Raw genomic sequence first — 57671 nt, 5'->3', positions numbered from 1 at the left:
AGGCGACGTTGGCGAGTTGGATCGGCGATAACATGAGTTGATGCAGTGTTTAGCGGCTGAATGGTTGCATTGATTAAAAATGCTTCGCCATTTTTAAGGTGAATGTAGCAGTCAGATATATTCACTTTACCGTCGCGAATACTTTTGACCTCCCAACCTTGTAACTCAAGACCAGCTTCAAATTTATCTTCGAGAAAAAACTCGTGTCGAGCCTTTTTGTTTTGCGCTATGGTGTTTGACGGAGCGCCTTTTTTCTTACCTTTTGCCATAAATCCTAACTTGCCTATGTCATGAGAACGCCAAATTGACATGCCATTATACTCAAGCACATTTAAAATGCGAGACTCACGCTATTTTTGTTGTTTTAACAGTGATGTTCAACTCAAATTGCATTGAGTAAAATGGTCAATTTTGTGGTAGCATGCGCGCTCAAATTTTATAGGGGAGTGAGGATGCCGAAAATTCACCGACATGCTTTGGTTATGCATAGTGCCGAGCAGATGTACAACTTGGTTAATGATGTAAATGCATACCCGCAATTTGTGCCAGATTGTTTAGGCGCAAAAATCATCGAGCAGTCGGAAAATGAATTGAAAGCGTCGTTGCAGATTGGTAAAGCTGGTATCGGCAAGTGGTTTACCACTCATAATACTATGGTGAAAAATCATTCGGTTAAGATTGAACTAATCGATGGTCCATTTAAAAAACTGACCGGTTTGTGGCAATTCCAAAGTTTAGATGAAGATGCATGTAAAGTGATTTTAGACTTAGAATTTGAATTTTCGACCAAACTGATTGAAGCGGCTTTTGGGAGTATTTTTAACCACATGGCCAATCAAATGGTTAAAGCTTTTACTTCTCGGGCTTCGAAGGTTTATGCCTAATGAAAGAAGAATTGTTAAAAATTGAGATTGCATATGCTTTACCTAAAGTGCAAAGCTTGTTAACTGTGCATGTTGCCGAAGGTGCGACGATTGAAGATTGCATTGAACAATCAGGTATTTTAGCTAAACATCCTGAAATCGATCTTAAATCAAATAAGGTTGGTATTTGGAGCCGTACTCGCAAGCTCACTGAACAAGTTGAGGATGGTGACAGAATTGAAATTTACCGTCCTTTAATTGCAGATCCTAAAGATGTTCGTCGTCGCCGTGCTGAGAAAGCCAAAGAGGAAGGGCGAGCAAATAAAATTACGGGCGGACGCCCTCGTCAGTAAATCAAATCAATTTCGTTATTTAAATTTAATTATTAATTACAGAGATACTCATGTTTAATTTAATCAATTCAAACCAGAGTAATGTAAAAAATGATGTGTTATCAGGTGTGACTGTTGCGTTGGCATTGGTACCTGAAGCTGTTGCTTTTGCATTCGTTGCTGGTGTTGAACCTATGGTGGGTTTATACGCTGCATTTATGATGGGCTTGTTAACTTCAATTTTTGGTGGCCGCCCTGGTATGATTTCCGGTGCAACTGGCGCTACTGCTGTTGTTATGGTGGGGTTAGTAGCTGTTTATGGTGTGCAATATTTATTTGCTGCTGTGCTGTTGGCGGGTCTTTTACAAATTTTGGCTGGTGTTTTTAAGCTCGGTAAATTTATCCGTATTGTACCTCATCCTGTGATGTTAGGTTTCGTTAATGGTCTAGCCATTGTTATTTTCTTAGCACAATTGAGCCAATTTAAATCGCCAGATGAGCTGGGGCATTGGCAGTGGATCCAAGGTGAAAACTTAACTTTAATGCTTGGATTAGTTGCGCTAACTATGGCGATTGTCCACTTTTTGCCTAAGTTAACGACCGCGGTACCATCAGGTTTAGTCGCGATTGTTGTGGTCTCTGGTATTGTGATAGGTATGGATTTAGACACGCGCAATGTTATCGACTTTGTACGTGAAATGTTGCCTGCTGATCAAGCTGCTGACGCATCATTAAAAGGTGAGTTGCCGACATTTGCGATTCCAATGGTGCCGTTTACTTGGGAAACTTTAGTGATTATTTTCCCGACTGCATTGGTGATTGCAGCCATTGGTTTGATTGAGTCTTTACTAACCTTAACCTTGATTGATGAAATTACCAATACGCGTGGTCAGGGTAACCGTGAATGTATTGGCCAAGGTATTGCGAATACCACCAATGGTTTCTTTGGTGGTATGGGTGGTTGTGCCATGATTGGCCAGAGTATGATTAATATCAATTCAGGTGGTCGTGGGCGTTTATCTGGTATTACCGCAGCGCTTGTATTGTTAGGCTTCATTCTCTTTGCTGCTGAGTTAATTGAGATGATTCCGCTAGCTGCACTTGTGGGCATTATGTTTATGGTGGTGTTGGGTACATTTGAATGGTCGTCATTTAGAATTATTCGTAAAGTACCAGCATCAGATGCATTTATTATCGTATTAGTTTCTGGGGTAACCGTTGCATACGATTTAGCAATTGCTGTTGTGGTTGGGGTTATTGTTTCTGCGTTAGTATTTGCCTGGAAACATGCCAAACATATTCAAGCAAATACCTATATCGATGACAAAGGCCATAAAGTTTATGAGTTACGTGGGCCAATTTTCTTTGCTTCAGTGACTAGCTTTAAAGAGTTGTTTACCCCGGAAGATGACCCTGAGCATGTGGTTATCGAATTCCAGCGTTCACGTGTGAGTGATCACTCTGGTATCGAAGCGCTAGATGGCTTGGCGGATAAATATGAAGCTTTAGGTAAGAAATTACACTTACGTCATTTAAGTCCAGAATGTCGTAAATTACTTAAACGTGCTGATGATTTATGCGAAGTGAATATTATGGAAGATCCAGATTATCACGTTGCAAGTGATAAGTTGGGCTAATAATTATAAACCATTGAGGCCGATTAAGCTGGCCTCAATGGTGTTGGCAAAACTAGTTTTGCGGTTTTTCAACAGTTTTGTTGGTTAACGCTATCACTTCAATCGACAAATCTTGTGGATTCATTTTCATCATGGCTAAGGCCATCGGCTGATTAAAATTGGCTGCATCTTGCTCAATCATTGCAATTTCTTGTTTCAACTGAACATTATTGCTTATAGTATTAGCAATACATTCAGCATTTTGCTGCAAAGTGGTTTTATCTACACAGTTATAGATATTTACCTTTTGCTCAGCTTGAGTTGAAAATGATGCGGCAAAAGCGATCGCTACAGTTAACGCAAATTGTTTTTTATACATACGAACCATCCAGCTTATAAAGGTTATTGCATGTATATAGCATGCGACAAATTTGCGAAATTTACTAATTTTTAACAACTGTTTTTAAACTAGAAATTTGATGACCGTAAACATATGTTTACAAAAAATCTAACTAGAGCGTCTTTACTTGGTTTTTTGAAACTATATTGTAATATTTGCGGCACTAATTGGAGCCAAACTGCACGGATATAAACAAAGCTATGATTTTTAATAGACTCATTTCGATTATTAGGCGGCATGTTCATCATTTTTCTTGGCCGTTTTTACTATTTTTATTGCTTGGCCACTTTGTTGGAACCTGGCTAGGTTTGCGTTTGACGGATGAGGTAGATTTAGCCAATTGGCTGGTTTATCCCTATTATTATGTGGTGACTACATCTACAGTGGGTTACGGTGACTACAGCCCAGTAACAGATGCTGGCAGAATTTGGGTATGGTTTTTTCAAATTCCGATTGGTTTGGCTTTGTTTGGTGCGTTTTTAGGTAAAGCCGGGCAAACAATTGCAGTTTTTATGAGGCGAAAAGTAATGGGTACAGGTAAGTTTGAACATTTAGACAATCATATTATTTTAATTGGCTATCATCAGTTAGTGACTCCTAAAGTGGTTGAGCAAATACTCGCGGATAAATATAGAGAAGGGCGCAAAATTTTGCTGTGCGATACGCACCAGCCTGAGCACCCTTTACAAGAATATATGGAATGGCTCGATTATGCCCGAGTAACTAGTTTTACTTTAGACAGTGAATTGCAGCGAATTGGCTTGAGCAAGGCAGATAAAGTGATTATTTATGCCAATGGCGATGATCAAACTTTAACCACGGCTTTAAAGCTGAGCAAATATGTTAAAGCAGATTGCCACATTACCGCATGGTTTAATGATGAGTCTAAAGTCGAGTTGTTGCGAGCGCATTGCCCTAACATTGAATGTTTTAGTTCAAAGGTGGCTGAATCTTTGGTGCGTTCAATGCAAGATCCAGGTGCCAGCCGAGTGCAAGAGCAACTTTTGTCGGGCTTGTTTGGTGATACGCAATATGCTTTACAGGTGCCGGCTGACTTACCTAAGGCTTTTACTTATGGGCAGCTGTTTAATGCGTTTAAGTTGAAACATGATGCGACCTTGTTAGCTATTGCTAAAGAACGCAATGGTAATCAGCTTGAAGTGAATCCAGAATTAACCACCTGCATTAATCCTGGTGATTTCCTTCACTATATTGGTAATCATAGGATTAATGCGGCAGATATTGACTGGTCTCAATTTTATCAATCTTGATTATTATTCATCTCTAGCTGCTTAGCTTTGACCAGTTCTCCAAACATATATAGCAATGCGGCTAACACTCCAGCTAAATGTGCTTCTACCGCAACATCTGCTTGGATCATCGATGCGGTTGCGGCACTGGCGCCATATAACATTTCGTAAATCACTTTAGCAAATACGCCCAATAGCAATAAATAACCTGTTTTGTCTTTGTGTTGGATATCTTGAATTGCCCCCCAAACTATCAAACCGTGCAAAATGCCTGAAAAGCCAGAATAAACGCCAATGTCGGTAAAAAAGTAAATATAAGCTGTGATTAAACAGGCGTTCATAATGATAAAGCTAAATAGTTTTCTGCCTTGATAAAACTTGCCGTGTAGCGCCCACAATGCGATAAAAGCACCTGTATTGAGTACGTAGTGATACCAGTTAGTATGAATAAAATGCCCGGTAATAATGCGCCAACTTTGTTGGTTTTGTAACTCGGTGTAGTTGTATCTTAGCCAACTTTGACCTTCTGCTGGGATTAACATAAAAAAGGTAAAAAGGCTGATATAAAACGCCAGTATAGGCCACTTTTGCCATGGAAGATTTTGAATAATGTGCCGCATAATATACAGATAGCTAATTTACATGCGGCTCATTATAAAGGAAAAAATGACAATGTAGGAAGGTTGAGCATTTACCTTGCTGAATAACTTGTATACTTAGTGGTAAGCTTATTAAATTTTAGGGATTAAACAATGAATGTTTGCAAACTGTTATCTGTCTGTTTTTCCAGTATGTTGATTATTGCATGTACGCACAGTTCAACTGTTGAGATTAGTCAAGTTGAAGCGCGAGATCCCGAGGCCGCAACAGGCATTAAACATAAGAAATTGGTCACGGCTGAGCATGCTATGGTTGTTGCAGCTAACCCATATGCGGTGGAAGCTGGGCTAAAAGTACTAAAGTTAGGTGGCAGTGCGTTTGATGCGGCAATTGCGGTACAAATGGTTTTAACGCTAGTTGAGCCACAATCATCAGGTATTGGTGGTGGTGCTTTTATTTTACATTGGGATGAAAAACACAAAAAGCTAACCGGCATAGATGGCAGAGAAACCGCACCTGCAACCGCAACGAGTGAGTTATTTTTTGAAAATGGTTCGCCAGTATCATGGCATCAGGCTGTGGTTGGTGGGCGCAGTGTTGGTGTCCCAGGCTTGATTGCTGCTTTAGAGTTGGGGCATAAAAAATATGGCCGCTTGCCATGGAAATCTTTATTCAAATCAGCGATTGATTTATCTATTCAGGGGTTTGTTGTTTCTCCGAGACTTGCGAGTTTACTTGAAAAAAAACTCAACCCTGGAGTTGAAACGTTAGCAGCGAGCCAAGCGTATTTTTATCCGAACGGCCGTGCATTAACGGCAGGTCAAGTTAAAACCAATCTAGCATTGGCCGCTAGTTTGCGTTTAATTGCCGAGCAGGGCAGTGAGGGTTTTTATCAGGGTCAGTTGGCCGCTCAAATTGTTGATGCTGTGCAAAATAGCCTTGTTGCTCCTGGGCTACTGTCGATGAATGATTTAACCAGTTACCAAGCCAAATGGCGCGAGCCTATTTGCCAAACATATCATAGCTATAACGTGTGTGGTTTTGCTCCGCCTACCTCCGGTGGGACAACAGTTTTATCTACCTTGAAGTTACTTGAACCCTTTAATTTAGCGGACTTTTCAGCTAATTCGCCTGCAGCTTTGCATCTACTATCTCAAGCTTGGCGTTTGTCTTTTGCAGACCGAAACCATTATTTGGCTGATCCTGATTTCGTTGACGTACCTGTTGAGCAGTTATTGTCGGATGAATATTTGCACGCGCGTCGACAGTTAATTAACCAAGATTCTGATATGGGCTTGGCGCAAGCTGGTTTGTTTGACGCCTCTGCTGGTTTATCTCATCAGCAACCGAGCACCACACATATTAGTATTGTTGATCAATGGGGCAATGCCGTTTCTATGACCAGTAGTATTGAAATGGCTTTTGGCTCTGCGGTTATGGTTGGAGGTTTCTTGTTAAATAATCAATTAACCGATTTTTCGTTCGCAGCGGAAAAGTCAGGTGAATTAGTTGCGAATCGAGTGGAGGCGAACAAACGTCCACGAAGTTCGATGGCGCCTACTCTTGTATTTGATCAGCACAATAACTTCAAAGGGGCGATTGGTTCACCAGGTGGTGCACGCATTATTAATTATGTCAGTCAAACTTTAGTGGGGTTGATTGATTGGCGATTGGATATTCAATCGGCAATTGATTTAGCGAAAATTACTAACTTAAATGGCTCGACAGCGATTGAAAAGGGTACTGATTTGGCAGCGCAAGCGGATTATTTTTCAGATTTGGGTCATAAGGTGGTTGTGCGTGACTTAAATAGTGGCTTGCATGGTATTTGGCTTGAAGGTAGTAAATTAACTGGTGGTGCTGATCCGCGGCGCGAAGGTGTCGCTATGGGCTATTAGGATGTGCAAGGATGGTCAAGTTTGTTTTTAGCTATAACTCAATTGGTTGGAAAATGCTGGGGCAATAACTTAGAGCAAAATTTCTTTTTCATGGATGAAAAAGCGAAGCGTACATGGATTGTATTCACAGCGGTTTTGCGAAAGTTATGCGCCAGCAGTTTCCGAGCATAGCACTTAATTTGAAGCTATCAGTGGAATGTCACTAGCACCAAAGTCCAAAGAACTTGCTATCTATAAACATCCGCTTTAAGTTTATCCACTAGCCACTTGCCTTGTTGTTTAACCATTACAACATATTTAATGTCGCGGTAGCGGTTACCGTCGTAAGTGCCATCTAACATCAATGATACTGTGGCTTTTTTCGCGCTGGCTGGAATTAACGACCGACCCATTTGGGCTTTGTCTTCTTCGATTTTGACTGTATCGTAGCGGCGATTAAATAATACGCTTTGTACTCGTTTGGCACTGTGATAAGACTCTAAAATGCGGCCATATTGTGGGGTCGCTAATTCAACCGCTGTGGTCAGATCTTGCTGGTTATAGATAGCTTCAAAAAAAGCGATTGCTGCAGGTCCCGGTTGTTCATTTTCTGGTGCTTTGTCACCACAAGCAACTAACAATAAAGATAGGCCAATAACCGTGGCAGTTAAAAGTCGTTTAAGCATAGCTTCCAAAGCTTTATATATGTTCACCTTGTTTTTTATTGTCGTTGTAACACTATCAATTGTAAAGGTTAGATCATAAAAAAAGCGACTCAAATGAGTCGCTTTTTAACCGAATGTTTTATTCGCAAGTGGGTGATTACTGCACTAATTCAGCGTCAGTGAATACTTCAGCAAATAAAGGGCTGCTTAAGTAACGCTCTGCAGAGCTTGGTAAAATAACTACAATGTTTTTGTCTTTATTTTCAGGCTTTTCTGCTAAACGCGCTGCTGCAACAACAGCTGCACCAGAAGAAATACCTGCTAAGATACCTTCTTCTTTCATTAATCTGTGTGCCATTGCCATAGATTCTTCATTCGAAACTTGTTCAACTGCGTCAACTAAATCTAGGTCTAAGTTACCAGGGATGAAGCCTGCGCCGATACCTTGGATTTTGTGTGGACCAGGTGTTAAGTCTTGGCCAGCTTTCGCTTGAGCGATAACTGGTGAATCAGTTGGTTCTACCGCAACTGATTGAATGGCTTTACCTTTGGTATTTTTGATGTAACGGCTAACACCAGTAATTGTACCACCAGTACCAACACCCGCTACAAAGATATCAATTTCACCGTCAGTTGCTTCCCAAATTTCAGGACCTGTTGTTTTTTCATGAATTTCAGGGTTAGCTGGGTTTTCAAATTGTTGCAATAAAACGTATTTGTTTGGATCTGAATCACGAATTTCTTCAGCTTTAGCGACCGCGCCTTTCATGCCTTTAGGACCTTCGGTTAAAACAATGTTTGCACCTAAAGCTTTTAATAATTTACGGCGTTCTAAGCTCATTGTCGCTGGCATAGTTAAAGTTAATTTGTAACCACGTGATGCAGCAACAAACGCTAATGCGATACCAGTATTACCAGAAGTTGGCTCAACAATTTCTTTACCAGGGCCCAATAAACCTTTTTTCTCAGCATCCCAAATCATATTCGCGCCAATACGACACTTAACACTAAAACTTGGATTGCGAGCTTCTACTTTTGCGTAAACATTGCCTGAAGTTACGCGGTTTAATTTAACTAGCGGGGTGTTACCAATAGATAGTGAGTTATCTTCGAAAAATTTCATTTGAATATATCCTTCGTTGTCGTTATTGGAAGATTTATTGGTATCTAAGCTTATACCTAAAGTTCAGAAAAAGAAGTGCTTTTTTGTTATAACAAATAGCTATTTGCTTGAAACGAATTGGTATGGAGGCTTTTACACAAAAGAAGATTGGTTCAGGGGGGAATAGGGCCTGTTTATAAGCAAAGATAAACAGGCTCTAGCTTAATTTTTTTGAGTTTGGGCTAACTAATTATGCGTTGCAGTTAACAACTGAGTTGTCAGTGCCACCTACAGGTGAAGGTGCATAATTATCTGCATCCCAATCATTTTCCCAAACATCGCCGTTTAATAGGTATTTGAACTGATATTCTTTACCTGATTCTAAGTCGATGTTTAAGCTGAAATCACCGTTTTTAAGGCGCTTCATTGGAGTCGAAGCTTCATCCCACTCATTGAAGTCACCAACGAGATATACTTTGTCAGCTTGCTGTGCTTGTTCAGCAGTTAAGCGAAAAGTTACTTTACATACAGGTTTTGTTTTTAGAAATTGTTTCTTCAGGCTCATACTCGATCCCTTTAGTTAATTAATGGAAGACATTGATACATTTAGCGTGCAATTAAATTGATACAATTACTATACCAGCTCGTATATATTGCATCGGCTCAGTAATTATTGGCCCTCTTTATTATGAGCAAGGTCTAGCTGATGAATTATCACGCGAAACCGATGTTAGTATAGCAATAATTTTAATATGCACACTAGACTGATTTTTATTCAAAATCTGATTTTTCGCGATTATTTCAGCTGTGTGTTACTTATAGATGAAAATAACGTTATAAATAGCAATAGAGCTAAATCAATATAAATAGCGATAATCAGCAGGAGATAAAAGCCATTTAGGCAAGGCAAGTTGGCACAGGCATAGTGGTTCTATATCAAGCCAACTTAACGCAGTATAAATGGCTTTTAGCCCTGCCTTTCAGGAGCCTCACAGACAGCCCACTTCTGTGTTGTATCATTTTGAAAGGTGCCTACATTCCTGCAATGATACGCCTTGAATTGAACTGTCTGTGATGGCTCTGATACTCGCAATTTATATTGATTTAGCTCTATGTGGCTTTAAACAAAAAGGAATCCGTATCGTGAACACTCGCAAGCTACCTTGGCGATTGATATTGCCAATAGTTATTTTGTTCGTCGCAGTTATCGTTTTTTATATATTAAAAATGCAAGCGCAACCTGTTCCGCAAAATCCGATAGAGCATTCTCCGCCTTTGGTGGCCGCGCAGGCGCTGAGCAAACAGCGTTGGCCTTTTATAATTGAAAGCCAAGCTGTTGTGAGTGCGAAACAGCAAACTCAGCTAAGTAGTGAGGTTACTGGTAAGGTCGAGCTTTTGTCTAGCCAGTTTGAAACTGGCCGTTTTGTTGATTCGGCAAGTGTTTTGTTGCAGGTGTCGGATGCCAATTATATTGCAGATTATAAATCGGCGCAGGCGACTTTAAGTGTTGAACAAGCCAATTTGCAGCAAGAGCTTGCGCTTGGTGAAGTGGCCGAAGCCGAATGGCAATCTTATGGCGAACAAGCCAATGCGCTTGCATTGCGTAAGCCACAAATTGCGGCGCAACAAGCTAAAGTTGCGTTTGCTCAAGCGCAGTTAGATAGAGCGAAACGAGAGTTACAAAGGACCAAAATTAAAATGCCCTACGATGGGGTAATTGTTGAGCGTTTAGTGAGTATTGGTGATTTACTGACCCCAGGAACTCGGGTCGCGAAGGTTATTGCTACCGCACAAGCAGAAGTTCGTCTTCCTTTGACTTTAGCTCAGTATCAAAAATTACAAGCGAGCTTTGCAGCGACAAAAAAGGTGCAATTTGCACCAATTGCAGTCGAATTATTCAACAACTTGGCGCAGCCCATGCGCTGGCAGGCTCGTTTAGATCGCATTGAGCAGTTGGTTGAAAGTGATACTCAAATTTTTTATGCGATAGCGGTAATCGATGACCCGTACAACCTAAATCAAACTCATGCATCACCACTTGCGGTGGGTCAGTTTGTAAAAGCTGAGATTAGCCTGAACACTGAAAAAGAAAGTTACAAAATATCTCGTAGTTTATTGACGCCTAGAATGAAGCTCTTGGTTGCAAACGATGGCAAGTTAAGAATCCGTACACCGAATATATTGCACCAAGACCAAGATTTTATTTATGTTGATAATGGACTCAAACCTGAAGATTTATTAATTGTATCGGCTTTGAGTAAACCTGTTGATGGTATGTCTGTTCGGGTTAAACAAGGAGAGCAATAAATGACAACTCAAGCATATAAACGAGGGATCATAGCTTGGTTTGTAAATAACCCTGTTGCCGCCAATTTGTTAATGGTCGCCATTGTCTTGGCTGGGATTTACTCGGTATTTACCATTCGAAAACAATCTTTTCCGACCATTCAACTGGATGAAATCCATGTGCAAATCCCTTATTTAGGTGCGGCGCCTCAAGAAGTTGAAGAGGGCGTTATTCTTAAAGTTGAAGAGTCGGTTAAGCGCATTGAAGGGATAAAAAAGATTGAATCAATTGCTCAAGAGGGCTTAGCAAGAGTCATTATTGATGTGGCCGACGGTTATGATGTAATCGAAATTTTAAATGAAGTTAAGGTTCAAGTTGACGCCATTGCGAGTTTGCCAGACAACACTGAAAAGCCGGTTATTTATCGAGTAAAGCCTGAGCAAGCAGTATTGTGGCTACAGGTGTATGGACAAATTTCAGAGCAAATGATGAAGGAGTATGCTAATCAACTGCGTGATGAAATTGTCCAACTGCCAGGTATCTCTTCGGCCAACGTTGTTGGCGCAAGAGAATACGAAATTGGCATTGAAATTAGCTCAGAAAGGCTAAGTGCTTATGGTTTGACGCTTAATCAAGTTGTGCAAAAAGTCCGGGCTTCGTCGGTAAAGATGCCAGGTGGTACCATTAAAAGTGACAATGGTGACATTTTAATTCGCACTGACAGTCAAGCTTACACTGCAGCTGATTTTGCGCAAATTGTGGTATTGCAACGGCCGGATGGCACATTTGTATCGTTGGCAGATGTGGCGGACATTAAAGATGGTTTTGTTGAACGCGCAGCTTTTTCTAACTTTGATGGACAACCAAGCATTGGTATACAAGTGAATTCGGTTGGCAACCAAAATGATTTACAGATTTCGAAAACGGTTAAAGATTATATTGCCGACATTGAGCCTAGTTTACCCAGTGAAGTTAAACTCGCGGTGTGGGGAGACAGTTCTTATTACTTGAATGGCCGCTTAGAGTTGATGCTGAACAATATGCTGATGGGCGCATTGCTGGTATTTGTTATTTTATCCGTTTTTTTGCAGTTAAAGCTGGCGGTTTGGGTCATTGTTGGTTTGTTTGTATGTTTTCTCGGTGCTTTGGCTATGATGCCGCACGTTGGTGTTAGCATAAATATGATTAGCCTTTTCGCCTTTATATTGGTTTTGGGCATAGTGGTAGATGACGCGATTATTATTGGTGAGAGTGTGCATGATACCGTACAGGCCCATGGCAATAGCGTGCAAAACGTCGTGCGTGGCGCGCACCAAGTTGCTGTGCCAGCCACTTTTGGTGTGTTAACCACCATAGTGGCTTTTATTCCAATGTTAATGGTTCCAGGCGCTTCTTCGCCCATTTGGGGCTCTATCGGTATGGTTGTCGTGCTGTGTTTGATTTTTTCATTGATTGAATCAAAGTGGATATTGCCATCGCATTTGGTTTCGCATCACCACCAATCTCGCTCTGCAAGCCAATTAAACCTGTTAACTAGGCTTAGAAACTGGGTTAATCAGCAATTGAATCATTTTGTCCAGCATAGATACGCACCATTTTTAGCCAAATGTGTCGATTATAGATACACAGTATTGGCGGTGTTTTTAAGTTTGCTTATTGTCACTGCTGGGTTAGTGGCTTCGGGGGCGGTTCGTTTTGTGTTCTTCCCAAATTTACCTAGTGATTATGTGCAAGCAAGCATCACCATGGAAGATGGTACGCCGGATGTGACAACCAATAAAGCGTTAGCTCGATTGGAATCTGCGTTATATCAGGTACATCAACAACATTATCCTGAGCTAGAGCAGCAAATTATTGCGCATAGTTCAGCGTTTAATACCGGTCAAACCACAGGACTTATTTGGGCTGAATTAAATCGTGATTACGCGGGGAAAATTGATGGGGTGGAAGTGGCCAACAAATGGCGAGAGGCTTTTGGTGAAATGCCGGGCGTCCGCTCTGTTAGTTTTAATGGTTCAATTCAAGGTGGGGCGGGTTCAGATTTAGAATTTTTATTTAGAAGTGACAATAGCGAGCAAATTGCTGCGGCGGCTCAATCCTTAAAAACTAAGTTGCAGGCTTATCAAGGTGTTTACGACATTGATGATTCTTATAGTGGCGGTAAAGACGAGTTGCAGCTATTTGTTAAACCTGCTGGCACTGCACTGGGTTTAGATTTGGCCAATTTATCTAGTCAGGTAAGAGCGGCATTTTATGGCGCTGAAGTTCAGCGAATACAGCGTGATGATGAAGAAATTAAAGTGATGGTGCGCTACCCAAAAGCGCATCGTCAGTCTGTGCAAAGTTTAGAGCAAATGTGGTTGGAATTACCCAGTGGTAAACGCGTGATATTTTCCACCGTTGCTGAATACAAAATGGCAAGTGGTTATTCGTCGATTCAGCGAATTGATTACCAAAGGTCGGTAAGCGTAACAGCAAAAGTGGATAAAAGTTTTGCTGAACCAGGCAAAATTGCAGCAGACGTAACTGACAATATTATTCCTGATATTTTGCAGCAATATCCGGATGTGCAGTTTGAATTATTTGGTGCTTCTAAAGAAGAGCAGGAAGCCATGGTGAGTTTGGGTATTGGTTTTATTTGTGCCCTAGTGGCAATTTATGCTTTGATGGCGATCCCACTTAAGTCTTATATGCAGCCATTTATCATTATGTCGGTTATACCATTTGGCATACTTGGTGCTGTTATTGGTCATATCCTACTTGGGTTGTCGATTAGTATATTGTCGTTTTTTGGGGTGATTGCTCTGGCGGGTGTTGTGGTGAATGATTCGCTGATTTTGGTTGATTTTATTAATCGAGCTCGCCGGCAAGGAGAAAGTGTACTGAACTCAATTCAACAAGCGGGGGCTAAACGTTTTAGAGCAATATTATTGACATCTTTGACGACCTTTTTTGGTTTGATTCCTATTGTCTCTGAAACAAGTTTACAAGCACAAATTGTGATCCCCATGGCAGTGTCGTTAGCTTTTGGTATTCTATTTTCGACCGTCATTACACTTTTGTTATTGCCTGTTTTATATGCGATCTTAAGTGATCTGCGTGGTGTATTTAAGTTGACCAAGGGTTAATGTTTTGTTGGTTTTTTGCGCATTTTAAGTGCAGAGGTACGATTAGCCTATTCATTTTAAAGATAGGTATTCCATTTTTGACTGACTTTCATTATCATAGCTGCGACTTAAACGATTAATTCTATTTAGTTGTTTAAGTCTGTTGTGTGTAAGTGTGAGGGCGATTTTTGTGTGAGTCGTTCTCGGGCAAACCAGTTTGTGTGCTGGTTTGCCGTTTACTTCTACTTGTTATTCATCTATCGGTTGGTCGAACTCTTCAGGCTTGTCGACAGTTCCAGTCATATCAACTAATTTGCCATCTTCAAAGTTTAAGATTAAGTCCATACGTTTGGTATCTCTACCATCACCATAGTCGACCTGGTAAACGTAATACCATTTATTTTTACTAAAAGAGTCTTTTAAAACGGGTTTGCCCAATACAAAGATAACTTGTTCTTTGTTCATATTTTTACGTAATTTAGCAACATCTCTTTTTTCAATATAGTTGCCTTGACGAATATCAATTTTATACGCGCAAGCTGATAACAAGCAGATAGCGCCAATACATATGAGTTTTTTCAGCATAACCTTATTCAAAATCTTTTTAGTTCCAAGCTATTGGGTGTTTGGTGAGTGAGTATAGCGACTATAGACAGTGCTATAAAGCAATAGTTTCTTATTTCATTTGACCAATATTTTTAATTGCGCCTCGAGGGATAATACGTTTAATGCCATTTTCATCAAATGCAAAGTCAAGCTGAATGGTATTAGTGTCAAATAAAGAGATTTTTCCATCGATAATCAGTTCGTATTTGCCTTTGATATTGCGATTTGGTGCTTTGCGTAATTCAATGACGTGATCGCCAATTTTATAAACAAAGGTTGAGAAATATCCTTTGGAAAATTCAGAAACCCAAATGTATTGATCTTGATGTAAATAGAGCGCCAGTGTGTATTGCTCCGGTACTTGGCTTACTGCGACGCTTGAGTTTCCAGCACTAAAGCGAGTCCCTTCATCAGTCATTTTGTAGCTAAAACCAAAGTCGACTGGTTTTTTTAGCCCTGATGGATAAACAATAATTGCTTGCCCTGGGAGGTCGAATTCTGCACTGGCTTTGGTACTTACAAACAGGGCCAGCAAACATAAATACATGATGGATCTAGAGAAAAACATATACACTCCTTTGGGCAATAATCTGAGCTTAGTAAAAATTACGTTTTTGTTCAAATCGACTGATTTGACTTTCTAACTTTTCGATAGCGTCTAAACAGCGTTGACGACGAACTCTGAGCTGGTGGTTGTCGGGTAAGTTAGGGTTTAAGCGAATTTGATCATCAAACCTGGTTAGGTATTGGCGATATTCAGCTAATTTTTTATGCATTCTTCCTAAGCGGCTGGTGTAGTTACTTTCATTGGAGATGTCTTCAATTTTTTGATTCACTGCACATTTGGTCAACAGCTCTAGTTGGTCATTGAGGCGGTCGAACAGCCTTTCATTATTGTGTGCGAAACACTGGTCAATCAGCTGTTGAGTTTCGCTTGCGTAGTCTTGTAGCAGTTCTGACTGACATGCATAGCTAGAATGGAACTGTAGTAGACTGATAATTTTTTCTTGATATGGCAGTTGACTAATTTTGCTGATCAGCTGATTTAACGTTTGTTCTGTTTTTGTTTTTAGAGGCTCAGCCATGTTGGACAGTTGCAAATAGCGAATTTCAAATCGATAGGCTAAGCTTAAACTAATTTTGATTAATTAGCATTAGTTGAGTCTTGTATGCGGCTTGAAATTCGATGTGAAAATAGATTAGGTATTACCCAGGACGTGTTGGAAATTTTAGTGCGTCATCAAATCGATTTGCAGGGCATCGAAGTACACCCACAGAAAATATTTGTCCACTTTCCCAATATTGAATTTGCGGAGTTTCAACACTTAATGCCAGAAATTCGCCGTGTTGATGGGGTGTTTGACGTGGTAAAAGTTGACTATATGCCACTTGAAATTCAGTCGGCGGAATACGACAGGCAGCTAGATACTAGTTGTGAGAAATGGCTGAGTGTTGATACCAACGGTGCGCTTATTCGGATGAGTGTTTCAGCCAAGGGGTATTTTACGCGCATTGTTAAACAAGAGCTTGCTGATGTGTCAACTTGGATTAAAGGGTTTAATTTAAACCGTTGGTTAGATAAACAACCAAGCGAAGGTTTATTGGCCGTTGCCGAGGTGGCCGAGCAAACTTTTCAACTTGAATTGCAGCCTTTGTGGTTGAACAATTATAAAGGCAGTCGTGAATTTTCTGGCGCAGTTGTACGTTTTATTGAAAGCCATTCACAGTATCCGAATGAACATAAAGCGCACGCAATTAACAACTCAATTGTGCAAAATTCGGCTGTTATGCGCAAAGTGGTTCGTGAGTGTAAAAAATTGGCGGTAACCACTCAGTCTGTTTTACTGATTGGTGAGATGGGCACAGGCAAACAATTGATTGTAGAGCTTATGCATGCACTTGGCCCATTTAACACTCGGCCTTTGACTGTTATCGATTTAAATAACTCTAATGTTTTTCAACAATTGGATAAGGTGAATTTGCAGCTCTGTGGTGGTTTGTACCTGAAACATTTAGATTCGTTACAGCCAGATAAACAAGCAGAGTTGCTGCAATGGCTGACTGATCATCTGGACGATTTACCCCAAGTGAAGTTATATGCATCGACAAAATATAGTTTAAATTCAGCGGTGCAGCTTGGAACCTTTAGTGAACCCCTGTTGTATCGGTTAGCTGGTTGTAAGCTGATGGTACCGAGTTTGCGCCAACGACCAGAAGATATTGCCGAACTCACGCAATTGTTTGTGCAAAATATCTGTGCTGAATTAGGGACAGCGCCGATTGATATTTCACAAGATGCCATCAAGTTTTTGCAGGCCTATAGTTGGCCGGCCAATGCAAATCAGCTATATAATGCATTGTATCAAGCTGTTGTGCTTTCTGGCCGTCAGCCTTTGTTAGTTAGTCATATTCGTGTTGATGATGATAAACAACAAGATGATGATTTGCTGTCTGTGCAAGATTATTTAGATAATGGTTTAGATGAAGCCGTTAAGCAGTTTGAAAGTACTTTACTGCGTAAACTTTATCCTTATTATCCAAGTACGCGGCAATTGGCTAACAAGTTGGGTTTAAGCCATACTGCAATTGCAAATAAACTGCGTGAGTACGGTATTAATAAAACCACGGTTAAAGTGGCGCGACGTTCGTGATTACTGAGCGTCGTAGCACACTTGGTTTCGGCCGTTTTGTTTCGCTTGGTACAAATACTTGTCCGCTTTGGCGACTGCGTTAGTCACTGTAGTTAACGGATGTAGTTCTGCAACCCCAATACTGACGGTCACTTGTTTTCTAAAGTGTTTAATTTCAAAGTGATGTGTTGCCACTTTATTTAACAGCTTTTCGGCTACTTCTATTGCCTGCTGGGTGTTGGTATCTGGCAGCATAATTAAAAACTCTTCACCACCCCAGCGGGCGACAATGTCATGTACACGAATGTTTTGGGTAAAAATATTCGCGAGCTCTTGCAGTACGATATCACCAACGTCATGACCAAAGCCGTCGTTAATGGTTTTGAATCTATCCACATCTAATAATAGTAAGCTCAGGGTTGAGTTATTTCGACTTAGTCGAGCATATTCTTTGTTAATTTGTTCCATCATTTCACGGCGATTGGCTAAGCCAGTTAACGGGTCTGTTTTAGCCAGTTGTTCAAACTTATCGCTTAGACTTTGAATGTGCTCGTAGGAAGCTTTTCTAGAGTATTCGTAGCAGCAAGATAAGAAGGTGACAGTAAAAAAGGACAATATAAACCTCAGTTTATAACTGTCGGTGTAATCGGCCAAAATAAAATGTCCACCGTTAAAGTAGAGCAGAAATAAGCATAACACACTAAACAATACAATATTGAACAACCCTAAAGATAAACCGCCCAAAAACAACGCCACTGGTGGCAGTATGTAAGTCCACAGCGGCCCTGTGTTGTCTACTCCGCCAGAATAAATGAGGTAGAGCATCAGTAGGGACAAGCTATACAAAACCAGCCGAGAGGGCAGGTGGTAGCTTGAAGAAAAGCGAATAGCTAAATGGGCGGCAAAGAAAATGAGTGCGGCAGACGTTAATACCATGGCCAACACAAAATTACTTTCTAGCAATGCGCGAAAACCCATTGCTAAAGTTAAGCAGGTGCCAACCAATGCGAATAAGTTAATTATCATAAAGCGCCGTCGCGCTTCGGTATCCGCGTGCCGAGGTATGCCGCTTCGACAATAATTGAGAAACTGTTGTTTTATAATGCTTAACACGCCTACTCGATTATAGTTTTATCCGTTTAATTTAATATTAGCGGTTATTTTATAACTATCTAGAGAATATCCAAAATTTCCAATAAAAAAGCGCCTACTCTGCAGTGGCGCTTTTTGAAGTTAGCTTCCTTGCTAGGGGGATGTCCAAATTTTTGTGAGTTAGTACTTAGTACTCGTACTCAGCTAAATTGATTATTTGTAACGTAGCAGCGTTTGTACTGTCGTCTGTTACATGCATTATCATGCGCAGGTCGGTATCGCCAACTAGGTTTAAACCAATGTTGCCAGCGTTATTGACCAAACTTTCTGTTTTACCAAAAGTGCCTATGTTCCAGCTTGCATCTGCACCAAAGTTGATAGCGCCCCAATTAGCATCAGCCACTTTAAAGTCAGTGCTAGAACTTGCACTAAGGTCTAGGCCGTAATACCCAGCACCATAGTAGGTAAAGGTGTATGGTGTATTCCAATTGCCATTAAAGCCGCGCAGATGTACCGCTGTGCCTGAGTATGGGATGGTTTCTTTCGAAACCGTTAATACTGGCGCTGTAGGGTCAGATGCATCTACTTCAAATACATAATCGCCTGACTCTGTTATTGGTAGCGTAATATTGCCATTGTCTGCGCTGCTCAAGGTTAATGCTTGACCTAAGGTGACGCTCGAGTCGCTGGCACCAAAATTAGCTAAGTCCCAATTCTCCGCAGCAAATTTAAACTGTGGATTACCGCCATCTAGCGCTGAATCAATATAGATTGAAGTGACATATTTGCCATTGCCAACATATAACATTGGGTCTTCAGTGTTCCAGCCGCCATTTGCATTCAAACTGCCGCGAATATACATAGTTGGTGCAAATGCTGGTTTATCAGCTGCAGGTTTTACCATAATGCTAGGCGCATTACGGTCAGAGCCGTTTAAGATAAAGCTATATGTTCCTGCTTCGCTAATGGTTATAGCAATGTTGTCACCATTGGTTCTTAAAGTGTGCGATTGACCTATTACTGCGTCAACTTGACCTACATCACCACCATCACCAATATTAGGATAACCCCAACCTTTTGGTGCGACTTTAAACTCATAGTTGCCAGCTTCAAGTGTTACATTAACTGCGTAGCTTGAACTACCTACAAATGGCATGAGCGGAGCAACATTCGTTTCGTCAGGGGCACCTGTTGGATGATCCCAGCTCGTAACGCTGCCTAGTAAGTACAGCTCTGTTGCACCATATGGCGGCACATCAGGGCGACCAACTGTAGCCAGCGCACTTAAACCAGCGCCTTGTGCGCCACTTTGATTTTTCACAAAAACAGCTGTTGTTAAAGCTGGTACGGTAAACAAACCGTTGTCGTTATCCGCACTAAAGCTTGAAGTTGCAACGGTATTGTCAGCCGAGTTCTGTTGAACTGAGTGCAATTCAAAATGACTCGCTGTAGGTATGGTCATGGTTTGTTCACTTTGTGTGCCATTAAATACCACGACAATTGCATCGTAATTAGGGTCTAAATCTGCACGTAAGTTATCTGTATTGGTTTGGTCACAGTTGCCTTCAAAGTCTTGTGCTGCTAATAAACAACCTGCACCATCGTCAATACTCATTACAACTACACCATGCGTTTGATTAGCGCCTACATTGTGGAAGCCTACGCGGTCTTTAATTTGCTCGGCAGTTGTTAAGCGGAATAGTTTACTGCTCGAACGAATTTTTAATAGATCTTGATATTGGTTTGCTGCAAGTTCAATGTCAGCCGAGCTTGGTTTGATATATTGATTTGCCAAAAGTTCTGCTGATTTTTGATAACACACTTTCCAAGATTCATTTTCTGTTTCAATTGGTAGTGATGCTAACCAGTTATTGTCTTGCTTAGTAAAGTCAACTTTGTTCAACCAATCACTGCTGTTATAGGTGTTTCTGTCCATTGACTTAGAGCGCAATAAATCAGAGCCCATTTGAATAAATGGAATACCTTGGCTCAGTAATGGGAAAGAGCCAGCTACAGCATGAATTCTTGCACGTTCGCTAGCAACTAAATTGCTATCTAAAGTACATTGTAAAACGTCCCAAAGAGTTTCGTTATCGTGCTTATCTACATAGTTGATTGTATCTGCCGGATCTAGCGAGCGGCCAGGTTTGTTAAAGCTGTTGGCTTCTGCAAATACACCGTTTGACGCTTTAAACGTAAAGTCAGAGATATTACCGGCTAAACCAATGCGGATGTTGTCAACATCGTTGCCGTTACCAGCTGATTGGAATAGTGCACCATTACGTACGCCGTCACGTTGCACATCCGAAAACATACCGACAGATGTCCCAGGCATAGTGGTTTGTGTACCGCCTTGGGTTTGCACAGGCCCAACAGCCCAGCCTTCACCGTAGAAATACGTATCTGTGTCAACAGCCTCTACTGCATCGCGTGCTTCGAGTACTGCATCTTTCATCACTAAGTTCATTAAGTCGAAGCGGAATGCATCGAACTTAAAGTTGGCAGACCAAGAAACCAATGTATCTTTCATTAGTTTGGCCATCATAGCGTTTTCAGTTGCTGTATCTTCGCAGCAAGAGTCGGCAAATACTTCACCTGTTTGAATATTTAATCTGTGATAATACCCAGGGACAATTTTATCTAACACTGAGTTGTCCCATAAACCAGAAGAGCTGGTGTGGTTATATACAACGTCAAGAGATGCACGCAAACCCATTTCATGTAACGATTGAATCATTGCACGCATTTCAATAATTCGTGAAGTATCTTCAGGGTTAGTTGCATAGCTGCCTTCAGGTGCATTAAATGCATATGGGTCGTAACCCCAATTAAATCCATCTAAATCTCTAATGGCATTTAAAATATTACGGCCACGTTCACTGAGTGGGTCGTAAGTTTCTAATAAATCTTTTAATACCACATTGTCTTGAGCAAACTTACAAACGTCAGCTTCGCTGTTTACTGCGCATAACTCTCCAACTGTACTGTCTAACTCGATACGGTTGGCGATATTTTCATCAACTGATGCAATATCATTTGCAGGTAATACTTGGAAGTGTGTTAATCCAGCGTCTGCTAATGCTTTTAGGTGTTGAACTGGCGCTGTGTCATTGTGGGTAAATGCAAGGTATTTACCTCTGTGCTCTGCAGGGGTTGATTCATCCATAATTGAAAAGTCTCGGATATGGCCTTCGTATATGACGATATCTTCTGGATTTTCAACGGTTGGAATTGTGTGATTGTCCCAGTTTTCTGGTTTTAAATCATCATCGTTTAAGTCAACAAAACGTGCATAACGTCCATTTGTCGTTAAGCTAACAGCATATGGATCGATTACTTCGTAGTTTTCGAAGTTATCGTTTAATGGGTGGTAAACGCTGATGTTGTAACGGAATAATTTTCGGTCTAAATCAGCACGAGTACCTGTGTAGGACCAAATACCAGTTGTATCGTCAAAGGTCATTTCCATTTCGCCAGCAGCGCTATAATTTCCGCTGCTATCCATGTCGTTGTACAGCTTTAATTTTACCTCAGAAGCAGTAGGTGCCCAGACTGAAGCTGTTACATTGTCACCATCATATACAATGCCCAATGCTGCTTCATCAGCATCGTTGTCGCCCATAGTGTAAAGCGCGTCTAACACACCTGCTGTTTGCACTAGGGTGCCAGTGTATGGGTTGTCGGCAGAGTCAAGTGCAACCGCCACAATTCGAGACTGCAACATTTGTTTGGCAATCTCTTCATCCACAGCTTCGCCATCTTTAGCTTTAAATACAGTCATGCCATCGCGATACATCGCCCTTGCTTCCTGTGCGTCGGTTAAACCATCTTTATCATCGCGCACAAACTCGATATAAGGTACACCACGATACCCTACGCCAGGGAATAATTTTGGCATGGTTTGTGAGTAATATAAGCGGATGGTTTTTGCACTTGCATCGCCGAACAATACAGTGTCTTTGTCAAACCAGTGCGTTGCTTGTTCGGTGTTTAACTCGCGGATGCCATCTACAGGGTCTGTAGGTAAGCTAAAATACGGATCTACAGCTGCGCCGGTTTCTAAAGTGGTTTTACCAATTGAGATATACGAAAGGTTGTTTGGATTTGCTTCACCCAAAAAGGCCTTCATATCGCCGTCAGGGTATTTACTTGAACCTTCGTGAATAATAAAGTTTGCGCAATCGGTATGATCGTCGATTAGTTTGAATTTCCAGTAAAGGCCATAAGTTTCGTCATACCCTGATGGTAAGATACCCGTTGCCCAGTCGGTTGACCAGTAAGTGTCTTGGGTATAATCGTTGCTGTCGCCTTGAATAATACTATTTGGGTCAAATGCGTTACAAGTAGCATTGTTCCATGCATGAATTATAATTTGTTCGTCTGGGTTGCTATTTAGAACATCTGCTTCTGTGACGTCGTCCATTTTAAAGAATATGACTGCATGACCATCTTCTGCCAGCGCTAAGTCGGTTTCAGGGGCTTGTTCGTGACGCCCTTTACCTTGGCAGGCATTTAATATTGGGTTAAACACACTACCTGTACATGCTTTTTCTACTATTTCACAGGTTTTTGCGCCATTTTCATCCAATATAGGTGTGCCGAAACTATCTACTTTTATTGTGGATGGTGCTTGGCAAATTAACCCGCTATCTACTTGGTTAATGCTGTCAAACTCATCCAGCCCTTTTTCGTTTGACACGTTACACCCTGCTAATGCAGCGCTAACCGTGGCTGCAACAAGAGAGATGTGTATCTTTCTTTCTATCATGTGTTGTACTCCAGTGCTGAAACTCAGTTCGGAAAATTGCGCCCAATTTGGACATTGTGCTTAGCTTACAAAACCTCTGGTTAAGAAATGGTTAAGGAAAAAATGTTTTTTCTTAACCATTTCTTAACCGTGACTTAGTTAGTATGCAATTAATCAAGAATCCACTTGGTTGGAGTTTGTTGAAGATTTCGCCAACTGGAGCACACATTTTTAATTCGACAATATAAAAAGAGTTTGAGGATAGATGCATATGAGCCAATTCAAACCCAGCTTGTTAACTGCTGCCTTGTTAACCAGTGGTATGACCATGACTTCTTTACATGCACAGGAAGCGCAAGATGTAGAAGCAAACCAAGAGCAGGCGCAAGAAGAAGATGTAGAGGTTATTCAAATAACCGGTATGCGCCGCAGTTTAATTGAGTCAGTCAATATAAAACGATTCTCTGATACTATGGTTGATGCAGTAACCGCGGATGACTTAGGCTCATTACCTGACTTATCTATTTCTGATGCTTTGTCTCGCTTAGCTGGTGTGACAGCAATTCGTAACGGCGGCCAAGCGAGTGAGTTGAACATTCGTGGCTTATCTGGCCAATATGTGTTTGCGACTCTAAATGGCCGCGAGCAGGTGTCGACCGCGGGTGGACGTTCTGTAGAGTTCTCGCAGTTTCCATCTGAATTAATAACCACGGCCAAAGTGCATAAGTCACAAAAAGCTTCCTTAATTGAAGGCGGTGTTGCCGGTACGGTTGATTTGGAAACGGCTAACCCACTTTCATTAACTGATGACAGTAAAATGAACTTTAATGCGCAGCTTACAGGAAACTCGCGGGCGGGCGATCACCCAGACGCAGCTTCTGTAGGCCACAGGTTGAGTCTGTCTTATCAAGCCAAGTTTTTAGATGATACTTTAGGTTTAGCATTTGGGATGGCCCGTTTGTTCCAACCGCGTGTGTCAACTCAATTTGTTGGTTATGGTTTTGCTTACGACCAAGTGCGCTATGATGGTATTCAAGGGTTAAGTGATTGTGGTAACCCTGAGTCAGACCAGCACTGGCAAGAAAATGGTTGTTTGGCATATTCAAGTGGCTTTGAAATGATGTCGCGCGGTGGTGAAGATGAACGAAATGGTTTTATGACCGCGCTCGTTTGGCAACCGACTGATGATTTCTCAATTAAGGCTGATGGTTTCTATTCTACTTTTGACTCAAAGGCTTGGGATAGAGGGCTACAAGTCCAAGGCTTAGGTAGCATTAATTCGACCAACCATTTACGAAGCATTGAGATGCAGGATCCAACAATTGTCGGCAATGATGATATCGGCTACTCAATTATTGGTGCCACTTATTACTCGTCACTCAATACGCCATTTTCGAGCTACGATGACCCAGCTAACCCATGTAAAGCAACATCGGATGGTAAAATACAAGCTCCTTGTATCGATAGTCTATCTAACTCTGGGGTTAATCCTCTGCACATTAGTAATATGGCAGATGACGCAACCACTAGAAGTGATACCTTGACTTTGGGTTTAAATGCAACTTGGATACTTGACGATTTAACTATTTCGGCAGATTGGTCACATTCGAAAGCTTCAGAAGACTCGTTTGACCGCACAATGAGTATGTTGATGTTTGAAGATTCATCGGCGCAAACGCCAAAAGTTGAAACTGACCTTGTGCTTCAATACCAAATGGATGGTTTAAAAGTTCCTACAGTTAACATCTCTGACAAAGATGGTAATAAGGTTGATTTTACAGATCACACCAAAATGATGGTGACCAGTTATTCTCAGTTCCCACGTTATGAGGAAAACCAAGCGGATGCGCTACGCTTAGATTTAACCTATGAATTAGACAACGACTATATTCGCTCTGTTGAGGCAGGTGTGCGTGTTTCTGAGCGCAAACATTTGTTAGAGCGTAGCGTATGGTCTTATGGTGGACCAGGCCATTTTGAAAACGGTGAGCACTTAAACAAACGCTCTTGGGATGATATGCGCCAAGGTAACTATATTGTTTACGAAGGCGGCCAAGAGGTGCTACGTTTTGCGCCTTACCAGTTAAGTGCAGACGAAATTAAAACGGTTAACTTGGGCGGTGAATTTTCATCACTGCCTGCATTTATCGCAATTGACAATGAAGCTGTGGCTGACAAGTGGTTGGTTGATAGTCAAGGTAACCCATTAGACCGAGGTGCGGTTGATGTGTGGGCTGCAGATTGGACCATTACTAATGACCGTGAAATCAAAGAAGAAGTTAAATCTGCTTATATTATGGCAAATATTGACACTACAGTATTTGATTTACCATTAAGCGGTAATATTGGTGTACGTTATGTTGACACAGCACAAACGGCTATTGGTGTCGCGTCAGCTCCAACATCTCGTGAAATTAGACGTGATGAAAACGGTGATCCTGTTGTTGCCAATGACGGTCAAGTTGTTATGGATAATGTCCAAACAGGTGATGAAATTACCGATGATGTCGGTCGAACTGAAGCATCACATTTACACCGCGAAATTACTCACGAATTTGATAATTGGTTGCCATCGTTAAACTTAAACTTGTCTTTGACGGATAATGATAATCTTAAATTTGCTTATGCGAAAGTTATCGCGCGTCCTGATATGGCACAAATGGCGGTAAGTGGTAACTTTAACTACGAATATAATCGTGGTCGTGATGGTAAAGATGTTGTGCACTTGGATATGAGCACCAGTCCATATTTAGAACCATTCCAAGCGACTCAGTGGGATGTATCTTACGAGCACTACTTTACCGAAACGGATGGCACTTTCTTTGTTGCGTACTTTAATAAAGACATTCAGTCGTTTACAGATACTGTGACTATTTTCGATTTTCCATTTGCCGATGAGGGAATCGAAATGCCTCGTTTCTCTGATAGTGGTCGTCCAGTTGAGCCAGGTGATTTAACTGTGACGGTTAATAACGATACGGGTGGTTATATCCGCGGTTATGAAGTGGGTTATACTCAGACGTTTGACTTTTTACCAGCTCCATTTGACGGTTTGGGCTTCTCTGGTAGTTACTCACATACAGAAAGTGAAATTACTACTGTGGTGAATATTGGTAACGGTCAAGGTGATTTAGAAACACCTATTGAAGGTTTATCACCTAGTATCTATAGCTTTACTTTGTTTTACAATTACGACAATAAGTTTGAAACACATTTAAATGCTAAATATCGTGATTCTTATTTAGGTCGCCAAATTGCAACAGGGCAAGATCAATCGGCGTTTTTTGCTGAGGAGATGATTGTTGATTACCAAGCTAAATTTAACATTGGTGACAATATGAGTTTAATATTCTCGGTAAATAACTTAACTGATGAAGCCAACCGCTCTTATTTTGGTGACGAAAGTAAAACGGGTACGATTCAGTATTTTGGTCGTAACTACTTTGTTGGTTTCAACTATAGCCTGTAATTATTCATTCTTTGTCATCCTTGGTTAAGGATGTTTGACGCCAAGCCCATATACTTGTAGCCATGTATATGGGCTTTTTTGTTGTTTATTTATTCACCGAGTTGATCTATATTCTAATAAGCACTTCGCGCAGTTAAGGTAAGTAGTATGGCGATTAATTCAATTCAATCTGGTTTAAATCAATCTATTTTGCAGCAAACTTTTGCACAAAAGAAACCATCTTTAACCGCCAATTCACTAAACTTGGCGCAACAAAACCAAAGCCAAACAAAAGAACAACTGCTTGCGAGTGTCGCCACTCAACAAATTGGTGTTACAGGCAATTTACTGTCGGGAATAGGTAGAGGCGATCCGCTGACTGATAAGCTGGTATCTTTTTCTGTGCAGGCAAATACAGCATTAGCCAACAGCCAATTACCAACCGATGTAGGCAATGTTGTCGGACGTATTATCAACGAAACTGTTTAAAGCAACCGCAATTGAGGTTACTGGTTTCTATCGGTGCTTTGGAAAATTTTATCAGCAGAGCTTGGCACGAACCCATCAAATTGTTCACCATCTTCATTTGCAAAGCGCTGAGCAAATTCGTAGTAACAGGTCGGAATACTGTACATTCCATCGTTAAATGGCATTTTTTTCTGGTATGCCAATGTGGCAGATTGCAGCAGCAAATCTTGTTTTGAGCCTTTTATTTCGCCTCCATAGTTATTCAACTGATAGCCGACCAATTTTAATGATTGATTCACTTGTTCAATATTAATTTCGTCACCTTCTTTGGTTTTAAGGCTATTAACTAAAACAGTAAAGTGATTGGCATGAAAACCTAGCGCAGCCCACCACGCCGCATATTCTGATACATTTGCTAGGGCTAAATATTCATCATAGCTGCATGACCATAATCGACCCGCGTACAGCAATCGTTCGGTTTTGAGTTTGTTGGCTGGAATCTGTGTCACTTTATCGGTTAATAATGTTTGCAGCGCTTTTGGCAGCTGGTCTAGGATTAACTGCGAAATAAATATTTTTGGCCAGCTGGGTTCAGTTGGATGTTGGTAATATTTGGCTTTTAATTTTTTTTCCGGAAAGGTGTAAGTGTCTTGCTCAACAAAACCATACTTTTCAAAAAAGCTTGCTAATACGTATATATTTATTTTGGGGTGATCTAGGGTGCGCAGTGCGATGTGATCATTTTCGACTTGCGCATTTGGCGATAACAGGGCATGAATTTTATCCGCATCTGGGTTGAGTGCGACATAGTCAACCCAGAGTTTGTGCATTAAATGTGGAAAGCTTGCGCGCGCCATAACACCACCCATTGAGCATTATTTAATCTACTCAGTATAGTCGCGGATTTGTAACTGCGCTATGTTGGGCATGTTAGAGCAATTTTTTATTCCTACTTATTGATTTGCGAGTGGCAGTGCCGAGTCTGTTTGTCTGAGTAAATTTAAACTCTCTTTCGCAAAACCAGTACCAATTTCTTTATGGTAATTGAAGACAGTATGTGCGCCTATTTTCAATAACATTTCACCTTCATCTGCATATTGTGCGATGGCAGCAATTTGCCCTTGGTATTTACACAATTTAAGCTGCATTATTACATTTTTCATGTCGGCCATTGAAGGCAGCGCAAGCATTATAAGCTTAACTTGTTCTAGGTTAATTTGCTCCCAAAACTCAATATCTTCAGCATCTGCTAGTGCTACCTGTCTGTTGGCTGTTTGATGTTTGCCAATTCGGTCTGAGTCGGCGTCGATACCCCATACTTTATCGCCGATTAATTCAGACAATGAGTCGTAACTACCACTGCCAACTCGACCCATACCTACAATTAATATCTCTGCATTTGTCGGCAAGTTTGGACAAGTATTGTTCACTGTGGTTTCCGCTTCAAACTGCAGTATTTTTTGTTTATAACGACTGAAATATAAGTGGGCATTTTTAAACACTAAGCTGCTGACGATAAAGGATAGCGTCACTGCAATCGCGATTGCTACTAACCAATCAGCAGCTAACCAATTTTTATCAACGCAGATTTTGGCAACTATCAAACCAAATTCACTGAAGTTCATAAGTGCCATTGCGGTCAAAAAGCTGGTGCGGGCACGCAGCTTTAATTTGGCTAAAATATAGAAGAAGATCGCAAATTTAATCGGGATTAACGCCACCAGCGTTACAGCTAAAGTGAATGTTTCCCATGTTGGTAACGCGGTAAAACCGATAGAGATAAAAAAGCCGATTAAGAATAAATCTTTAAAGTTCATCAGCGATTTATATAACTCGTTTGATTTAACGTGCGAGCTGAGCAGCATGCCTGCGATCAGTGCACCTAAGTCGCCTTTGAGGTCAACGGCGTAAAATAATTCATAACCACCAAAAGCAAAGCAGAATCCAATTAAAGGTAACAATTCACCATGGCCAGCTTGGTCGAGCAATTTATTAAATAGTTTTCGTGCAGGGATCAGCAAGACCAGTAGTAAAGCCCAAATGCTTGGAAGGGCTCCTAATGCCGCAACTAAGAAGATTACCGCTGCAAAATCTTGAATAACTAATATACCGATAGATACTTTGCCGTGGCGGGTTTTTAATTCACCGGTTTCTTCTAATATTTTCGCAACGCATACAGTGCTAGAAAAACTCAGGGCAAAGCCTATTAGCGCAGCTGATTGCCAAGAAATATCGAACAGTGAAGTTGTGGTGATAATGCCAAAAAGTAAGCTGCCAAGGGTGACGATGCAGGTAGTTATTACCATGGGGGCAACCGCACCGCCTAGTACCACCTTGTCGGTTAATTCTTTAACTTTAACTTTAAGCCCTATTGTAAATAGCAGCAGCGTAATGCCTAAGTCGGCTAATGTTTCGACGTTCTGTAGTGGGGAGATACCATAGGCATTCATTGCAAAACCAGCAATTAAGTAGCCAATCATAGGTGGCAAACCTATTTGTTTTAACGCAAATCCAAATACAAAAACGATAAGAATCCAATAAAAATCCATGCAACTAACCCTGATGTCTCATTAATGGCTATGATAATGGAAAGCACAAGGTGTGTTAAGTAAGACTTTAACCAGAACAAATATTTAATATTAGGTTGCCCATGCAGGCAACCTGTTTGATATTGTGCTAAGGCGTCCGAATACTTTCAATCAGGTTGGCGATTTCGGCGGGTGGTTGTTTGCTGAGTCTTGCAACTAGGTTAGCGACTATAAAGTTGATTAATGCGCCTATTGCGCCAAACGCTTCTGGCGAAATGCCTAACCACCAATTATCAGGGGTATTTGCAAACAGCTCGCTACCCGGGACAAAAAAGAAACCTTTGTATGCGAATATATACAATAATGTGATGGTTAATCCAGCCAACATGCCTGCTGTTGCACCATAGTTATTAATGCGTTTACTAAAAATACCCATCATTAGTGCTGGAAAAATGCTGGCTGCGGCTAAACCAAAAGCCAATGCAACCACTTGTGCTGCAAACCCAGGTGGGTTAATACCTAAGTATCCTGCAATTAAAATGGCACACGCCATAGCAATGCGGCCGGCATTGAGCTCTGCTTTTTCTGAAATATTCGGGGTAAAGGTGCGTTTAAGTAAATCGTGCGAAATCGCTGAAGAAATGGCTAACAATAACCCCGCGGCGGTGGATAGCGCTGCGGCAATCCCGCCAGCTGCAACCAGTGCAATCACCCAATTGGGCAGCTGGGCTATTTCAGGATTGGCCAGCACCATAATATCGCGGTCAACTTTGGTCAACTCGTTGCCTTGCCAACCTTGTTGTGCTGCTGTGTGTGAAAATTCTGGGTTGTTGTCGTTATAGTACTGGATTTGTCCATCGGCGTTTTTGTCTTCTACTTGCAGCAAACCTGTCGTTTCCCACGTGCTAAACCATTGTGGTTTGTCGGCAACTGCCAGTGATTGAACTTTATTTGCGTGTGTTTGAGTGGTGCCTGCAACTTGGGTTATTTCGGGTTGGACTGTTTTTAATAAATTAAACATCGCCATTGCACCGACCGCCGGAGCTGTAGTGTACAAAATGGCAATAAAAACCAATGCCCAACCTGCTGAACTGCGTGCTTCTTTGACCCCAGGTACAGTAAAAAATCGAATAATGACGTGTGGCAATCCTGCTGTGCCTATCATAAGTGATAGGGTTAATAACAGTAGGTTTATGTCTGAGCCTTTTTGTTCTGTGAAGGCTGCAAAACCTAAATCTTTGAGTGTTGCATCTAGTTTATCTAATAGATATAACCCATCAGCGTTGGCCATTTCAGCGCCTAAACCAAGCTGGGGTAGAGGGTTGCCTGTAAGTTGTAGCGATATAAATACCGCAGGCACTGTGTAAGCAAATATTAAAATGACATATTGGGCTATTTGGGTGTAGGTGATGCCTTTCATTCCGCCTAACACCGCATAAACAAATACGATGGCCATGCCAACCATAACACCAGCTTCAAACTCAATTTCTAAAAAACGGCTAAATGCGACACCTACGCCTTTCATTTGGCCAATAACATAGGTAATTGAGGCAACTAAAAGGCAGATAACGGCAACGATTCGAGCACCATTTGAATAAAAGCGATCCCCAATAAATTCGGGGACGGTGAACTTGCCAAACTTACGTAAATACGGGGCAAGTAACAAGGCGAGTAAGACGTAACCGCCAGTCCAACCCATTAGATAAGCAGATGCATCATAACCGATAAAGGCAATTAAGCCTGCCATTGAAATAAAAGATGCCGCAGACATCCAGTCTGCTGCGGTTGCCATTCCGTTTGCCACAGGATGAATGCCTTTACCCGCTACGTAAAATTCCCCAGTGCTGCCCGCACGGGCTAAAATTGCAATGCCCATGTAAATACAAAAAGTGAAGCCTACAACAAGATAGATCATGTTTTGCAAATCCATTGTTATTCTCCTTGTTGATATTGTTGGTCGAGTTTGTTCATTTGTTTGGCATAGAAGAATATTAAGCCGACAAAGGTATATATCGAACCTTGCTGGGCAAACCAAAATCCAAGTGGGTAACCGCCGATTCGCCACTGATTTAAAAAGTCAGCTAGCAGAATGCCTGCACCAAAAGAGACTGCAAACCAAATGCAAAGACATATTGTGAGTAATTTGAGGTTGGCTCGCCAATATTGTTGAGCGCGATTGTGTGAATTAGCCATATTTTTCCCTAATTAAATTATGTTTATTGTAAATTTGCTATGTATATTAGGTTAGAAGGTAATCGGCATCTTGTCTCGGATTATGTGCTGGTGGTTAGATGCTGCCAGTAGTTTGGTGCTAATTTGGCAATTGTTTAAAGATGATATGTTGATTTATTTGCTTGAATGAGTTTGTTATCTTAAACAGTATTTTGAATGAATTAATTGGGATTATAAAGGTATGAAATTTAGCCAATTAGGGGCGAGTGGCCTGTCTGTTTCACGTGTGTGTTTAGGTACTATGACTTGGGGTAATCAAAACACTCAACAAGACGCAAATGAACAAATTGAATATGCATTAGCGCAAGGTATTAACTTTATTGATACTGCAGAGATGTATGCAGTGCCACCCAGTGCTGAAACTTATGGGGCTACTGAAACTATTATTGGTAACTGGATTAACGCTAATAAAGCTCGCCGTGAGGAGTTTATTCTTGCGAGCAAAATCGCTGGTAATGGTGTGCCTTGGATCCGTAATGGTGGTGATATAACGGGTGAAGCGGTTACTAAAGCGATTGATGATTCGTTGGCTCGTTTGCAAACTGATTGCATTGATTTATACCAATTGCATTGGCCAAATCGAACGTCTCCGCACTTTGGTAAACATATGCCAAACTTTATCTCGTTTACCGATGTGGATGGCGAGCAGCATACTCAGCAAATGCGTGAAATTTTACAAGCGGCAGAGCAGGCCGTTAAAGCGGGTAAAATTCGCTATTTAGGTTTGTCAGATGACACACCTTGGGGGATTAATCAGTTTGTGCAATTGAGTAAAGAATTCAACTTGCCACGTATTACTTCAATTCAAAATGAATTTAGTTTGTTGCACGCTAAAGACTGGCCTTATTTAATTGAAAACTGTGTTCACCAAGATGTTGCTTATTTACCTTGGTCACCTTTGGGTGGTGGTGTATTAAGTGGCAAATATTTGAATGGGGCAAAACCTGAAGGATCTCGTTGGAGTCAAGCTCAGCGCAATGGTTTATTCCGTGATACTGAAAACACGCATAAAGCGGTTGCTGCTTATAAACAAATTGCTGAACAGCATGGCATGACAGCAAGTCAGTTGGCGTTGGCTTGGTGTGATCAGGTTGATGGGGTTACTTCTACTATTATTGGTGCTACGTCTATGGCGCAGCTAAAAGAAGATATCGATGCCTTTGCTATTGAGTTATCGGAAGAAATTTTACAACAAGTGGCTGAAGTTCAACAGCAATATCCAGCACCTTTTTAGGTGTTTCGAATCCGCTGTGCACTATGTGGCATAGAAGCTCAAGTTGGTTGGGATATTTTTTGAAAAATCGCTGCAAGGCCATCCATGGCCCGCTCTCAAACGGTATCCCTACCGATTGGAAGTTTTTCAAAAAACACTCCCAACCAACTTTCACACATCAATTCAGCTGCTAAAAAGAAGTTTCTGCAAGAAGTTAAATTGTTCGGTAAAAGTAGGCTTAAATACGATTGGTTGGAAGGCTGAAGCAGCGCTTGAAGTGGTAATAAAGTGCTGGGGCAATAACTTAGAGCAAAATCTCTTTTTCAGGGATGAAAAAGCGAAGCTTACATGGACGTACTTGCAGCGTTTTTGCGAAAGTTATGGCCTAGCACTTTGTGGCATAGTTCATTGAGTCTAGCAGCAACTATTCCTGAACTACTTATTACCACTAATTCTATTCAAAACCAAAGACGCAGCAAAAAAACCAAAGGTGCCAGTGACAACTGTTGCAGCACCAAAACCCGTTGCACAATCTAACTTAGCCACTTCACCATTTTCAGGTTTAGCCAAACTAGTCTCTCCACAGGCGGTTGGATACTTTAACTGCTCAGTTGAATAAATTGCCTCTACGCCAAATTTACGTTTGGTATTTTTCGAAAAATTATACTCACGGCGCAAAGTGTTGCGCACTTTAGCGAGTAACGGGTCTTGAATGGTTTTGGCAAGGTCGGCCACTTTAATTTGGGTTGGGTCTAACTGACCGCCTGCACCGCCGATTGTAACAATACGAATTTTATTGCGTTTACAATGTGCAACCATAGCTGCTTTAGATAGGACACTGTCTGTTGCGTCGACAACATAATCGAGTTCATCAGTTAAGTATTCAGCTAAGTTCTCTTTAACAACAAAATCTTCAACTGCATTTACAACACAATCAGGGTTGATTAATTTTACCCTTTGCTCCATGGCTAGACTCTTAGATTGGCCATACTGGCCTGTTACAGCGTGAATTTGCCTGTTGGTATTAGATACACAAATATCGTCCAAGTCGAACACACTGAGTTTACCAATGCCACTGCGCGCCAAAGCTTCTACAATCCAACTACCAACGCCACCTAAACCTACAACTGCAACATGCGCTGCATTAATTTTTTGTAGGCCTTCCACGCCATATAAACGTTGGGTGCCACCAAAACGGTTGTCGAAATTGTCTGTACGCACTGCTATGCCTTTACCTAGTTACTGCAAAAGCGCGATTATATCTAATCTTGCATGTATACCCAAGCCACTTCTAACAGGCTATAGCGGTAAATTAAAACCAAACTGAAATTTATTTTGTTCGGTTATTAAATCATCGTCACTATAAATATATTGCAGGCCAAGGGTTAGATTAAGTTTGTTCATCAACAAAATATCAAAGTCCAATCCCACAACCATTTGGTTGATTTTTACATCAACTAAATTATTCGCTTGCTCAATATCATAGTGCCTAAAAGCTAATGCAAGCTTCTCACGGCGCAGTGAGAAAGGCGACTTTAACGAATACCATGAAAAGTTGAATACTTTAGATGCAGAAACTTCTGCAAAAGAGACTGATTTAGCGAATAGGTCTCCCTTAAGTGAAGGCAAAACAAATTTACTTGGATCTGGATTGGTAAATTCGTAGGTATCTTGCAGTTCAACACCCAAACGATTGAGTGGATCTATGCTTTGCAGATTACTTTGTGAATGTTTTATTTTTCCTTGTAGGTAAAACTCATTGGCAAGGTCGGTTGCTAGCAACATTTGCCCACCTGTTATTTTGCTTTCTCTATCTTCAGTTGCGTAGGCACTTACAGCAAAAGCCTCGTTATATAACCAGCTATTAGCATAGTGCTCGGTGCGGCTGATATTCAATGCAACTGATAACGGCTCACGCTCATTTAGTTTGTAGTCTTGGTAGTAATTTGTATCAATTTCGGCTCGCCAAAAACCCGTGTGTAAAAACGGAATTTTGATTTGTGCGGCAAAACCAGAATCACGCGTTTGTGTTTCACTGACATCGTCAAAGCCATTATTGGCAACGTAATAGGCTTGTAGGCCCAGCAAAGCAAATGATTGGTTGTTGCTAATACGCACGCCAATTAAATCTGAGTAATCGCTATCACGCATTGCCCACAATCCAATTTGTGTTCTATTTAAAGGGTCGGCAATAATGGCTTGCACGTTGTAGAGGGTTTTAATCTCTTCTTCACCTTTGTCATTTTCTTCAGTCACACTACCTAACGCAATGTGTGCACCGCTAAATCTGAGGTTATTCAATAAACCATAGGTTTTTTCATCAGTGATTTTTTTATCTGGTAACTCGGTAACGGCAACTTGTGGTTGTTGTTCAGTTAAGCTTTGTTTATCCCACAGCAAATTGACGACAAAAGGTGTTTGCTGGCTGACTTGTGGAGTCTCTAAAGCATAATAGTATTCGTTGGCGGCAATGGCGGAGACTAATATTTGGTTGTTAACTAGTTTTGCATCTATCACGTTATCTGCTGTGAGCACTCGTTCAATTGTGCCTCGATTAGTGCGATATAAGCTGCTGCCATATCGACTATTGGCAATAAAATAAACATGTCCTTGCTCATCGACATCAACCACTATGCCGTAGTGGCCAGTAAAACTAACCAGTGCCTGATTGTTTTTGAATAGTGTACGCTCGCGGCCACTTTGCACAAAATAGTATAAATTATCTTGATGGACTAGCACGGAGGAGTTTACTTGAGCATAGAATTTATCACCCACGTATAGCTGAGGTTGTTCAAATGATTGGCTGCTTTCAAAATAAACCGCGCGGCCATCTTGTAGGTAGCCTTGAACTATTTTACCTTCAGAGTTTTGTTTGATGGTTGCATTGTCGTTAAATAAACCTTGTTGGCTGCGCCAAACTGATGTTCTTCTGGAGGATACTGTGTAAAAACTGTCATCGATGGCAAACACTTTACCCAGAGCTAAGCTGGTTTTGGCAGTTTGTAACTTAGCTGTTGATATCTGAAACTGATTTAAAACAGGCGCACTCACCGCATCAGGGTTGGTTAAAAATATAATCTGCTCTGCCTGGCGATTCATCGGCGAAAACTGTTTAGACGTTGCGACTCTTTTACCCTTGGCAAATTGCATATCTTGTGTGTCTTGTCGTAATTTTTGTTGCCAAGCAAACAAGCTATCATTGAAATTAATGCCTAAGGTATTGCGCATCGGACGGTTTACCATAAACGGCCAATACCAGTGGCGTGAGCGCATCTTAAAATACTTATTTACTTTATCTAAACCATACTGCTCGGCTAAATAATGTTGATATTGTGAGCCAAAAATATAAAAACCTTCCGCATATGGAAAATTCAGTGTGCTGTTGTACATGCGCTCTGGAGTTAAATAACCAGCCTTAGCATGGACATTTGTCATAGCTCGATATAAACCACTATACAAGCGACCACCATTGCCATGCCACGACTCATTTAAGATTGCATTACCTTCTAAGATAAAGCTTGACTCAAAAATATTTGGATGAATGCTTGGTATAATCGGCGACATTAGACTGCCGTTGCCTAAAACCTTGTGCAAGGTTTTAGAAACAAAATTATTTTTGGCGGTCGTTTGATAATTATGCGCGGTTTCGTGCAATAACAGGGTATCTAACCATGAGGTGGCAGCAAAATAGTCGACCATTTGTGCACCGCCCATATAGTTGATTTGTCTGTTGACTGGGTAGGGGGTGGCAAAACCGTTGGCAATTTGATTGTGCGATGACATTAAGCCAACGTATAAAGTATCGTCTAACGCAAAACCAAAGGTTTGTTGGTATTGCTGTTGCAAATATGCTTCGACAGCAGCCGCATGTTCGGCATGCTGTTTATGTTCTTTAGGAAAGATGAGTCGGGTATTGGCAACATCTTTTGTGTAATAAGTTTTATCGTGAGCAACGGATGTTTCGTTTTGTTCAACCAGTCCTTGCGCTTGCGTTTGCAATGAGATAGTTAACGTGAGCAACCCGAGATATTTGTACATGTTATTCCTTGAACTTATGATTATTTGTTGTCGAACAGCGTTTGTTTGCTTGCATCATATCAGAACAAGATGAAGAAAATAATTGAATTAATCATGGTGGGGGAGATGAGGTTTATTCAGCAGAATAAACCTCATTGTGTTAGTGGCTGTTATTGTGTTTGTTTGTATTTACGCCAGCTGCCAAACTCGCTAATGTTTTTACCAGTTTGTGCGCTACTTTCAGCAATAAATCCGTTAATAAAGCGGCCATCTATCAGTTCAACTTTACCTATACCTAAAGGTTGAGCAATGCCTTGAACAAACGAAGCAAAATGTTCTGTGGGCATTCTCCATACTTCAACTTCAAAACATTGAGTATTTTGATTAGAGCGAATGAGTGCTGGTCGTTCGACTGTGCCCGCTACAGCATACATTTGATAGGCTTTGGCTGTGGTGGTTTGCTCTAGCAATACAGCGTTGCGTTCGGTCAATTGCCAATTAAGCGCCATTCCAGATAGGTGGGCTCCACAGACCACTATATCAATAAAACCCAGGTTGTTGGAAGGTAAAGGGGCGGAAGTAAACGGCAAGTTTGTTGCCCCTAAGCTGAGTTTATTGTGCTGCATTATTTTATCAGCATAAGCCAGCAGTTTTTGGTCTTGTAAGGCAAAGCTGAACAGAGTGATACCAAATGGCATTTTATTGCTGGTAAAGCTCGTTGGTACTGCAATGGCTGCAAAATCTAATAAATTCATAAAATTGGTGTAGTAACCAAGGTTTGAATTAAACCCTATCGGATTTTGGCTTATCTCATTGCGAGTATAATGTCGTCCTGCGGTTGGAGTGACTAAAAAGTCAGCTTGCTCAACCAGTAAATCTGCCTGTTTTTTCAACGCTTGTAATTTGTACAAAGCGGCAAAACAATCGGTTGCGAAAGGTTTGTTTCCAGCCGAAATTATGCTGTGAGTAACCTCTAGCATAGCTTGCGGTGTGTTTTCGATAACCTCTTTTGTGGCTAAATACCGCTCTGCTACCCAAGGACCCTCATACAATAATTTGGCTGCTTGTAGCATGGGGGAAAAATCTAATTCGAGTTTGTGCCCGCCTAACTTTTCAAGCTTAGACACCGCTTTGTTGAATTCTGTTTGATAGGCTTGGTCACCAAAAAACTCGAGCTGGTCAGCTAGTGGAATTGCAAAGGTAAAATCTTGTTTGACTGCTACCGGCTGTTGGTTGGCTAAGGGGTTGGTTCGTGCATAACAATCATCAACATCATATTCGGCTGCAACCTGAAACACAGTATTTGCATCATTGGCAGTTAACGCAAAAATACTGACACAGTCTAAGCTGCGACAAGCAGGTACCACGCCTGCGGTTGATAACAATCCTTTAGTTGGTTTTAGGCCTATGAGATTATTAAAGCAGGCTGGCACTCGACCTGAACCTGCAGTATCTGTACCCAAAGCGAAACTTACTGTAGCAGAGGCAGTTGCTACCGCTGAACCTGAGCTTGAACCGCCAGAAATATAATCCGCATTAAATGCATTTGGGGTTTCACCATAGGGTGAGCGTGTACCAACTAGCCCAGTTGCAAACTGGTCTAGATTGGTTTTTCCAATTGGAATAGCGCCCGCGTCTATTAATTTTTCTACAACAAATGCTGATTTTTCTGGGATGTAACTAAACTGTGGGCAAGCTGCTGTTGTTGGTACATGGGCCAAATCAATGTTGTCTTTGATCGCAAAAGGGATGCCATAGAGTGGATGTGTTTGTGGCGATTTATCTTTTAAGTTGGCTAAATACGCATTGATTTGTTGTTCGGACAATATGTTCAGCCAGATAGCCTGGCCTGTGTCGGCTTGTTGTGCTTTTGCTTTATCAACAGCGGCAAATATAACCGATTCTGCAGTTAGGGTGTTATTGCTATATGCTTGGCGTAATTCACTGATTGTTAGGTTGATTGCGCTCATATTAAGCTTCCTCCAATATCATTAATGCTTGCCCTGCTTGAACTTGTTGTCCTTCTTTAACTAAAACTTTTATAACTTTTGCGCTTTCTGTAGCAGCGATATCAATCTCCATTTTCATTGACTCAAGCACAATCATAGATTCGCCAGAGCTGACTTGTTGGTTTGTTTGGCAAGATACCTTCCATACACTGCCAGCTGCTGTTGCTTCCATTAAATATTGTTTATCGGTTAATTGTATTTGTTCAGTTTTGGTCTGGGCATCAGCTTCGAATGAATAGTTGAGCGCGCCCGTGCGTTTCCATTCCGCCATTTCTGCGGAAAATGCTTGTTCACGTTGCTGGGTAAATTGTGCAATTTCGGCTTCATTGGTTTTCCATTGTTTAATTAGCTCGGGCATAGACACGGTCGCAGACTCTATTTTCGGTTGCCACTTGCCCAGTGGAAAATCTTGACGAATTTGGGTGAGTTCTTCGTGGCTGACAGGGTAATACTTAACTTGATCGAAAAAACGTAGTAGCCATGGCTGGCTGAAAACTTCATTGCTGCGATAGCGATTCCACATTTGTACTGTCCGGCCTACAAACTGATAGCCGCCTGGGCCTTCCATGCCGTAAATGCACATGTAGGCACCGCCTATACCAACAGAGTTTTCCGCTGTCCAGGTACGTGCAGGGTTATATTTAGTGGTCACTAGACGATGGCATTTGTCTAATGGTGTTGCGACTGGTGCGCCTAAATACACGTCACCCAAACCTAAAACTAAATAATGTGCATTAAATACAATATCTTTAACTTGTTCTATGCTCTCTAAGCCGTTTATGCGTTTAATAAACTCAAGGTTAGAAGGGCACCATGGGGCATCTTTACGCACTGATTGCACATATTTATCAATAGCTTGCTGACACGCAATGTCATTCCAGCTTAAAGGTAGGTGGACGATGCGCGATTCAAAGCTTAGCTGCCTAGTGTCTCCTAAACTTAAATCGATATCTTTTATCATTTGGATTAATTGATAAACATCAACAGTTAAGTTGTCATAGTGAATTTGCAATGAACGAATGCCCGGCGTTAACTCCAATACACCCATGATATTTTTTGCCTGCAAAGCTTCCAGCAACGCCTGTACACGCGCACGTAAAGTTAAATCCAATACTAATTCACCGTATTCCGCCAATAAAAACTTGTCTCCCGCTGCGCGGAACACTAAGTTAGGTTCACCGTCGTCGGTTTCTAGTGTGTCCAAAATGGGTGTGTTTATCGTCGCTGGTGCATAGCTAATAGTTTGATTCGTTAAGTTTTCAATTTGGTTGTTTTGTGCGATCTCAATTTGTTTGGCTGTGGGTAAATCAACCACTTCGAAATTTAAGTTATCTCCGGCTTTCAGTTGTCCCAGTTTCCACAAATCTGCTGCAATTACGGTAAATGGACAAACAAAACCGCCTAAACTTGGGCCATCAGGGCCTAAAATTACTGGCATATCTCCAGTAAAGTCTACCGTGCCGAAGGCGTAGGCGTTGTCGTGAATATTAGATGGATGTAAACCTGCTTCTCCCCCAGTTTCTCGTGCCCATTGAGGTTTTGGGCCAATCAATCGGATACCCGTTCGGCTTGAGTTGTAATGAATTTTCCACGTGTGCGACTGAATGGTTTGGATATCTTGTTCGATGAAAAAGTCAGGTGCACCATGAGGGCCATATACGACACGTACTGTCCAGTTGTTGGTGAGTGGTGCCACAACATCTGCGGGTATTTGGCTAACTGTTGTATTATTTAACTGATTTGCTGATTTTTTTATCGATAGGAAATCACCTATGCGCAACGCTCGGCCACAATGACCACCGAATTGACCCAAGGTGAAAGTACTCTTACTACCTAAATAATCTGGGCATTGTATGCCGCCACTTACAGCTAAATAGGCCCGCGCTCCAGCTGCGGTAACTTTACCAATTTTTAGTGTTTGACCCGCTTTAATTGCAATTACTTGGTGGTTGTTTTGTGCTTGATCGTCTAAGGTGATCTCAACTTCGGCTCCCGAAATTGCAACTTGGCAATCGTGATAGAACTTTAGAGTCGGCCCTTGTAGGGTGATCTCTAAACCCGCAGCATTGGTTGAATTGTTGAGTAAGCGATTGGCTAATTGGAATGAATAAAAATCAAACGGGCCTGATGGCGGTACGCCAATATCCCAGTAGCCAGTGCGCGCGGGATAATCTTGAATTGTTGTCATAGTGCCAGCTTTCAATACTTCAAATCCGGTAAAATTGGCTTTAAAGTCATTTAAGCTGCGAGTGAAAATTTTACCTTGCAGAAAACTTTCATTGGCTAAAACTTGCTGCACATAATCTATATTGCTAACGACACCATAAAGTTTAGTGTTGGTTAATGCGTTGTCTAACTTGGCTATTGCCGCGTGTCGGTTGTTTGCATGAACTATTACTTTAGCTAGCATAGGGTCAAAAAATGGAGATACGGTTAAACCAGCCTCTACCCAGTGGTCGACTCTGGCGTTTTCCGTTGGCCATTCTACTTGGGTGAGTAAACCAGCAGAGGGTTGAAAATTTTTGGCTGGGTTTTCAGCATAGATACGTGCTTGTATTGCATGGCCAATCGGCTTTAGCGTCTCCAAACAAGATAAATCAGTAGCTTCGTTGAGGACACTTTCACTAAATGCAACTTTGAGCATCCATTCTACTAAATCTACTTGGTAACACATTTCGGTTACACCATGCTCAACCTGTAAGCGGGTGTTAACTTCAAGGAAATAAAATTTGTCTTGGTCGTGGTCGTAAATAAATTCAACTGTGCCTGCGTTTAAATAATCAACCGATGCCATTAAATTTTTAGCTGTTGTCAGCATCGCGCTGCGGGTGGCTTCAGGTAAGTTGGGTGCTGGCGTTTCTTCGATTACTTTTTGGTTGCGACGCTGGCTTGAACAGTCACGCTCACCTAAAGTGACAACCTGACCAAAACCATTCCCGATAACTTGAACTTCTATGTGACGCGCTTTTTCGACAAATTTTTCTACAAATACGCCATCGTTAGCGAAATTCTGCGCGCCTAAATGTTTTACGTTTATAAAAGCTTTTTCTAGCTCTGCAATTGAGTCGCACTTTTGCATACCGATACCACCACCGCCAGCAGTGCTTTTCAACATGACGGGAAATCCGACTTCTTTAGCGTAAGCGACCAGTTCGGCTAAATCTGCAATGAGCCCGCTGCCTGGGACCAAAGGTACATTCGCTTGTTGTGCTATTTCGCGAGCTTGATGTTTTAATCCAAAATCAATCATTTGCTGTGCGCGGGGGCCAATAAAGCTGATATTTAGTTGTTGTAGTTTTTCAGCAAAAGTTGCATTTTCACTTAAAAATCCATAGCCAGGATGGATTGCCTGAGCGCCTGATTGTTTGGCGATGTCTATTATTTTCTGTTGATTTAAATAGGTTGTTGCAGCAGCACCGTCGCCTAAACTATAGGCTTCGTCGGCCTGAGTTACGTGTAAAGATTCTTTATCTGCTTCAGCGTATACAGCAATACTTTTTATACCGAGTTGTTTTAAAGTGCGAATGATACGGCTGGCGATTGCGCCTCGGTTGGCAATTAGGACTGTGTTAAACATAGTATTTCACTCGTCTTCGCGGGTCGTCCCGCTTCAAACAAAAGTAACCGGGTCGTCCCGGATACTGCGCTTTGCGCGTTACGCCCAAATTAACACTTCAATCGGCGTTGGGTTGTAGGCATTACAAGGGTTATTGAGTTGCGGACAATTGGAAATTAATACCACCACATCCATTAATGCTTCCAACTCGACATACTTGCCTGCACCACTAATACCGTCGGCAAATGTCAGTTTACCGTCAGCCGTAACAGGAACATTCATGAAAAAGTTAATATTATGAGTAATATCCTTTTTGCTCAGTCCCAGCTCTTCGTTTTCTGCAATCGCTAATAGCCAACTATCACGACAGGCATGCATGCATTTTTTTTCAAGTGCGTAGCGCACTGTATTGCTTTCGGTTGCACAAGCCCCTCCAACGGTATCGTGTCGACCACAGGTGTCTGCAACAATTTTTAGCATAGGGTTACATTCGTCAGACATTAACACGCTGCCTGTGGTTAGATATAAGTTACCCTGTTCTCGAATAGTATCAGTTGCGCTATAGCGCTCGCTTACATCATTGGCGTTATAAAATAAGGTATCAGCGGCCTGATTACCTTCTAAATCCAATATGCGAATGATTTGGCCTTTTTTAACTACTTTTAGGTAGTAATCACCAGCGTCTACGACGTCACGAAAACTGGCTTGTTCAACTTGTAATTTGCTCTGCGTAATCATAATTTTATTCCTATAACCCTAAATGATATAAACGGTTGTTTTCATAGCCACGTTGATTCTCGGGGCATGAGTTTTTGCAAAGGTCATCTTCTGCGATAGGTGCAGATGTTAAAATTTGATACTCCACTTCAAACTGGGGGTATTCAGTTGATGAGCTCAGTGGGTGCGGGCAAGTATGAAATAACACCAAGGTGTCCATTTCAAAACGCAGTTCAATAAAGTCGCCTGCTGTAGATTGCTGTTCGGCGTATCGTAAGTGCCCCTCGTTGTCGGGCTCTACTTTAGTGAATACGTTTAAGTTTGCTGCGAGATCTTGTTTATTTAAACCGTATTTGGCGCCTTCGACTAAAAATGCATCGAAGCCATTTTGTTTCCAGTGGTTTCGATGATTTTGGTAATCTCGCTTCCCCCACTTTTGAGTCACCATAGCTGCATTGCTATTACCACAAACAGTGTCGTGCCAACCAAAGCTGTCGTCGGTAATTGCGCAAAAAATTCGTCCCATATCAGAATATAAACAGTGGCCTTTAGTCAGTTTAAAGGTGTGTTGACATTTCAATGTATCAGGCGCGTTATAGCGTTCTAGCAGGTTGTCGGGGTTGTAAAACAACACGCCAACGTTAGCGCCGCCTGTTTTGTCAATCAAGCGCAAGCTGGTACCCCGGCGCATTTTCATGGACCAATGTTTGCCTGATGGCAGACTGTCTTTGTATAAAATCATATATTGATCACCTCTTTTGTATATTTTTTCGCGATTATTTCGCTGACTTGTTGAGTCGATTGATTTTGCAACTGGATGTCATAAGTTACGCAAGCACCATAGGCGTGTGGCGCTTGAAGATCTTGGCGAACCTTATCAAATACCCAAAGGCGAGAGCCGAGCTCGAAACCTTCTTGAATGTCGTGAGTCACCATAAAAATAGTCAGTTTGTTTTCTTTCCAGACTTTTCGAATAAGCTGGTGCATATCTTTACGAATGCCTGGGTCGAGTGCGCCAAACGGTTCGTCTAGCAATAAGATTTTGGGCGATTTCATCAACGCTTGAGCTATGGCGAGTCGTTGCTGCATACCACCTGACAATTGATGCGGGTATTTATCCACCGCATGACTTAAACCAACAGCTTGAATAAAAGTCATTGCCTTGTCTTTTATTGCTCGTTTCTTTTTGCCAAACGTACGGCCTAAAAATCTAGCTGCACTAAACTCATCAGCTATCATGACGTTTTGCAAAACACTTAGGTGTGGAAATACCGAGTATTTTTGGAATACAATGCCACGTTGTTCATCGGGCTCTGCCGCGATTGGTTGATTGTTTAGTAGAATTTGACCTCTAGTTGGAGTTTCACTCCCTAAGATCATTTTCAGTAACGTGGTTTTTCCGCAACCTGAAGCACCGACCATAGAGACAAATTCACCTTCGTCAACTTTGAGTTTGAGACGCTCAAGGATTTGTACCTCACCATAAGATTTCCAAACATTTTCAATTGATAACAAACTCATTTAGCCGCCTCCTGTTGGTGATACCAAGGGAAGCAAAGCTCTGAAAGTTTGCGTAGACTAAAGTCCATTGCGAATGCTAAAGCTGTGATCCACATAACGTAGGGTAAAATTACGTCCATTGACATGTAGCGACGTACTAAGAAAATTCGATAACCCAGTCCTTCTTGGGCAGCAATTGCTTCTGCGGCAATTAGAAATAGCCAAGCTGTGCCAAGCGATAGTCTGACCGCGGTTATTAACCTAGGCATGATTTGCGGCAACACAACACGTGTTGCGAGTAACCAAGTTGATGCCCCCAAAGTTTGTGCTTTGACCATAATTTCAGTCGGCAGCTGGCGAACTTGATTTTGGATGTCTCGTATGATCACAGGTGCAGTACCAATAATTATCAGCATTACTTTGGCAAGTTCACCTAAACCAAATGTGATAAACAATATTGGCAATACTGCCATAGGCGGAATCAGCGATATTATGGTGATCAACGGCGAGAAACCCGCACGAAATGTTGGTAGTAGCCCTGAAAGGACACCTAAAATCAACCCCATTGTGGCACTGATGGCTACGCCTAAACCTATGCGATAAAGGCTTGCTGCGCTATCAACCCAAAATAAGTACTCGCCGCTGCGTTTATCTTCAGTAAAAGCCAATCGGTCAATTGCTGCCGAGATTTGGCTAAAGCTCGGTAGCAATTTATCGTAAGGGTTTGCTGCCAATCGTTCATTTGAAGCTGACCAATAGATCAGCAACATGATTACAAACGGAATGATTGCCAGAAAAACTTTTAGCGATCGGTTTGGCTCAATATTGACAAGTTTTTTCATAAACTTTCGCCTATTTGTTTATAGCTTATTGTCGGCAGCCATTTGCATATAAGTTGGGTCAAAACGCAGCTGAATATTGGCTGGATTACCAAATACGCCAGCTGGTGTTTCAATCCCTATAAAGCCAGCGTCAGGTGCTCCTTCGCCTAATATTCCGTGTTTAAAAGAAAATTCCGCAACGTATTTCATTGTTTGCGTGAGTTGTTTATTGTTGGTAAAAGCAACCGCATCGGCGGCGGAATAAAACATCTTGGTGCTGGCTAATTGTGCTTTGTAACCAGCTAAATCTGTGCCGGATGCTTTCGCCATATGGGTGAGAACTTGGTCATTTTTCATCTTACTCATAATTTCATACCAAGCACCGACCAAGGCTTTACCAAAGTTTGGATTGGCTTGGAGTGTTTGTGTATTTACGACTAACAAGTCGATGATTTCACCTGGAATATCTGACGAATCAAATACTTTTTCAGCGGTTGGTTGAGCTGTAATTTCCGACAATAGCGGGTTCCACGTCACCACAGATGTAACATCTTTGGTTGAATACGCGGCAACTAGATCAGCATCAGAGGTATTAACAACATTGACATCGCGTTCAGTCATACCAACCGATTCTAAACCGCGTGCTAATAGGTAATGCGATACACTGAGTTCAACTAAATTAACCGTTTGACCTTTAATATCAGCTAGGCGGGATTTATTTTTAAGGACTACACCATCATTACCGTTGGAAAAGTCGCCGACAATCAAGGCAGTGCTATCAATAAAGCTAGCGGCTGGTATGGTCAGTGCGTCCATATTGGTCATAGTACAAGCATCAAATTGTCCTGCGCTATATTGATTAATTGACTCTATGTAGTCGTTAATCTGCACTACGTCTATTTCGATGTTATATTTGTCAGCCCACTTCTTGACTATGCCTGAGCTATCGCCATATTCCCACGGCATCCAACCAACGTAAATTGACCAGCATATTGAAAATTTATCTTTTGCAATAGATTGATTTGAAAGGGTTAATGCGAGTAGTAGCGCGAGTGTTTTTATGCTTTTCATGTTGCGTTCTCCAAAGTTTACACGGATTCTGGGCACAGGAGGTCTCATTAAATTGAACCTCCCGGGCTTTTATCCCGCCGTGTAACCCTTGCTGACGCAAACACTAAAACCACAAGCAACATTGCTTTAGGAAGTTGTGCAGCTAGGTTGGCAACTCTCGGACCAGGCATTTGTTTTAGTAACAAACCGGAACCCTAGTCGCCCGTTTAGCTTAGTGCTGGTTCAACTTAATTGAACCCCTGCAACTAAGAAAAAGCATATACTATGCCAAATCGAATTAATAGCCTTTTAATAGCGATTGTGGCATGTTTGCGCATAATTGACGTAACATAGTTGACAAACTGCAGGGGTATTTTGCTCGGTATTGGTGCATTTGCACTGTTGTGATTCATGAGTTTGGAAAATTTTAGGAGGCAAGCGTGATAATTGATTTAGCTAAGCTATCACCAACGGAAGTATATTTCTTGATGACTCAAACCGTTGTACCTAGGCCAGTCGCTTGGGTATTAACCCAGCATAAAAATCAGCATTTTAATTTAGCACCATATTCATATTTTACTGCGGTTAGTAGTGAGCCGCCGTTATTAATGTATTCAGGTGGAAAAAAGCCAACGGGGGAGTTGAAAGATTCAATCGCTAATTTTGAATATAACAAGCAGTGTGTTGTGCATATTGCCTCTGCCAGCCAAGTTGAGCAAATGCAAAATAGTGCTACAACGCTTGCCGCTGAAGAATCAGAGATAGATGCTTATGATATTGAAACAACTGAATTTGAAGGCTTCCCTTTACCTAGAGTTAAAGAGTGCCCAATTGCGTTTGGTTGTGAATTACACCAAACAACCGAGATAGGTGCAAAACCACAAACTCTAGTATTTGTAGAGATCAAACAAATTTATATTGCCGATGATGTAGTTGGGGTTGATGCTAAACAAAGATTAAAAACCGATGTACTAAAAATTGACCCAATCGCCAGGTTAGGTGGTCGTGAATATGCGAACTTGAAAGAAATCGTGTTGGCTAAAGGTTGATGTGTGGAATCTATGAGTGGTTTGGGTATAAAATGCGCGCACAAAATAGTAAGTAGGTAAGGTTGAAATGACAAAGATCGGTATTTTCGGCGCCAATGGCCGAATGGGGCGTGCGTTAATTGAAGCGTGTGAGCAAAACGAAGCGGTAACATTGCATCAAGCTTTTGTCCGTGAAGGCTCTGCATTTAACGGTATTGATGTGGGCGAAATCGCTGGTATTGGTAGTTTAGGTTTACCTGCACAAGTTTGTACGGATGCTGCCTCTGCTGATGTGTACATTGATTTCACTCTACCGGATGCAAGCATTAATAATATTCGTTGGTGTGTGGCGAACAATAAACCAATCATCATTGGCACAACAGGTTTTAGCAAAGAGCAATTGGCAGAAGTTAAAGCTGCAGGTGAGAAAATTCCAGTTGTTTTTGCTGCAAATATGAGTGTTGGTGTTAATTTATTGTTTAAGTTGCTTGAAATGGCAAGTAAAGTCATGGGTGATTATACAGATATTGAGATTTGGGAAGCGCACCACAGGTTTAAAAAAGATGCACCTTCAGGTACAGCATTGGCGTTAGGTCAGGTGATTGCCGATACCCTAGGTCGAGATCTAGATGAAAAAGCCATTTATGGGCGTGAAGGCAATACTGGCGAAAGACCGCGTGATGAAATAGGCTTTGCAACAATCCGCGCTGGCGACATAGTGGGAGAGCACACTGTGATGTTTGCCGATATTGGCGAGCGTATCGAAATTACCCACAAAGCATCTAGCCGTTTAACTTTTGCAAAAGGTGCGGTTCGTGCGGCCCATTGGTTGAGTGATAAACCAACAGCGCTTTATGATATGCAAGACGTTTTGGGCTTGAAGTAGCGAATAAACTTGTACTTTTGTCTATTTTAGGAATTTTTAGCGGTTAAATGAGTATTTTCCATGGTTTTGCAATTTTTATTAGCAAAAAAGGATGAATTCATCTAGAATAGACAAGATTTATCTGCAGCGAATTGAAAGTTCGCTCTCATTCACATTCACAGAATTTCAAAAACGGGTTGCTGTTGTTCAAATGGCTCCCGTTTTTTAATGTTCAGGAGGTCGTTTTGGCTGAAACCGCCTTGCTAGTGCTAGAAGATGGCACTGTATTCAAGGGCACCTCAATTGGTGCTGAGGGGATGTCTGTTGGTGAAGTAGTATTTAATACTTCAATGACAGGTTATCAGGAAATATTAACCGATCCATCCTATGCTGAGCAGATCGTAACGTTAACTTATCCTCATATTGGCAACACAGGAACCAATGCAGAAGATGAAGAGTCTGCAAACATATGGGCCAAAGGCTTAGTTATTCGAGATCTCCCACTACTCGCTTCAAACTTTAGAAACGAACAAAGCTTATCAGAGTACTTAGCGGCTAGAGGCATTGTTGCAATAGCGGATATCGACACGCGACGTTTAACTCGAATCCTTCGCGAAAAAGGTGCACAAAACGGTGCAATTATTGTTGGTGATGATGCCGACAAAGCTTTAGCAGCAGCAAAAGCTTTCCCTGGTTTGAAAGGCATGGATTTAGCCAAAGAAGTAACAGTATCTGAAAGCTACCAATGGAATGAAAAAACTTGGCAATTAGGCGAAGGCCACCAAGTTCAAACTGATAAACAGTTTAAAGTAGTTGCATATGATTTTGGCGTTAAACGTAACATTTTACGTATGTTGGCAGACCGTGGTTGTGATTTAACTGTTGTTCCTGCGCAAACGCCAGCAAGTGAAGTGCTTGCAATGAATCCAGATGGTATTTTCTTATCTAATGGCCCAGGCGACCCTGAGCCGTGTGATTATGCAATCGCAGCTATTAAAGACATCTTAGCAACTGACATCCCTGTGTTCGGTATTTGTTTAGGTCACCAATTGTTGGCTTTGGCCAGTGGTGCAAAAACGCAAAAAATGAAGTTCGGTCATCACGGTGCTAACCACCCTGTACAAGATTTAGAGTCAGGTGTTGTTATGATCACGAGCCAAAACCACGGTTTTGCGGTAGATGAAACAAGCTTGCCGGATAACCTAGCCGCGACACACAAGTCATTGTTTGACGGGACTTTGCAAGGTATCCATCGTACGGATAAGCCAGCATTTAGCTTCCAAGGTCACCCTGAAGCTAGCCCAGGCCCACATGAGGCGGCGGTTTTATTCGACCACTTTATTGAGTTAATGCAAGCTGCAAAAGCTAAATAACGAGCCAGATAGAGAGACTGCAATGCCAAAACGTACTGATATTAAAAGTATTTTGATTCTTGGAGCTGGCCCAATTGTTATTGGTCAGGCATGTGAATTTGATTATTCAGGTACACAAGCCTGTAAAGCTTTAAGAGAAGAAGGTTACCGAGTTATCTTAGTTAACTCTAACCCTGCAACTATAATGACAGACCCAGAGATGGCGGACTCAACTTATATTGAGCCAATCCATTGGGAAGTGGTTGCTAAAATTATTGAAAAAGAACGTCCTGACGCTGTATTGCCAACAATGGGCGGTCAAACTGCACTTAACTGTGCGCTTGATTTAGATCACCATGGTGTTTTAGCTAAGTTTGGTTGTGAATTAATCGGTGCAACGGCTGATGCAATCGACAAAGCTGAAAACCGTGAGCGTTTCGACCAAGCGATGAAAAACATCGGTCTTGAGTGTCCGCGTGCTGAAACAGCCCACTCAATGGACGAAGCTATGGATGTATTATCACGCATTGGCTTCCCATGTATTATCCGTCCGTCGTTCACTATGGGTGGTTCTGGTGGTGGTATTGCGTATAACATCGAAGAATTTGAAGAGATTTGTACTCGTGGTTTAGACCTATCTCCAACCAGCGAATTATTGATAGATGAATCATTAATTGGTTGGAAAGAGTATGAAATGGAAGTGGTTCGTGACAAAAAAGACAACTGTATCATTGTTTGTTCAATTGAAAACTTTGATCCTATGGGGGTTCACACAGGTGACTCTATTACAGTTGCGCCAGCACAAACCTTAACTGACAAAGAATATCAAATCATGCGTAATGCCTCTATGGCAGTATTGCGTGAAATCGGTGTAGAAACCGGTGGTTCAAACGTACAGTTTGGTATCAACCCTGATACGGGCCGTATGGTAATCATTGAGATGAACCCACGTGTTTCTCGCTCATCTGCATTAGCCTCTAAAGCAACGGGTTTCCCAATTGCGAAAATCGCCGCTAAATTAGCGGTTGGTTATACGCTTGATGAGTTAGACAATGACATTACCGGCGGTAAAACACCTGCATCGTTTGAACCTTCAATCGATTATGTTGTTACTAAGATCCCAAGATTTAACTTTGAAAAATTTGCAGGTGCAAATGACAGATTAACCACGCAGATGAAATCTGTTGGTGAAGTTATGGCCATTGGCCGTAACCAACAAGAGTCAATGCAAAAAGCCTTACGTGGTTTAGAAGTGGGTGTTAATGGCTTTGATCCAATCATTGATATCACCGACTCAGAAGCAAAAGCGAAAATTCGCCATGAATTGAAAGAGCCAGGTGCAGAGCGTATTTGGTACATCGCTGATGCATACCGCGCTGGTTGGACGACAGATGAAATTTTTGCCATTACGAAAATCGATAAGTGGTTCTTAGTTCAAATTGAAGATTTAGTTAAATCAGAGCAAGCTGTTAGTGAAAAAGGTTTAGCTGGTTTAGATAAAGATTTCTTATACAGCTTAAAACGCAAAGGTTTTGCTGATAGCCGTATTGCTGATTTAATTGGCGTATCAGAAAGTGAAGTACGTAAAAAGCGTCAACAGTTTGAAATTTTCCCTGTTTACAAGCGTGTTGATACTTGTGCTGCAGAATTTTCTACTTCGACAGCTTATATGTATTCAAGCTACGATGAGGAATGTGAAGCGCAACCAACAGATAAAGATAAAATTATCGTATTAGGTGGTGGCCCTAACCGTATCGGTCAAGGTATTGAGTTTGATTACTGTTGTGTACATGCTGCGATGGCATTGCGCGAAGACGGTTACGAAACCATTATGGTTAACTGTAACCCTGAAACCGTATCAACTGACTATGACACATCTGATCGTTTGTACTTTGAACCTGTTACGCTAGAAGACGTATTAGAAATTGTTCGTTTAGAAAAACCTAAAGGTGTAATTGTTCAATACGGCGGTCAAACACCGTTAAAACTAGCCCGTGCGTTAGAAGCGAATGGTGTACCAATTATCGGTACTTCACCTGATGCAATTGACCGCGCTGAAGACCGCGAACGTTTCCAGCAAGCAATCGAGCGTTTAGGCTTGAAACAGCCACCAAATGCGACGGTTAAAACGATGGAAGAAGCATTAGCCAAAGCGGCTGATATCGGCTTCCCACTTGTTGTACGCCCATCTTATGTATTAGGTGGCCGCGCAATGGAAATTGTTTACGATATTAACGACTTAAAACGTTATTTGAACGAAGCGGTTAAAGTATCTAATGACTCTCCAGTATTATTAGACCGTTTCTTAGATGACGCTATTGAAGTGGATATCGACGCTATCTGTGATGGTGAAACCGTTGTGATTGGCGGTATTATGGAACATATTGAGCAAGCTGGTGTGCATTCAGGTGACTCAGCGTGTTCGTTACCACCATATTCACTAAGCAAAGAAATTCAAGATGGATTACGCGAGCAAGTCACTAAGCTAGCGTTCGAATTGAATGTAGTTGGCTTAATGAATACTCAGTTTGCAGTTAAAGATAATGAACTTTATCTAATAGAAGTGAACCCACGAGCTGCGCGTACCGTACCATTTGTTTCAAAAGCAACAGCTATTCCATTAGCTAAAGTTGCGGCAAGAGTTATGGTTGGTCAGTCGTTAGCACAACAAGGTATCACTAAAGAGATTATTCCACCTTATTATTCAGTTAAAGAAGTGGTCATTCCATTTAACAAATTCCCTGGTGTTGACCCAATCTTAGGCCCAGAAATGCGCTCTACAGGTGAGGTTATGGGGATTGGTGATACATTTGCAGAAGCCTTTGCTAAGTCGCGTTTGGGCGCTGGCGATTCTGTACCTAAAACTGGCCGAGTATTATTGTCGGTGCGTGATAGCGACAAAAAACGAGTTGCTGAACTTGCACAAGAGTTGGTGAAAATTGGTTACCAAATCGATGCAACTAAGGGCACTGCGGTTATTTTGGAAGATGCAGGTATTGAGGTTCGTACAGTAAATAAAGTGTCTGAAGGTCGTCCTCATATTGTTGACCGCATTAAAAATGGTGAGTACACCTACATTGTGAATACAACTGAAGGTCGTCAGGCGATTACTGATTCTGTACCAATTCGTCGTGGTGCATTGCGTTATAAAGTGAACTACACAACTACCTTAAATGCAGCATTCGCGACTTGTATGGCGCATGAAGCTGACGATAGAAATGTTGTTAATTCAGTTCAGTCTTTACACGAAAGGGTAGATGCATGAATCAGTTTCCAATGACAGTTTTAGGCGCTGAGGCGCTTAAAACTGAACTTGAAGAGTTAAAAAAAGTTAAAAGACCACAAATTATTGCAGCGATTGCAGATGCTCGTGAACACGGTGATTTAAAAGAAAATGCCGAATACCATGCAGCACGTGAACAGCAAGGTTTTTGTGAAGGTCGAATTCAAGAAATCGAAGCTAAGTTGTCAAACGCACAAATCATAGATGTGACTAAAATGCCAAATAACGGTCGCGTTATTTTTGGTGCAACAGTGACCATTGAAAATGTTGAGACAGCAGAAGAAGTAACTTACCGTATTGTTGGTGATGACGAAGCTGATATCAAAAAGCAATTGATTTCAGTTAATTCTCCGATTGCTCGAGCTATGATAGGTAAAGAAGTAGATGATGCATTTACTGTAACTACGCCATCGAGTGAAGTTGAATACGAAATTATCAAAGTTGAATATATTTAACTTTAATTAGGGCCTGTTGAGCTTTCGTTGGCAATCTTTGCCCTTGATTGATAAACACGCTCTAATAAAAAAGCCGACTTCTCGTCGGCTTTTTTATGGTTTTACTTAAGCTTTCGGCAGTTGAATTTTTTTCTCGTCCGATGGTTTAAATAAAATTAAGGTGTGGCCGATAGTTTGTACGTGAAAAGCTTGAGTTTCACGCACAATTGCGTCTATGATGGCCTTTTTTAGATCGCGTTCATCGGTCGGAATTTTAACTTTAATTAATTCGTGGTGGCTTAAAGCGTTTTCTATTTCAGCTAAAACGCCTTCAGTTAAACCGTTGCTGCCGAGTTGTACGACAGGTTTTAGCGAATGTGCTAAACCTTTTAAATGTTGTTTCTGTTTAGTGGATAAGTTCATAATTTCACTTTTTGGATGACAAAGCTTGAATTTTCGGTATTTTAACGCCATCTAATGCGTATTACTAATTAAACCCACTTATAATGGTACAGAAAAAGAAATCCGCCAGCAGTAAACGCTGGTTAAAAGAGCATCACGATGACCACTATGTGCAAAAAGCACGTAAAATGGGCTTACGATCGCGTGCTGTGTTCAAATTGGAAGAAATTCACAAAAAAGACAAATTGTTTCGTCCTGCTATGACTGTGGTCGATTTAGGCGCTGCGCCTGGTGGTTGGTCTCAATATGCGGTAGAACAAGTTGGCCAAAAAGGTGATGTGATTGCTTGTGACATTTTAGAAATGGACTCAATCGCGGGTGTTGATTTCCTTCAGGGCGATTTTCGTGAAGAAGCTGTGCTAAATGCCTTGCTCGATCGTATACAGGGTAAATGTGTTGATGTACTGTTATCCGACATGGCACCAAATATGAGTGGCAATGAAACTGTAGATCAGGCAAGATCAATGTACTTGGTTGAGTTGGCACTCGATATGTGTCATCAAGTACTGAAAAAAGATGGTAAATTTGTAGTAAAAGTTTTTCAGGGAGCGGGTTTCGATCCATTTCTAAAAGATGTTAGAAATGCATTTAAGCAGGTCAAAATTCGCAAACCAGATTCGTCGCGTGGTCGTTCACGTGAAGTGTATTTTGTAGCATCTGGTTTCAAATATTAAGTCGACAAAGAGGTTAGTGTCTTGAGTGATATGGCAAAAAACTTAATTTTATGGGTCGTTATTGCTGTTGTGTTAATGACCGTGTTTCAGAGCTTTTCACCTGGTGGTGGCTCTGAACGAAAAGTAGAATACAGCACCTTCGTAAAAGAAGTTGATCAAGGCATGGTGCGAGAAGTTAAAATTGACCCGCAGACAGGTGTCATTATTGGTACTCGCAGAACTGGCGAAAAGTTTGAAACTGTCTTCCCGATGCGTGATGACAAAATTTTAGATGAGTTATTGAACAAGAATGTAAAAGTTGAAGGTATTGAACCTGAAGAGCCAAGTTTATTGGGGACAATTTTTATTTCTTGGTTCCCAATGATCCTTCTTATCGCTGTATGGATTTTCTTTATGCGCCAAATGCAAGGCGGCGGCGGTAAAGGCGCCATGTCATTTGGTAAAAGCAAAGCGCGCTTAATGAGCGAAGACCAAATTAAGACTACTTTTGCCGACGTTGCTGGTTGTGACGAAGCAAAAGAAGAAGTAACAGAATTAGTCGATTACCTTAAAGACCCAAGCAAATTCCAAAAATTAGGCGGTAAAATTCCTAAAGGTGTATTGATGGTGGGTCCTCCTGGTACAGGTAAAACTTTATTGGCTAAAGCAATTGCTGGTGAAGCTAAAGTACCTTTCTTTACAATTTCTGGTTCAGATTTTGTTGAAATGTTTGTCGGTGTGGGTGCATCACGTGTGCGTGATATGTTCGACCAAGCAAAAAAATCAGCACCTTGTATCATCTTTATCGATGAAATCGATGCGGTCGGTCGTCAACGTGGCGCAGGTTTAGGTGGTGGTCATGACGAGCGAGAGCAAACACTGAACCAAATGTTAGTTGAGATGGATGGTTTTGAAGGTAATGAAGGTATTATCGTTATTGCAGCGACTAACCGTCCAGATGTATTAGATCCAGCATTATTACGTCCTGGCCGCTTTGACCGTCAGGTTGTCGTTGGTTTACCAGATGTTCGTGGCCGAGAGCATATTTTAAAAGTGCATATGCGCAAAGTGCCGTTGGGTGACGATGTCGAAGCCTCATTAATTGCCCGTGGCACACCAGGATTTTCTGGCGCTGATTTAGCTAACCTTGTTAATGAAGCTGCATTATTTGCAGCGCGTAACAACAAGCGTCTTGTTTCTATGGAAGAGTTCGAGAAAGCCAAAGACAAGATTATGATGGGCGCAGAGCGTAAATCTATGGTTATGAGCGAGTCAGAAAAAGAAATGACAGCTTATCACGAAGCAGGCCATGCAATTGTTGGTCGCTTAGTGCCTGAACATGATCCTGTTTATAAAGTGAGTATTATTCCACGTGGTCGTGCGTTAGGTGTGACTATGTACTTGCCAGAGCAAGATAGAGTAAGCCATAGTAAACAGCACTTAGAAAGCATGATTGCTAGCTTATACGGTGGCCGTTTAGCTGAAAAAATTATCTATGGTATGGATAAAGTCACCACAGGTGCATCGAACGATATCGAACGGGCGACAGAGATTGCGCGTAAAATGGTTACTCAATGGGGTTTATCTGAATCACTAGGGCCAATTTTGTACGCTGATGAAGAAGGTGAAGTTTTCATGGGACGTAGCTCTGCAAAATCTAAGAGCATGTCTGATGAAACGGCTAAGGCGATTGATTCAGAAGTGCGTTCGGTATTGGATAGAAACTATCAATTGGCTGAAAAGCTATTAAACGACAATATTGATATTTTGCATACAATGAAAGATGCATTGATGAAATACGAAACCATAGATGCAAAACAAATTGATGATTTAATGGCGCGACGAGATGTTAGGGCTCCGCAGGATTGGAGTGAAGATCAAAATAATACTCCGCCGACCTCAGGTGCTGATCAATCAGGCTCAGATGACAAAAACACGGATTCGCAAGCGTCATCGAAACCAGAGCAAAGTGTCAGTTCAGACACTGACGATTTAACCGCCAAATAATCGCTTATTCAAAGGCCCCAACTCGGGGCCTTTATCAGTTTTAGCAACAAATGAAAATACAACAGCTCATTCAACAGTCACCACGCCCCCTTGTTATGGGCATTTTAAATGTTACCCCAGATAGCTTTAGCGATGGCGGTAATTTTAATATCTTAGATTCCGCATTACGCCATTGTCAGCAGATGATAGAGTTAGGTGTCGATATTATTGATATTGGCGGAGAATCAACTCGACCAGGTGCAGAGGCTGTGCCGTTAGAGCAAGAAATGCATCGTGTGTTACCTGTACTCGAACGGGTTAAGCAAAGTTTTAATGTGTATGTTTCGGTTGATACCTACAAACCTCAGTTGATGGCAGAAGCCATCCGCCACGGCGCAGATATGATTAATGACGTAAGGGCCTTAGCTGAGCCTGGCGCCGTAGATATACTTGCCAACAGCGATGCCGACATATGTTTGATGCATATGCGCGGTAATCCAAGAACCATGCAGTTGAATACTGAATATACAAATGTAATGGATGAGGTGTTAGTTTTTTTGCAGCAAAGGCTACAAGCCTGTGTAGATGCGGGTATTAATCTAAATAGAATTTGTATAGACCCAGGTTTTGGTTTTGGAAAATCCGTTGAACAAAATTATCAAATGCTTATGCAATTTGAAAGTTTTGCTCAATTACAATGCCCTGTATTAGCAGGGTTATCTAGAAAGTCTATGTTAGGTGCTGTGACCGATAAACAACCAGCTGATAGAATCGATGCCAGCGTTGCTGCTGCTACAATAGCTGCAATGAAGGGCGCTAATATAATAAGAGTGCATGATGTCGCGCAGACGATAGATGCAATGGCGGTTGTTGCC

Annotated in this window: 44 protein-coding genes and 1 riboswitch (1 of these 45 running past the window's edge); of the genes, 19 read left to right on the top strand and 25 right to left on the bottom strand. The window is 41.5% G+C overall.

The features are described 5' to 3' along the window. Positions 1 to 269, bottom strand: the 5' portion of a protein-coding gene (gene smpB / locus DS2_RS14465) for an SsrA-binding protein SmpB (protein ID WP_035015545.1). Its footprint begins 214 nt before the window's first position; only the first 269 of its 483 coding nucleotides appear in the window; its start codon is at positions 267 to 269; its stop codon lies off the left edge, out of view. Between the two features lie 183 nt (positions 270 to 452). On the opposite strand from smpB, the gene DS2_RS14460 reads away from it, so the two are divergent. From DS2_RS14460 to DS2_RS14450, 3 genes are read left to right on the top strand one after another with little or no spacing between them, the layout of a single operon-like run. Continuing rightward, positions 453 to 884 (top strand): type II toxin-antitoxin system RatA family toxin, encoded by a 432-nt coding sequence (locus DS2_RS14460; protein ID WP_035015544.1) that lies wholly within the window; start codon positions 453 to 455, stop codon positions 882 to 884. Next, the gene (locus DS2_RS14455; RefSeq protein ID WP_035015543.1) at positions 884 to 1216 is read left to right on the top strand and encodes an RnfH family protein; all 333 of its coding nucleotides are present in this window, start codon (positions 884 to 886) and stop codon (positions 1214 to 1216) included. Before DS2_RS14460 ends, DS2_RS14455 begins: the two co-directional genes overlap by 1 nt. Positions 1217 to 1266: 50 nt before the next feature. Next, positions 1267 to 2832 (top strand): SulP family inorganic anion transporter, encoded by a 1566-nt coding sequence (locus tag DS2_RS14450; protein WP_035015542.1) that lies wholly within the window; start codon positions 1267 to 1269, stop codon positions 2830 to 2832. A 52-nt stretch (positions 2833 to 2884) separates the two neighbouring features. On the opposite strand, the gene DS2_RS14445 is transcribed toward DS2_RS14450, so the two are convergent. After that, positions 2885 to 3190 carry a hypothetical protein gene (locus DS2_RS14445; protein WP_035015541.1) on the bottom strand — a complete coding sequence of 102 codons (306 nt, stop codon included), beginning with the start codon at positions 3188 to 3190 and terminating at the stop codon, positions 2885 to 2887. Between the two features lie 221 nt (positions 3191 to 3411). Here DS2_RS14445 and DS2_RS14440 point away from each other — a divergent pair, with 221 nt between their 5' ends. Beyond that, positions 3412 to 4482, top strand: coding sequence for a potassium channel family protein (locus DS2_RS14440; protein ID WP_035015540.1), 1071 nt, complete (start codon positions 3412 to 3414; stop codon positions 4480 to 4482). Here DS2_RS14440 and rrtA read toward each other — a convergent pair. Next, positions 4473 to 5081 (bottom strand): rhombosortase, encoded by a 609-nt coding sequence (rrtA, locus tag DS2_RS14435; RefSeq protein ID WP_051479906.1) that lies wholly within the window; start codon positions 5079 to 5081, stop codon positions 4473 to 4475. The genes DS2_RS14440 and rrtA overlap by 10 nt on opposite strands. Before the next feature lie 132 nt (positions 5082 to 5213). On the opposite strand from rrtA, the gene ggt reads away from it, so the two are divergent. Then, complete coding sequence (ggt, locus tag DS2_RS14430; protein ID WP_035015539.1) at positions 5214 to 6959, top strand: gamma-glutamyltransferase; 1746 nt, start codon at positions 5214 to 5216, stop codon at positions 6957 to 6959. A 227-nt stretch (positions 6960 to 7186) separates the two neighbouring features. On the opposite strand, the gene DS2_RS14425 is transcribed toward ggt, so the two are convergent. The 3 genes from DS2_RS14425 to DS2_RS14415 form a co-directional block, all read right to left on the bottom strand. Beyond that, the gene (locus tag DS2_RS14425; protein ID WP_051479905.1) at positions 7187 to 7624 is read right to left on the bottom strand and encodes a hypothetical protein; all 438 of its coding nucleotides are present in this window, start codon (positions 7622 to 7624) and stop codon (positions 7187 to 7189) included. Positions 7625 to 7760: 136 nt separating this feature from the next. Then, positions 7761 to 8726, bottom strand: a complete 966-nt coding sequence (cysK, locus tag DS2_RS14420; RefSeq protein ID WP_035015538.1) for a cysteine synthase A — start codon at positions 8724 to 8726, stop codon at positions 7761 to 7763. 229 nt (positions 8727 to 8955) lie between these two features. After that, the gene (locus tag DS2_RS14415; RefSeq protein ID WP_035015537.1) at positions 8956 to 9270 is read right to left on the bottom strand and encodes an isoamylase early set domain-containing protein; all 315 of its coding nucleotides are present in this window, start codon (positions 9268 to 9270) and stop codon (positions 8956 to 8958) included. Positions 9271 to 9848: 578 nt separating this feature from the next. On the opposite strand from DS2_RS14415, the gene DS2_RS14410 reads away from it, so the two are divergent. Further along, positions 9849 to 11012 (top strand): efflux RND transporter periplasmic adaptor subunit, encoded by a 1164-nt coding sequence (locus DS2_RS14410; RefSeq protein ID WP_160168575.1) that lies wholly within the window; start codon positions 9849 to 9851, stop codon positions 11010 to 11012. Next, a complete protein-coding gene (locus DS2_RS14405) occupies positions 11013 to 14120 on the top strand; it encodes an efflux RND transporter permease subunit (RefSeq protein ID WP_035015535.1) in 3108 nt (1035 codons plus the stop codon). It abuts the gene before it with no gap. Positions 14121 to 14348: 228 nt separating this feature from the next. Here the strand turns inward: DS2_RS14405 and DS2_RS14400 are convergent, their stop codons facing one another. The 3 genes from DS2_RS14400 to priC all read right to left on the bottom strand — a co-directional run bounded on the left by DS2_RS14400 (position 14349) and on the right by priC (position 15790). After that, entirely contained in the window at positions 14349 to 14684 is a 336-nt protein-coding gene (locus tag DS2_RS14400; protein ID WP_035015534.1) for an outer membrane protein assembly factor BamE, read from the bottom strand. A 91-nt stretch (positions 14685 to 14775) separates the two neighbouring features. Beyond that, a complete protein-coding gene (locus DS2_RS14395) occupies positions 14776 to 15273 on the bottom strand; it encodes a hypothetical protein (RefSeq protein ID WP_152537615.1) in 498 nt (165 codons plus the stop codon). 28 nt (positions 15274 to 15301) lie between these two features. Further along, positions 15302 to 15790 carry a primosomal replication protein PriC gene (gene priC / locus DS2_RS14390; RefSeq protein ID WP_035015533.1) on the bottom strand — a complete coding sequence of 163 codons (489 nt, stop codon included), beginning with the start codon at positions 15788 to 15790 and terminating at the stop codon, positions 15302 to 15304. A gap of 84 nt (positions 15791 to 15874) precedes the next feature. Here priC and DS2_RS14385 point away from each other — a divergent pair, with 84 nt between their 5' ends. After that, positions 15875 to 17356 carry a TyrR/PhhR family helix-turn-helix DNA-binding protein gene (locus DS2_RS14385; RefSeq protein ID WP_035015532.1) on the top strand — a complete coding sequence of 494 codons (1482 nt, stop codon included), beginning with the start codon at positions 15875 to 15877 and terminating at the stop codon, positions 17354 to 17356. Here DS2_RS14385 and DS2_RS14380 read toward each other — a convergent pair whose 3' ends face one another. Continuing rightward, entirely contained in the window at positions 17357 to 18361 is a 1005-nt protein-coding gene (locus DS2_RS14380) for a diguanylate cyclase (RefSeq protein WP_051479903.1), read from the bottom strand. Between the two features lie 253 nt (positions 18362 to 18614). After that, the gene (locus tag DS2_RS14375) at positions 18615 to 23195 is read right to left on the bottom strand and encodes an alpha-1,6-glucosidase domain-containing protein (RefSeq protein WP_051479902.1); all 4581 of its coding nucleotides are present in this window, start codon (positions 23193 to 23195) and stop codon (positions 18615 to 18617) included. Between the two features lie 250 nt (positions 23196 to 23445). On the opposite strand from DS2_RS14375, the gene DS2_RS14370 reads away from it, so the two are divergent. Next, positions 23446 to 26643: a TonB-dependent receptor gene (locus DS2_RS14370; RefSeq protein WP_035015530.1), complete on the top strand. Its 3198-nt coding sequence runs from the start codon at positions 23446 to 23448 to the stop codon at positions 26641 to 26643. A 147-nt stretch (positions 26644 to 26790) separates the two neighbouring features. After that, positions 26791 to 27111, top strand: coding sequence for a hypothetical protein (locus DS2_RS14365; RefSeq protein ID WP_035015529.1), 321 nt, complete (start codon positions 26791 to 26793; stop codon positions 27109 to 27111). Positions 27112 to 27128: 17 nt separating this feature from the next. Here DS2_RS14365 and DS2_RS14360 read toward each other — a convergent pair whose 3' ends face one another. The 4 genes from DS2_RS14360 to DS2_RS14345 all read right to left on the bottom strand — a co-directional run bounded on the left by DS2_RS14360 (position 27129) and on the right by DS2_RS14345 (position 31811). After that, a complete protein-coding gene (locus DS2_RS14360; protein WP_160168574.1) occupies positions 27129 to 27947 on the bottom strand; it encodes a DUF1338 domain-containing protein in 819 nt (272 codons plus the stop codon). Positions 27948 to 28043: 96 nt separating this feature from the next. Beyond that, positions 28044 to 29639 carry a cation:proton antiporter family protein gene (locus tag DS2_RS14355; protein ID WP_035015528.1) on the bottom strand — a complete coding sequence of 532 codons (1596 nt, stop codon included), beginning with the start codon at positions 29637 to 29639 and terminating at the stop codon, positions 28044 to 28046. A gap of 127 nt (positions 29640 to 29766) precedes the next feature. Then, positions 29767 to 31548, bottom strand: a complete 1782-nt coding sequence (locus tag DS2_RS14350) for a sodium:solute symporter family protein (RefSeq protein WP_035015527.1) — start codon at positions 31546 to 31548, stop codon at positions 29767 to 29769. A gap of 2 nt (positions 31549 to 31550) precedes the next feature. Beyond that, positions 31551 to 31811 carry a DUF4212 domain-containing protein gene (locus tag DS2_RS14345; RefSeq protein WP_035015526.1) on the bottom strand — a complete coding sequence of 87 codons (261 nt, stop codon included), beginning with the start codon at positions 31809 to 31811 and terminating at the stop codon, positions 31551 to 31553. Positions 31812 to 32031: 220 nt separating this feature from the next. Here DS2_RS14345 and DS2_RS14340 point away from each other — a divergent pair, with 220 nt between their 5' ends. Then, on the top strand, positions 32032 to 33084 hold the full coding sequence (locus DS2_RS14340; protein WP_035015525.1) for an aldo/keto reductase: 1053 nt from the start codon (positions 32032 to 32034) through the stop codon (positions 33082 to 33084). A gap of 414 nt (positions 33085 to 33498) precedes the next feature. On the opposite strand, the gene tcdA is transcribed toward DS2_RS14340, so the two are convergent. From tcdA to DS2_RS14290, 9 genes are all read right to left on the bottom strand, one after another. After that, complete coding sequence (gene tcdA / locus DS2_RS14330) at positions 33499 to 34284, bottom strand: tRNA cyclic N6-threonylcarbamoyladenosine(37) synthase TcdA (RefSeq protein ID WP_051479900.1); 786 nt, start codon at positions 34282 to 34284, stop codon at positions 33499 to 33501. A 78-nt stretch (positions 34285 to 34362) separates the two neighbouring features. Continuing rightward, positions 34363 to 37101 carry a membrane protein gene (locus DS2_RS14325; RefSeq protein WP_035015523.1) on the bottom strand — a complete coding sequence of 913 codons (2739 nt, stop codon included), beginning with the start codon at positions 37099 to 37101 and terminating at the stop codon, positions 34363 to 34365. 149 nt (positions 37102 to 37250) lie between these two features. Next, complete coding sequence (gene atzF, locus DS2_RS14320) at positions 37251 to 39050, bottom strand: allophanate hydrolase (RefSeq protein WP_035015522.1); 1800 nt, start codon at positions 39048 to 39050, stop codon at positions 37251 to 37253. Between the two features lies 1 nt (position 39051). Then, positions 39052 to 42666, bottom strand: a complete 3615-nt coding sequence (gene uca, locus DS2_RS14315) for an urea carboxylase (RefSeq protein WP_035015521.1) — start codon at positions 42664 to 42666, stop codon at positions 39052 to 39054. Between the two features lie 78 nt (positions 42667 to 42744). Continuing rightward, the gene (locus DS2_RS14310; RefSeq protein ID WP_035015520.1) at positions 42745 to 43383 is read right to left on the bottom strand and encodes an urea amidolyase associated protein UAAP2; all 639 of its coding nucleotides are present in this window, start codon (positions 43381 to 43383) and stop codon (positions 42745 to 42747) included. Between the two features lie 10 nt (positions 43384 to 43393). After that, positions 43394 to 44104: an urea amidolyase associated protein UAAP1 gene (locus DS2_RS14305; RefSeq protein ID WP_035015519.1), complete on the bottom strand. Its 711-nt coding sequence runs from the start codon at positions 44102 to 44104 to the stop codon at positions 43394 to 43396. Then, the gene (locus tag DS2_RS14300) at positions 44101 to 44883 is read right to left on the bottom strand and encodes an ABC transporter ATP-binding protein (RefSeq protein WP_035015518.1); all 783 of its coding nucleotides are present in this window, start codon (positions 44881 to 44883) and stop codon (positions 44101 to 44103) included. Before DS2_RS14300 ends, DS2_RS14305 begins: the two co-directional genes overlap by 4 nt. Further along, positions 44880 to 45704, bottom strand: coding sequence for an ABC transporter permease (locus tag DS2_RS14295; protein WP_035015517.1), 825 nt, complete (start codon positions 45702 to 45704; stop codon positions 44880 to 44882). The genes DS2_RS14300 and DS2_RS14295 overlap by 4 nt, the downstream gene beginning before the upstream one ends. A gap of 18 nt (positions 45705 to 45722) precedes the next feature. Continuing rightward, the gene (locus DS2_RS14290) at positions 45723 to 46754 is read right to left on the bottom strand and encodes a putative urea ABC transporter substrate-binding protein (RefSeq protein ID WP_035015516.1); all 1032 of its coding nucleotides are present in this window, start codon (positions 46752 to 46754) and stop codon (positions 45723 to 45725) included. Positions 46755 to 46810: 56 nt separating this feature from the next. Further along, positions 46811 to 46963: riboswitch (guanidine-I (ykkC/yxkD leader) on the bottom strand. A gap of 210 nt (positions 46964 to 47173) precedes the next feature. Between DS2_RS14290 and DS2_RS14285 the strand changes: the two genes are divergently transcribed. From DS2_RS14285 to greA, 5 genes are all read left to right on the top strand, one after another. Then, positions 47174 to 47782 carry a flavin reductase family protein gene (locus DS2_RS14285; RefSeq protein WP_035015515.1) on the top strand — a complete coding sequence of 203 codons (609 nt, stop codon included), beginning with the start codon at positions 47174 to 47176 and terminating at the stop codon, positions 47780 to 47782. Between the two features lie 67 nt (positions 47783 to 47849). Further along, complete coding sequence (dapB, locus tag DS2_RS14280) at positions 47850 to 48647, top strand: 4-hydroxy-tetrahydrodipicolinate reductase (protein ID WP_035015514.1); 798 nt, start codon at positions 47850 to 47852, stop codon at positions 48645 to 48647. Between the two features lie 224 nt (positions 48648 to 48871). Continuing rightward, entirely contained in the window at positions 48872 to 49999 is a 1128-nt protein-coding gene (gene carA, locus DS2_RS14275) for a glutamine-hydrolyzing carbamoyl-phosphate synthase small subunit (protein WP_035015513.1), read from the top strand. A 22-nt stretch (positions 50000 to 50021) separates the two neighbouring features. After that, positions 50022 to 53243: a carbamoyl-phosphate synthase large subunit gene (carB, locus tag DS2_RS14270; protein ID WP_035015512.1), complete on the top strand. Its 3222-nt coding sequence runs from the start codon at positions 50022 to 50024 to the stop codon at positions 53241 to 53243. Next, positions 53240 to 53716, top strand: coding sequence for a transcription elongation factor GreA (gene greA, locus DS2_RS14265; protein ID WP_035015511.1), 477 nt, complete (start codon positions 53240 to 53242; stop codon positions 53714 to 53716). Before carB ends, greA begins: the two co-directional genes overlap by 4 nt. Before the next feature lie 105 nt (positions 53717 to 53821). Here the strand turns inward: greA and yhbY are convergent, their stop codons facing one another. Then, entirely contained in the window at positions 53822 to 54118 is a 297-nt protein-coding gene (yhbY, locus tag DS2_RS14260) for a ribosome assembly RNA-binding protein YhbY (protein WP_035015510.1), read from the bottom strand. An 83-nt stretch (positions 54119 to 54201) separates the two neighbouring features. Here yhbY and rlmE point away from each other — a divergent pair, with 83 nt between their 5' ends. The 3 genes from rlmE to folP form a co-directional block, all read left to right on the top strand. Next, positions 54202 to 54831: a 23S rRNA (uridine(2552)-2'-O)-methyltransferase RlmE gene (gene rlmE, locus DS2_RS14255; protein WP_035015509.1), complete on the top strand. Its 630-nt coding sequence runs from the start codon at positions 54202 to 54204 to the stop codon at positions 54829 to 54831. 21 nt (positions 54832 to 54852) lie between these two features. Continuing rightward, complete coding sequence (gene ftsH, locus DS2_RS14250; protein WP_035015508.1) at positions 54853 to 56817, top strand: ATP-dependent zinc metalloprotease FtsH; 1965 nt, start codon at positions 54853 to 54855, stop codon at positions 56815 to 56817. 50 nt (positions 56818 to 56867) lie between these two features. Then, positions 56868 to 57671, top strand: an 804-nt coding sequence (folP, locus tag DS2_RS14245) for a dihydropteroate synthase (protein WP_035015507.1), incomplete at its 3' end; no start/stop codon positions are given.

Source organism: Catenovulum agarivorans DS-2, from assembly GCF_000568405.1.
GTDB classification, from domain to species: Bacteria; Pseudomonadota; Gammaproteobacteria; order Enterobacterales; family Alteromonadaceae; genus Catenovulum; species Catenovulum agarivorans_A.
This window is presented reverse-complemented; position numbering and strand designations above follow the sequence as displayed.

Bases quoted from the DNA above. Each gene is read 5' to 3' on its own strand.
- DS2_RS14460 (WP_035015544.1), top strand. From the start codon at position 453: ATGCCGAAAATTCACCGACATGCTTTGGTTATGCATAGTGCCGAGCAG.
- DS2_RS14455 (WP_035015543.1), top strand. From the start codon at position 884: ATGAAAGAAGAATTGTTAAAAATTGAGATTGCATATGCTTTACCTAAA.
- DS2_RS14450 (WP_035015542.1), top strand. From the start codon at position 1,267: ATGTTTAATTTAATCAATTCAAACCAGAGTAATGTAAAAAATGATGTG.
- DS2_RS14445 (WP_035015541.1), bottom strand. From the start codon at position 3,190: ATGTATAAAAAACAATTTGCGTTAACTGTAGCGATCGCTTTTGCCGCA.
- DS2_RS14440 (WP_035015540.1), top strand. From the start codon at position 3,412: ATGATTTTTAATAGACTCATTTCGATTATTAGGCGGCATGTTCATCAT.
- rrtA (WP_051479906.1), bottom strand. From the start codon at position 5,081: ATGCGGCACATTATTCAAAATCTTCCATGGCAAAAGTGGCCTATACTG.
- ggt (WP_035015539.1), top strand. From the start codon at position 5,214: ATGAATGTTTGCAAACTGTTATCTGTCTGTTTTTCCAGTATGTTGATT.
- DS2_RS14425 (WP_051479905.1), bottom strand. From the start codon at position 7,624: ATGCTTAAACGACTTTTAACTGCCACGGTTATTGGCCTATCTTTATTG.
- cysK (WP_035015538.1), bottom strand. From the start codon at position 8,726: ATGAAATTTTTCGAAGATAACTCACTATCTATTGGTAACACCCCGCTA.
- DS2_RS14415 (WP_035015537.1), bottom strand. From the start codon at position 9,270: ATGAGCCTGAAGAAACAATTTCTAAAAACAAAACCTGTATGTAAAGTA.
- DS2_RS14405 (WP_035015535.1), top strand. From the start codon at position 11,013: ATGACAACTCAAGCATATAAACGAGGGATCATAGCTTGGTTTGTAAAT.
- DS2_RS14400 (WP_035015534.1), bottom strand. From the start codon at position 14,684: ATGCTGAAAAAACTCATATGTATTGGCGCTATCTGCTTGTTATCAGCT.
- DS2_RS14395 (WP_152537615.1), bottom strand. From the start codon at position 15,273: ATGTTTTTCTCTAGATCCATCATGTATTTATGTTTGCTGGCCCTGTTT.
- priC (WP_035015533.1), bottom strand. From the start codon at position 15,790: ATGGCTGAGCCTCTAAAAACAAAAACAGAACAAACGTTAAATCAGCTG.
- DS2_RS14385 (WP_035015532.1), top strand. From the start codon at position 15,875: ATGCGGCTTGAAATTCGATGTGAAAATAGATTAGGTATTACCCAGGAC.
- DS2_RS14380 (WP_051479903.1), bottom strand. From the start codon at position 18,361: ATGATAATTAACTTATTCGCATTGGTTGGCACCTGCTTAACTTTAGCA.
- DS2_RS14375 (WP_051479902.1), bottom strand. From the start codon at position 23,195: ATGATAGAAAGAAAGATACACATCTCTCTTGTTGCAGCCACGGTTAGC.
- DS2_RS14370 (WP_035015530.1), top strand. From the start codon at position 23,446: ATGAGCCAATTCAAACCCAGCTTGTTAACTGCTGCCTTGTTAACCAGT.
- DS2_RS14365 (WP_035015529.1), top strand. From the start codon at position 26,791: ATGGCGATTAATTCAATTCAATCTGGTTTAAATCAATCTATTTTGCAG.
- DS2_RS14360 (WP_160168574.1), bottom strand. From the start codon at position 27,947: ATGGCGCGCGCAAGCTTTCCACATTTAATGCACAAACTCTGGGTTGAC.
- DS2_RS14355 (WP_035015528.1), bottom strand. From the start codon at position 29,639: ATGGATTTTTATTGGATTCTTATCGTTTTTGTATTTGGATTTGCGTTA.
- DS2_RS14350 (WP_035015527.1), bottom strand. From the start codon at position 31,548: ATGGATTTGCAAAACATGATCTATCTTGTTGTAGGCTTCACTTTTTGT.
- DS2_RS14345 (WP_035015526.1), bottom strand. From the start codon at position 31,811: ATGGCTAATTCACACAATCGCGCTCAACAATATTGGCGAGCCAACCTC.
- DS2_RS14340 (WP_035015525.1), top strand. From the start codon at position 32,032: ATGAAATTTAGCCAATTAGGGGCGAGTGGCCTGTCTGTTTCACGTGTG.
- DS2_RS14325 (WP_035015523.1), bottom strand. From the start codon at position 37,101: ATGTACAAATATCTCGGGTTGCTCACGTTAACTATCTCATTGCAAACG.
- atzF (WP_035015522.1), bottom strand. From the start codon at position 39,050: ATGAGCGCAATCAACCTAACAATCAGTGAATTACGCCAAGCATATAGC.
- uca (WP_035015521.1), bottom strand. From the start codon at position 42,666: ATGTTTAACACAGTCCTAATTGCCAACCGAGGCGCAATCGCCAGCCGT.
- DS2_RS14310 (WP_035015520.1), bottom strand. From the start codon at position 43,383: ATGATTACGCAGAGCAAATTACAAGTTGAACAAGCCAGTTTTCGTGAC.
- DS2_RS14305 (WP_035015519.1), bottom strand. From the start codon at position 44,104: ATGATTTTATACAAAGACAGTCTGCCATCAGGCAAACATTGGTCCATG.
- DS2_RS14300 (WP_035015518.1), bottom strand. From the start codon at position 44,883: ATGAGTTTGTTATCAATTGAAAATGTTTGGAAATCTTATGGTGAGGTA.
- DS2_RS14295 (WP_035015517.1), bottom strand. From the start codon at position 45,704: ATGAAAAAACTTGTCAATATTGAGCCAAACCGATCGCTAAAAGTTTTT.
- DS2_RS14290 (WP_035015516.1), bottom strand. From the start codon at position 46,754: ATGAAAAGCATAAAAACACTCGCGCTACTACTCGCATTAACCCTTTCA.
- dapB (WP_035015514.1), top strand. From the start codon at position 47,850: ATGACAAAGATCGGTATTTTCGGCGCCAATGGCCGAATGGGGCGTGCG.
- carB (WP_035015512.1), top strand. From the start codon at position 50,022: ATGCCAAAACGTACTGATATTAAAAGTATTTTGATTCTTGGAGCTGGC.
- greA (WP_035015511.1), top strand. From the start codon at position 53,240: ATGAATCAGTTTCCAATGACAGTTTTAGGCGCTGAGGCGCTTAAAACT.
- yhbY (WP_035015510.1), bottom strand. From the start codon at position 54,118: ATGAACTTATCCACTAAACAGAAACAACATTTAAAAGGTTTAGCACAT.
- rlmE (WP_035015509.1), top strand. From the start codon at position 54,202: ATGGTACAGAAAAAGAAATCCGCCAGCAGTAAACGCTGGTTAAAAGAG.